Source organism: Pseudomonas sp. BJa5 (genome assembly GCF_030272875.2).
GTDB lineage: Bacteria > Pseudomonadota > Gammaproteobacteria > Pseudomonadales > Pseudomonadaceae > Aquipseudomonas.
Genome location: NZ_JALRNG020000016.1, coordinates 1 through 57,671 on the forward strand (window position 1 = coordinate 1; position 57,671 = coordinate 57,671).

Here is a 57,671-nt window from a genome sequence, read left to right on the forward strand (position 1 = left end):
CGCGCCCCCCGCGGGGCCCCCGCCCCCCCCCGCGCCCCCGCCCCGGCCCCGTTCGGGCGCGCCCCCCCCCCGACTCGACTTGTCCCGCGAAGGGTCAGGCACTGGCCAACGAAGGCTGTGCCACGGGCTCAGGATGCAATGGCAGCAACGGCGAGTGCGGATCGTTGGCGATCGACGCGCGCCAGACGCCCAGCCAGGCGTCGTTCTTCTCGTCCCACACGCGGTTGTGCAGGCGCGCCAGGGCGACCGGGTCGCTGAGCAGCGCCAGGCGGGTGTTGCCGTCGATACCGGACGGCCCCAGGTCCAGGGCCTTGCCAATGCGCTCGGCACGCAGCGACTCGATCGGTGCGGCAACGCCATGGCGGGCCGTGGCCAGGGCACAGGCCAGGGCGTTCTGCTGCGGATCGACCACAGCCCGGACGAAGCCGTCGTGCATGGCATGCCAACGGTTTTCGTGGGTGTACTGGTCGGTCGCCAGCAACTCATGGGGCGTAGCGTATTCCTCAGGGATCAGGAACAGGCTCTCGTCCTTGGCCCGCAGGCCCAGGTGCACCCGGCTGGAGATCACCGACACCGGGATCGACAGCATCAGCGAGCCTACGATCGGCACCAGCCACCACAGGAAGCTCGGGTTCAGCCAGGCCACCAGCAAGGCCCAGGCCACGCCCAGCAGGGTCTGTGGACCATGGCGACGCACCGCTTCGCTCCACGGGGTGGAGTCGTCGTCACGCTGTGGCGAGTTCCAGGTCGCGGCCCAGCCCAGGAAGGCAGCCAGGACGAAGCGGGTGTGGAAGATCATCCGCACCGGCGCCAGCAGCATGGAGAACAGCATCTCCAGCAGCATCGACAGGGTCACCTTGAAGCGCCCGCCGAACTCCTTCGCGCCCTTGGCCCAGATCAGGATGACGCTAAGCAGCTTGGGCAGGAACAGCAGCACGATGGTGGTGGAGAACAGCGCGATGGCCTTCTCCGGGTGCCACTGCGGCCACAGCGGGTACAACTGCCGTGGTTCGAGGAAGTACTGCGGCTCCATCAGGGTGTTGGTCGCCAGCAGCGCCGTCGACAGCACCAGGAAGAAGAACCACAGCGGCGCCGACAGGTACGACATCACCCCGGTGAGGAACACCGCACGGTGTACCGGGTGCATGCCCTTGACCAGGAACAGGCGGAAGTTCATCAGGTTGCCGTGGCACCAGCGCCGGTCGCGCTTGAGCTCGTCGAGCAGGTTCGGCGGCAGTTCTTCATAGCTGCCCGGCAGGTCGTAGGCAATCCACACGCCCCAGCCGGCACGGCGCATCAGCGCAGCTTCGACGAAGTCGTGGGACAGGATCGCACCGGCGAAGGCGCCCTTGCCCGGCAGCGGCGCCAGGGCGCAGTGCTCGATGAAGGGTTTCATCCGGATGATCGCGTTGTGGCCCCAGTAGTGCGACTCGCCCAACTGCCAGAAGTGCAGGCCGGCGGTGAACAGCGGACCATAGACGCGGGTGGCGAACTGCTGCATGCGCGCATACAGGGTGTCCATGCCCGACGCCTTGGGCGCGGTCTGGATGATGCCGGCGTCCGGGTTGGCTTCCATCAGCCGCACCAGACTGGTCAGGCATTCGCCGCTCATCACGCTGTCGGCGTCGAGCACCACCATGTAGCGGTAGTCGCCACCCCAGCGACGGCAGAAGTCGTCGAGGTTGCCGCTCTTGCGTTTGACCCGGCGACGACGGCGGCGATAGAAGATCCGCCCGAAGCCCTTGGCCTCGCGGCAGACTTCCAGCCAGGCCTGTTGCTCGGCCACGGCGATATCGGTGTCGTTGGTGTCGCTGAGCACGAAGAAGTCGAAACGGTCCAGGTCACCGGTAGCCGCGACCGACTCGAAGGTCGCGCGCAGGCCGGCGAACACCCGGGGTACGTCTTCGTTGCAGATCGGCATGACGATCGCGGTACGCGCACCGGCCTCGATCGGCTCGTTGCCGGCACTGCTGCCGGAGATGCGGTACTTGTCACGGCCGGTCAACAGTTCGAGGAAGCCCATCAGCGCGGTCCAGAAGCCCGCCGACACCCAGCAGAACAGGATGCCGAACAGGATCAGGATGCTGGTCTGCAGCGCATAGGGCCAGACTTGCGTGGCCGTTTGCAGCAGCGACTGGTGCATGACCTCGTCGAGGTCGACGAACGACCAGCCCTGGTACGGCAGGATGCCCTTCATGTACCAGCCGGCAACGATGGTCTGGCCGAGCATCAGCGCCAGCAGGATGTAGCGGCGCATGGAACCGACCCAGCGCCAGCGCGCCTTGGGCAGCTCGCGCTTGGCCGGTGCCGGGGCATTGGTGCGCCCGGTCAGGCGGCGCCAGGCGCGGATCAGGATGTTGGTCCGCCAGGGCTCGGGAATCACCCGGGTGCGCTTGATCGGCGGCGTGGCCTTGAGGCACACGCGACCGCTGGCGTCGAGGCCGAGCATCTCGGCCTCTTCCATGTCGGCAGCGCAGGTCATGGTCAGGCGGCTGCCCACCGAAGCCTGGACGGCCTCGGCATCACGGACGGCCGGCTGCGCCGACAGGCGCTGGTGCAGCTCGCTGAAGGAGTTGCAGCTGGCAAGTTCTGCCCGCTGCTCGTCGCTCAGTGGTAGGTGGGCCAGGTATTCGCCAAGCGATTCTGGCCGAGCTTGAGAATTACTCATCGGCAGGCAACTGGTAGCTCCAGGTCTCGGTCAGCACCTGTTCGGTGGTGGCCGGTGTCCCGGTGGTGGACGCCGCGTCGGCGGCAGGTTGCTCGGCAGGTTTCTCGGCCTTGGCTTGCTTGGCCGCTGCCTTGTCCTGTTTGGCAGGTTTTGCAGGCTTGGCCGGCTCGACCGGGACGTCACGCAGCAGCGCCGCGCGCATTTCCACGGACTTGCTCGGGTCCTTGACCTTCAACCGCAGGGTCAGGCGCCAGCCGTTGATTTCCGGATTGTAGCGCAGGTTGTTTTCCACCAGTTCGGCGTTGTCGCCGACGCTGACCTGGCTACGCACCGCGGTGTCTTCCGGCAGGGCCTTGAGTACCGGGCCTTCGAAGTCGACCAGGAAGGCCACACTGCCGTCTGGCTGGCGGATCAGGTTGGACTGCTTGACGTCACCGGTGGAACGCAGGGTCTGCTTGACCCAGCCCAGCTTCGGCGAGTGGAACTCGGACTCGTCGATGGTCCAGTGCAGGCGGTAGGCGTATTCGAACGGGGTGCCTGGCTCCGGCAGCTTTTCAGGGCTCCAGAAGGCAACGATGTTGTCGTTGGTTTCGTCGGCAGTCGGGATCTCGACCAGGTCGACGGTGCCCTTGCCCCAGTCACCGACCGGCTCGATCCAGGCGCTTGGGCGCTTCTGGTAGTTGTCGTCGAGGTCTTCGAACTGGCTGAAGTCACGCTGACGCTGGAGCAGGCCGAAACCACGCGGGTTCTCGACGCTGAAGTTGCTCACGGCCAGGTGTTTCGGGTTGTTCAGCGGGCGCCACAGCCACTCGCCGTTGCCGGCGTGGATCGACAGGCCTTCGGAGTCGTGCAGGGCCGGACGGTAGTTGAGCACCTTGGACGGCTGGTTGCCGCCGAACAGGAACATGCTGGTCAGCGGGGCGATGCCCAGGCGGCTGACGTGATCACGCAGGAACACCTTGGACTTGACGTCGACAATGGTGTCGCTGCCCGGACGCAGGGTCAGCTTGTAGGCGCCGGTGGAGCGCGGCGAGTCGAGCAGCGCGTAGATCACCAGGTGCTTGTCGGTCGGTTTCGGGTGCTCGACCCAGAACTCGGTGAAGCGCGGGAACTCTTCGCCCGACGGCAGTGCGGTGTCGATGGCCAGGCCACGGGCCGACAGACCATAGACATGGCCCTTGCCGACCACGCGGAAATAGCTGGCGCCGAGCAGGGTCATGATTTCATCCTGCTTGTCGGCCTTGTTGATCGGGTACAGCACACGGAAACCGGCGTAGCCCAGGTTTTCGGTGGCCTTGGGATCGAACTGCACGGTGCCGAAATCGAAGCGACTCGGGTCGTACTTGATTTCCTTGACCGAGTTGGCGGTGATTTCGTTGATTTTCACCGGCGTGTCGAAATGCATGCCCTGATGATAGAAGGACAGCTTGAACGGGGTCTTTTCCTTGGCCCACTCGGCTTTTTCCGGCAGGAAGCGGATCTGCTGGTAGTCGCCGTACTTCATGTCACGGAACACGGCCGGCAGATTGCTTTTCGGTGCCTCGTACTTTTGTCCGGCAAGATCCTTTGCCTTGGCAGCCACGTCGTCAAGGTTGAACGCCCAGAGCTGGCCAGCGCTGAACAGGCCTACCAGCGTTGCGCCTGCCAACAAGGCCTTGCGCAGCCGATTGCCGGGAGTACTTGGTGCATTACAGGGACTTACAATCACGAGCAACCCTCGCCGAAAACAGATCAAAGAACCAACGGCCAGCGACATATGCCAGGTTGGCGAGCACTGTTCGGACTCCGAAAGGGCGCAATGATTCCCCAAACGGTTCCGGACAGGCTCAAGTCAGAGTGAAACGAACCCACGAACGCAGGTCCACATAGCGCGCGATTATCCAGCAGGGCGCGTTACAACGCATCAGGCCAAGCAAACTATTTATGCTACAAAACCCCTTGTTTTCCTGCAAACAGGGGTTTTTTGCCCTCAGATTTGTAACATAAATGTTACGGGGCCATCATTGACCAGGTGCACCTGCATGTCTGCACCAAATTGGCCACTGGCAACCGTGGCATGCCGGGCCTGCGCCTGGCCCAGCAAATAGTCGAACAGCGCCTCGCCCAGCGCCGGCGGTGCCGCGGTGGAAAAGCTCGGGCGCAGGCCGCTCTGGGTGTCGGCGGCCAGGGTGAACTGCGACACCAGCAGCAAACCGCCGTCGATGTCCTTGAGCGACAGGTTCATCTTGCCCTGTGGGTCACTGAACACCCGGTAGTTGAGCAGCTTGTGCAGCAGCTTGTCGGCATGGGCCTGGGTGTCGCCGGGCTCGACCGCCACCAGCACCAGCAAGCCCTGGTCGATGGCGCCGACGGTCTTTCCGTCGACATCCACCCGTGCGCCCCGTACCCGTTGCAGCAGCCCCTTCATGCTTCTTCCAAAGGCAGGTCGAGCAGGCGGCGGGCCATCTGGTCGGCGGCACGCACCAGGGCATCGGTGATGCCCGGCTCGGATGCGGCATGGCCGGCATCGCGAATCACCTTCAGCTCGCTGTTCGGCCAGGCCTGGTGCAGTTCCCAGGCGTTGTCCAGTGGGCAGATCACGTCGTAGCGGCCATGGACGATGACCGCCGGCAGGTGGGCGATCTTCGGCATGTCGCGGATCAGTTGGTCCGGTTCGAGGAAGGCATTGTTAGTGAAGTAGTGGCACTCGATGCGGGCGATCGACAGCGCGCGCTGTGGCTCGGAGAAGCGGTCGACCACCAGCGGGTTGGGCCGCAGGGTCGCGGTGCGCCCTTCCCAGGTCGACCAGGCCTTGGCCGCATGCATCTGGGCGATCTGGTCGTTGCCGGTCAGGCGCTTGTGGAAGGCCTTGACCAGGTCACCGCGCTCTTCGGCAGGGATCGGCGCGATGTAGTCCTGCCAGTAGTCCGGGAACATCCGGCTGGCACCTTCCTGGTAGAACCATTCGATCTCTTGCGGACGGCACAGGAAGATGCCGCGCAGGATCAGGCCGTGGACCCGCTCGGGGTGAGTCTGGGCATAGGCCAGGGCCAGGGTCGAGCCCCAGGAGCCGCCGAACAGCAGCCACTTGTCGATGCCCAGGTGCTTGCGGATGCGCTCCAGGTCTTCGACCAGGTGCCAGGTGGTGTTGTTTTCCAGGCTGGCATGGGGGGTCGAGCGACCGCAGCCGCGCTGGTCGAAGGTGATGATCCGGTACAGGTTGGGATCGAAGTAGCAGCGGCTCTGGGCATCGCAGCCCGCACCCGGGCCACCATGGATGAACACCACCGGCAGACCTTCGGGCGAACCGCTCTCGTCGACATACAGCACATGCGGTGCTTCCACGGCCAGATCGTGCCGGGCGTAGGGTTTGATCTGCGGGTACAAGGTCTGCATTACGCACTCCGTGTGGGGAATTATTCTGCCGTTGGGCATCATAAACCTGAATTGCGCTTTGAGCATGTACCTGTGTTGCGCTTGGGCGCCTTTATCGCAGGCTTCGCCAGCTCCCACAGGGATTGATGGATGCCAATCCATTGTGGGAGCCGGCATAGCCGGCGATGGGACCACCCCGATCTCAAGCCTGGTAGCGCTCCCGCCCCCAGACCAGCACCGTCTGCAGCAACTGGCGCAACACCTCCTGGGTCGGCTGGGCCAGATCCTCGCGATACTCGAACGGTTCGACCTCCTCCATATAGGTGCTCTGCGCCAGCTCCAGCTGCACCGCATGGATGTGATTGGCCGGATCGCCATAGTGACGGGTGATATGCCCGCCCTTGAAGCGCCCATTGAGCACATGGCTGTACCGCTCGAACCCGGCGCAGACGCCCTGCAAGCGCTCGGCCAGCTGCGGATCGCAACTGGCGCCATTGAAGGTGCCGAGGTTGAAGTCCGGCAGCTTGCCCTCGAACAGGTGCGGGATATGCGAGCGGATCGAGTGGGCATCCCAGAGCAGCGCATAGCCGAACTGCTCGCGCAGGCGCGCCAGTTCGCGACGGATCGTGTCGTGGTACGGGCGCCAGATACCTTCAAGATACTCGGCGCGCTCCTCGGCGGACGGCTCCTTGCCGGCCTCGAACAGCGGCTCGCCCTCGAACAGGGTGGCCGGATACAGGCCAGTGGTAGCGCCGGCATACAGGGGCTTGTCGTCATCCGGACGGTTCAGGTCGATGACGAAGCGCGAGTACTCGGCCGCGACCACGCTGGCCCCCAGCTCGCGGGCAAAATCGTACAGGCGCGGAATGTGCCAGTCGGTATCGGGCAGGCTGCGCGCCGGCTCGACCAGCCCGGCCTTGACCACCGGGCTCAGGCGCAGGCCGGCGTGCGGCATGCTGATCAGCAGCGGCAGGCTGCCCTGGTGAAAACTCAGTACCTTGTCCATAGGCGCTCCCTCAATTGAAAATTTCACGGCCCAGGCGCACGACCCGCTTGGGCAGGTCGCCCCCCAGCCAGTAGCACAGGTCTGCCGGACGCTCGATCTGCCAGGCGACGAAGTCCGCCACCTTGCCCACTTCCAGCGAACCATGGCTGTCGCCCAGGCCCAGGGCGGTGGCCGCATGCAGGGTCACGCCGGCCAGGGCTTCTTCCGGGGTCATGCGGAACAGGGTGCAGGCCATGTTCAGCATCAGGCGCAGCGACAATCCCGGCGAGGTGCCGGGGTTGAGGTCGGTGGAAATGGCGATCTTCACCCCATGCTTGCGCAGGGCGTCCATCGGTGGCAACTGGGTTTCACGCAGGAAGTAGAACGCACCGGGCAGCAGCACCGCGACAGTGCCGCTTGCAGCCATGGCAATGGCATCGTCCTCGGTCATGAATTCCAGGTGATCGGCCGACAACGCGTGGTAGCGCGCGGCCAGGCTCGAGCCGCCCAACGACGACAACTGCTCGGCATGCAGCTTGACCGGCAAGCCCAGGGCCTGGGCCTTGATGAACACCCGCTCGACCTGGGCCGGGGAAAACGCCAGGTATTCGCAGAAGGCATCGACGGCATCGACCAGCCCCTCGGCGGCCAGGGCCGGCAGCATCTCGTCACAGATGTGGCTGATGTAGTCGTCGGCGCGGTCCTTGTACTCCGGCGGCAAGGCGTGGGCCGCCAGGCACGTGCTGCGCACGGTCAGCGGCAACTCTTCGCCCAGGCGACGGATCACCTTGAGCAACTTGCGCTCGCTGTCCAGGTCCAGGCCGTAGCCGGACTTGATCTCCAGGGTGGTCACACCATCGCGCATCAACGCCTGGACCCGCTGGCGGGCGCTGGCGAACAGCTCGTCCTCGCTGGCCGCCCGGGTCGCCCGCACGGTGCTGGCGATACCGCCGCCCTGGGCGGCGATCTCGGCATAGCTGACGCCTTGCAGGCGCTGCTCGAACTCGCCGCTGCGATTGCCGCCGAACACCGCATGGGTGTGGCAGTCGACCAGCCCCGGGGTGACCCAGGCGCCGCCCAGGTCCACCGTTCTGTCAGCGCTGATGGCCGGCAGCGACTGGCGCGGACCAATCCACTCGATATGTCCGGCGCTGGTGACAATCGCCGCGTCTTCGATGATCGAGTAAGTGCCTTGGGCCATGCTCGCCACATGGCAATGCTGCCAGAGGGTTTTCATGCAATGTCTCCGTTGTTAACGCTGAAGTTGGGAAATATCCTGGGCTTGCGACGCTGCGCCCTGCCCTGCCCGTGGCTTGCACCACAACAGGTAGGAGGCGACCAGGAACAGCACCCAGACCACGCCGACCAGCAGCGCTGCCTGAGTATCAGGGAAATAACCGAGCACGCCGAACACGAACAGCATGAAGACAATCGCCGCTGCAGGTCCGTAGGGCCAGAACGGCACCGGGAACTTGAGCTGGGCCACTTCTTCACGGCTCATGCTGCGACGCATCGCGACCTGGGTCACCAGGATCATCAGCCACACCCAGACGGTGGCGAAAGTGGCGATCGAGGCGATCAGCAGGAACACGTTTTCCGGGATCAGGTAGTTGAGCACCACGCCGCCGAGCAAGGCCGCGCCCATGACCAGCACGGTCATCCACGGCACGCCGTGGCGAGAGATTTTCGCAAAGCCCTTGGGCGCGTGACCTTGCTGGGCCAGGCCGTACATCATGCGGCCGGCGCCGAAGATATCGCTGTTGATCGCCGACACCGCCGCCGAGATCACCACGATGTTCAGCACGGTCGCCGCCGAGCCGATGCCCAGGTTGCTGAAGATCTGCACGAACGGGCTGCCCTGGCTGCCGATCTGTGGCCAGGGGTACAGGCACATCAGCACGAACAGGGTCAGGACGTAGAACAACAGGATGCGCATCGGTACAGCGTTGATGGCCTTGGGCAGCACGTGCTGCGGGTCCTTGGCTTCACCGGCGGTGATGCCGATGATCTCGATGCCGCCGAAGGCGAACATCACCACGGCGAACGAGGCGATCAGGCCACCGATGCCGTTGGGCAGGAAGCCGCCATGGTCCACCAGGTTGCTGATGCCCACCGCGTTGTCGGCACCGGCAGTGCTCAGGCCGAAGATCATGATGCCGAAACCGGCCAGGATCATTGCCACGATGGCGCCGACCTTGAGCAGCGACAGCCAGAACTCCATCTCGCCGAAAACCTTGACGTTGCACAGGTTCAGCCCGCCGATCAGGAAGACGATGCCCAGCACCCAGATCCAGCGGGCCACCTCCGGGAACCAGAAGCCCATGTAGATACCAAAGGCGGTCACGTCGGCCAGGCAGACGATGATCATTTCAAAGGCATAGGTCCAGCCCAGGATGAAGCCGGACATCGGCCCCAGGTAGGTGCTGGCGTAGTGGCCGAAGGAGCCGGCCACCGGATTGTGCACGGCCATCTCGCCCAGGGCGCGCATGACCATATAGACTGCCGCGCCGCCGATCAGGTAGGCCAGCAGTACTGCGGGGCCGGCCATCTGGATGGCCGAGGCGGAACCGTAGAACAGGCCGGTGCCGATGGCCGAACCGAGGGCCATGAAGCGAATGTGCCGGGCTGTCAGGCCGCGTTTGAGGCCTTCTGCTTGTTGCATGTCGCGTCCTTCTTCTTGTTCTTGGAGTGTCGCTGGATGACATTGGGGCTGCTTTGCAGCCCATCGCAGGCTTCGCCAGCGCCTACAGGTGGTGTGGGAGCTGGCGAAGCCTGCGATGGGCCGCAAGGCGGCCCCGGGGACGTTACAGGCTAGGCAGGACCTGGGCCGGCAGCAGGCCGGTCAGTTGACCTTCGGCCAGCAGGACGATGGCCGCCTCGATGTCCGGCGCGAAGAAGCGGTCTTTCTCGTAAGGGGCGACCTTGCCACGCAGGATCTCACGGGCCTTTTCCAGCTTCGGCGAAGTCTTCAGGCCCTCGCGCAGGTCCAGGCCCTGGGCGGCGCCCAGCCATTCCACGGCGAGTACGCCACGGGTGTTTTCGGCCATTTCCCACAGGCGCTTGCCGGCAGCCGGCGCCATCGATACGTGGTCTTCCTGGTTGGCCGAGGTCGGCAGGCTGTCGACGCTATGCGGGTGCGCCAGGGCCTTGTTCTCGCTGGCCAGGGCGGCAGCGGTGACCTGGGCGATCATGAAGCCGGAGTTGACCCCGCCATTGGCCACCAGGAACGGCGGCAGTTGCGACATGTGCTTGTCCATCATCAGCGAGATGCGGCGCTCGCTCAGCGAACCAATCTCGGCGATGGCCAGGGCCATGTTGTCGGCGGCCATGGCCACCGGCTCGGCGTGGAAGTTGCCACCGGAGATCACGTCACCTTCGGCAGCGAACACCAGCGGGTTGTCGGACACGGCGTTGGCTTCGATGGCCAGCACTTCGGCCGCCTGGCGGAACTGGGTCAGGCAGGCGCCCATGACCTGTGGCTGGCAGCGCAGCGAGTACGGGTCCTGGACCTTGCCGCAGTTTTCGTGGGAGGCGGAAATCTCGCTGCCGTCGCCGAGCAGGTCGCGGTAGCAAGCGGCGACGTCGATCTGCCCACGCTGGCCACGGGCGGCATGGATACGCGCATCGAACGGCGAACGCGAGCCGAGCACGGCTTCAACGGTCAGGGCGCCGATCGAGGTGGCGGCGGCGAACAGGTCTTCACCTTCGAACAGTCCGCGCAAGGCATAGGCGGTGGACGCCTGGGTGCCGTTGAGCAGGGCCAGACCTTCCTTGGCCGCCAGGGTCAGCGGCTCCAGGCCGGCAACCGCCAGGGCTTCGGTGGCCGACAGCCACTGGCCCTTGTGGCGCGCCTTGCCTTCGCCGAGCAGGACCAGCGACATGTGCGCCAGCGGTGCCAGGTCGCCGGAAGCGCCCACCGAACCTTTGAGCGGGATGTGCGGGTAGACCTCGGCGTTGACCAGGGCGATCAGCGCGTCGATGACCTTGCGACGGATCCCGGAGAAGCCACGGCTCAGGCTGTTGACCTTGAGCACCATGATCAGGCGCACCATGGCGTCGTCCAGCGGCGCGCCGACACCGGCGGCGTGGGACAGCACCAGCGAGCGCTGCAGGTTTTCCAGGTCGTGGCTGGCGATACGGGTCGAGGCCAGCAGGCCGAAACCGGTGTTGATGCCGTAGGCGGTACGGTTTTCCGCCAGGATCTGCTCGACGCAGGCAACGCTGGCGTCGATCTGTGCGTTGGCGCTGGCGTCCAGGGTCAGGCGTACGGGCTGACGGTAGATGCTGCGCAGTTGGGCCAGGGTCAGTTGCCCGGGAACCAGATTGAATGCGTTCATATTTTTACTCCTTGTCTTTATTCAGTGCAGCGTCGTCAGTACGCGCTGAAGCAGTTGCGGTTGTTTGAGCAGCTCGGCGGCACGGGCGATGTCCGGTGCCAGCCAGCGATCTTCCAGATAGGCGGGTACCTGTTCGCGCAGCAGCTGCCACGCCGCATCGGTACCGGCGCCGAAACGCTGGGTCTTGAGGAATTCAAAGGCCTGGGCCGCCAGCAGGTACTCGATGGCCAGCACCTGGGTGCAGTTCTCCAGCACCTGGTGCAGCTTCAGTGCGGCGTTGGTGCCCAGGCTCAGGTGGTCTTCCTGCAGGCCCGAGGTGACGTAGTTATCCAGCACCGCCGGCTGCGCCAGCTGGCGGTTCTGGGCGCACAGCGAAGCGGCGACGTACTGGGCGATCATCATTCCCGAGTTGACCCCGGGGTTGCTGACCAGGAACGCCGGCAAGCCGCTGACGTGCGGGTTGACCAGACGGTCCAGGCGCCGCTCGGCGATCGAACCGATCTCGGCCATGGCGATGGCCAGCAGGTCGGCGGCCATGGCCACCGACTGACCGTGCGGGTTGGCCTGGGACATCACCCGGAAGTTGTCCGGCGTACCCAGCAGCAGCGGGTTGTCGTTGGCGCCGGTGAGTTCGGCTTCGATCTGCCGCGCGGCATGGGCCAGCTGGTCACGGGCAGCACCATGCACCTGCGGGATCGAGCGAATGCTCAGGGCGTCCTGGGTACGGATGCCCTTGCTCGAAGCGATCACTTCGCTGCCATCGAGCAGCGCGCGCAGGTTCTCACCTACCACCTGCATGCCCGGGTGCGGCTTGAGGGCGATGATCTCGGCATCGAACGCCGCGATCTGCCCACGCAGGGCCTCGAAGCTCATGGCACCGATCACGTCGGCCCAGTGCAGCAGGCGGGTGGCGTCGTCCAGTGCCAGGCTGGCCAGGCCGGTCATGCACGGCGTACCGTTGACCAGGCAGAGCCCGTCCTTGGCCCCCAGCTGCACCGGCTCCAGGCCTTCGGCGGCCAGGGCCTGGGCCGCGTCGACGATCTGGCCGCGGTAGCTGACCTTGCCGATGCCCAGCAGGCACACGCCGACATGGGCCATGTGGGTCAGGTAGCCCACCGAGCCCTGGGACGGCACTTGCGGGGTGATGCCGCGGTTGAGCAGGGCCAGCAGCGCTGCGACCACGCCGCGCTGGATACCGGACTTGCCATGGCTGTAGTTGGCGATGGCCGCGCAGATGATCGCCCGGGTCTGCTCATCGGGCAGCGCCGGGCCAACGCCGCAGGCGTGGCTGAGCAGGGTGTTGCGCGACAGCGCGCTGAGCTGCTCGCCCTGCAGCGACACGTTGCACAGTGCGCCCAGGCCGGTGTTCACGCCGTAGGCACGCTCACCGCTTTCGACTATGTGACGAACGATGGCCTGGGCATTGTCGATGCGCGCCCACACCAGTGGCGCCAGCTCCAGGCGCGCGCCATGGCGGGCCACGGCGGCGATGTCCTGCCAACGCAGCGGGGCGTCGGCAATCACGATGGTTTCAACTTGCGACATGGCCAACCTCAGACTGTTGCCGCACGGCGTTGAACGAAACGGTCGACATACTCGTCGGCCGGCGAATGGAGGATCTCTTTCGGCGTACCGACCTGGATCAGGCGGCCATCCTTGAGGATGGCGATGCGGTTGCCGATGCGCACGGCTTCATCGAGGTCATGGGTGATGAACACGATGGTCTTGTGCAGGGTCTTCTGCAGTTCCAGCAACTGGTCCTGCATTTCGGCGCGGATCAGCGGATCCAGGGCGCTGAAGGCTTCGTCCATGAGGATGATGTCGGTGTCCGCCGCCAGGGCGCGGGCCAGGCCGACCCGCTGGCGCATGCCGCCGGACAACTGGTGCGGGTACTTCTTCTCGTAGCCCTTCAGGCCCACGGTGTTTATCCAGTGCAGGGCGCGTTCGTTGCACAGTTCCTTGCTCTCGCCGCGCACCTTCAGGCCGTAGGCGACGTTGTCCAGCACGTTACGGTGCGGCAGCAGGCCGAAGCTCTGGAACACCATGCTGATCTTGCGTCGGCGGAAGTTGCGCAGCGCTTCCATGTCGTACTGCAGGATGTCTTCGCCATCGACCAGGATCGCGCCGCTGGTGGGGTCGATCAGGCGGTTGAAGTGACGCACCAGGGTCGACTTGCCGGAACCGGACAGGCCCATGATCACGAAGATCTCGCCGCTGCCGATCGACAATGACAGGTCGTTGACCCCGACCACGCAGCCGGTCTCGGCCAGTACCTGCTCCTTGCTGCGCTTTTGCTGAATCAGTTGCAGGGCCTCGTCGGCCCGGTTACCGAAGATCTTGAAGACATTCTTCACTTCGATCTTGCTGACCTGCGTGTTCATTTGCTCACCTCATGCCGTGGCCGACCGTAGGCCTGGGTAATGCGGTCGATCACTACCGCGAGAATCACGATGGCCAGGCCCGCTTCCAGGCCGCGACCGACGTTCAGGGTCTGGATGCCGATCAGCACGTCCTCACCCAGGCCACGGGCGCCGATCATCGAGGCGATCACCACCATCGACAGGGCCATCATGGTGGTCTGGTTGATGCCGGCCATGATGCTTGGCAGGGCCAGCGGCAGTTGCACGCCGAACAGTTGCTGCCAGCGGTTGGCGCCGAAGGCGTTGATCGCTTCCATGACTTCGCCGTCCACCTGGCGGATACCCAGGTCGGTCAGGCGGATCAGCGGTGGCGCGGCGTAGATCACGGTGGCGAAGATCGCCGGCACCTTGCCCAGGCCGAACAGCATCAGCACCGGAATCAGGTACACGAAGCTGGGCATGGTCTGCATGATGTCGAGCATCGGCATCAGCACCGCACGCAGGCGGTTGCTGCGGGCCGAGAGGATCCCCAGGGGGACGCCCACCAGCACCGAAATCAGCGTGGCCACCAGCATCAGCGCCAGGGTTTGCATCAGTTTGTCCCACAGGCCAACCATGCCGACCAGGAACAACAGGCCGGCGATGACCACGGTCGGCAGGATCCGACGGGTAGCGTGCCAGGCAATGACTGCCACCAGGCCCAGCATCAGCCACCAGGGCGTTGCCCGCAGCAGGCCTTCGAGGTTGACGATGGCCCAGAGCAGGGTGTCGGAGATGTGCCGGAACACATCGCCGTAGTTGGTCACCAGCGCATCGACCCAGCCATTGACCCAGTCAGCGATGGAGAAGGTAAAGTTTTCGGGAAACATAGGGTTCACTCATCAGGTAGAAGTGGAAGCTCAGAGCGCTGCTTCGATTTTCTTCGCGGCGTCTTCGCTGACCCATGCATGCCAGACTTCAGGATGTTCCTTGAGGAAGATCTTGGCCAGTGCCGGCGATTCGATGCGGTCCTTGGCCATGCGGGCCAGGTTCTGGTTGAGCAAATCGATCGGCATGTTGACCTTCTCCAGCACCGCGACCAGCTCGGGCGCCTCGTCGTGGAAGGTCTTGGACAGGCCGACCTTGATCGACACGCTGTTGTCCACGCCGGGTTTTTCTTCCAGCTTGACCAGGTCGACCTGACCCATCAGCGGGGTGGGCGACCAGTAGTAGAACAGGATCGGTTCGCCGCGCTTGTAGCTCGACAATACCGCAGCATCCAGCGCCGGGCCGGTGCCCGGGCGGAAGTTGGTGAATTTGTCTTCCAGGCCGTAGTCCTTGAGCATGCGGCTGTTATCCAGCTCGCAGGTCCAGCCGGCCGGACAGTTGTAGAAACGACCTTTGCCTGGCTCTTCCGGATCGCGGAAGACTTCGGCGTATTTGCCCAGGTCAGCAATACCCTTGAGCTCAGGCGCCTTGGCCTCGAGCTTGCGCTTGGCATCGCCTTCGATCACGTAGCGCGGCACATACCAGCCTTCGGCCGCACCGACCACGGGCGAACCGACGCCGACCACCTTGCCGGCCGCCTCGGCCTTCTTCCAGACCTCACTGCGACCTACCCACTCTTCGGCGAAGACCTGGATATCGTTGGTACCCAGGGCGTTCTCCATGGTGATGGAGTTGCCCGGCAGGCTGTCGGTCTTGCAGCCGTAGCCCTTGTCCAGCACGAACTGCATCACGTCGGTCAGCAACATGCCGCTTTCCCAGTTCAACCCGGCGAATTTCACCGGCTTGCCGGATTCACACCAGGTGGCCGCCTGGGCGCCGGCGCTGCCGAGCAGGCCAACGGCGAACAGCGACGCGAGCAGGGTCTTGGTCATTTTCATCAGGTGACGCTCCCAAACATGAAAGTGGATATCGGCAGTCCAGTGGCAAACGCGGCCATGCGAGCGATCGTCCCTTTTCCATGAAACGATGTCGGTGCTAGAGGCCTCATCGCGGGGCAAGCCCGCTCCCACAGAGGAGGTGGTGCTGCTTCTGTGGGAGCGGGCTTGTCCCGCGATGGGCTGCAAGCAGCCCTCGGATCAGCCGGTGATCATCGGCAGGTTCAGGCCCTGCTCTTTGGCACAATCGATGGCGATCTGGTAACCGGCATCGGCGTGACGCATCACACCGGTTCCCGGGTCGTTGGTCAGAACGCGGGCGATACGCTCGGCAGCCTCGTCGGTACCGTCACAGACGATAACCATGCCCGAATGCTGGGAGAAGCCCATGCCGACGCCACCACCGTGGTGCAGCGAGACCCAGGTCGCGCCGCTGGCGGTGTTGAGCAGGGCGTTGAGCAGCGGCCAGTCGGAAACGGCGTCGGAACCATCACGCATGGCTTCGGTTTCGCGGTTCGGGCTGGAGACCGAGCCGGAGTCCAGGTGGTCGCGGCCGATGACGATCGGTGCCGACAGCTCGCCGCGACGGACCATTTCGTTGAACGCCAGGCCCAGCTTGGCACGCAGACCCAGGCCAACCCAGCAGATACGTGCCGGCAAGCCCTGGAAGCTGATGCGCTCGCGGGCCATGTCCAGCCAGTTGTGCAGGTGGGCGTCGTCCGGGATCAGTTCCTTGACCTTGGCGTCGGTCTTGTAGATGTCCTCGGCGTTACCCGACAGTGCCGCCCAGCGGAACGGACCGATACCGCGGCAGAACAGCGGACGGATGTAGGCCGGTACGAAGCCCGGGAAGTCGAACGCGTTGCTCACGCCCTCTTCCTTGGCCATCTGGCGGATGTTGTTACCGTAGTCGAAGGTCGGGATGCCCTGCTTCTGGAACTCGAGCATGGCCTTGACGTGCACGGCCATCGATTGCTTGGCGGCCTTGACCACGGCAGCCGGTTCGGTCTGCGCACGGTCGCGGTACTGCTCCCAGGTCCAGCCGGCTGGCAGGTAGCCATTGAGCGGGTCGTGGGCGCTGGTCTGGTCGGTGACCATGTCCGGGCGCACGCCACGCTTGATCAGCTCAGGCAGGATTTCGGCAGCGTTGCCCAGCAGGGCGACGGAGATGGCCTTGCCTTCGGCGGTGTACTTGGCGATGCGTGCCAGAGCGTCGTCCAGGTCCTTGGCCTGCTCGTCGACATAACGGCTGCTCAGGCGGAAGTCGATGCGGCTCTGCTGGCATTCGATGTTCAACGAGCAGGCGCCGGCCAGGGTTGCGGCCAGTGGCTGGGCACCGCCCATGCCGCCCAGGCCCGCGGTCAGGACCCACTTGCCCTTGAGGCTGCCGTTGTAGTGCTGGCGACCGGCTTCGACGAAGGTTTCGTAGGTGCCCTGGACGATGCCCTGGCTGCCGATGTAGATCCAGCTGCCGGCGGTCATCTGGCCGTACATGGCCAGGCCCTTGGCATCCAGTTCGTTGAAGTGTTCCCAGTTGGCCCAGTGCGGTACCAGGTTGGAGTTGGCGATCAGCACGCGCGGGGCGTTGGCGTGGGTCTTGAACACGCCGACCGGCTTGCCCGACTGCACCAGCAGGGTTTCGTCGTCATTCAGGTTGGTCAGGCTTTCGACGATCTTGTCGTAGCAGGCCCAGTTGCGCGCGGCACGGCCGATGCCACCGTACACCACCAGTTCTTTCGGGTTCTCTGCCACTTCCGGGTCGAGGTTGTTCATCAGCATGCGCAGCGGCGCTTCGGTCAGCCAGCTCTTCGCAGTCAGCTTGTTACCGCGCGGGGCGCGGATTTCGACGTCACGGAATTTGTTCAGGTTGTTGTCAGTCACGAAAAGGGCTCCTCAAGCGATCGATTCAAACCCGACCCGGCAGGGGTCATAGGGCGGCTTCAACAGCGCAGAAGGGATGGCCTGTCCACTTATACGCACACATCTTTACTTGTACATACAAGCATATGCAATTGAGCGGCCAAGTTGCCTATACAACCTGGAAGAAAAACGTGACTGATGAGTCCAGACCAGGAAAATCAAGGCCTTGAGGGTTTCGAAAAGTGTTTGGAGGGTGTCGCGAGGGGGAGAGACAACCAAGGCGGCATTGCGCCACCTTGGGGCATTCGGTAACAGCGTGTGGAGAAAAGTGCGTTACCGGGAAACGTCTGACAGCTCGATGACACAGCAACGGCCATCGGTTTCCAGCTCCAGCAGTTGCTGGTTGCCGGTCAACTGAGCGCAGTCGTACAGGCCCAGTTGCTGTTGTGGGTGGCCGCTGAGGCCCAGGCTCAACGCACCCTGGGCGCTGAACAGCAGCACGGTGTCGGCGGAACTGAACAGCCGGGTCGGCTCGCTGAACCACTGCAGGCGCGCGCGGTAACGTTGCGGTGCGTAGATCAGGTTGAAGTCACGAATGGCCCCGCCGAGCAAACGGCAGCTGACCTGGCTTTCACCTTTAAAGGCAAAGGCATCGAACGGCAGTAGCGGCCGGGCCGCCTGACCATCGACCTGCAACTGCATGCCCTCGCCCTGCAGCACGGTGATGATCCGCTGGTAGCCGGCGAAACTGGAGAATCCGCCCGACTCGCCGATGTCGGCGATCGACAGGCGCCAGCCGAAGCCTTCCAGGCCTTCACCGCCATCGCGGGTGATTTCTTCGGTGCTGCCGCCGCCGTTCTTCCAGGGCATGCGGGGATAGTCTTTGGCGCGTAATACCTGCAACTGGCTCATTTGCTGAAGCGTCCTTCAAGACGGTGACGGGATCCGGGATGAATCAGACGAGCGGCCGTCACCGGCTGACGCCCCGACCAGGTACGGCGGCGGATCAGCAGGCACGGTTCGCCCTCTTCGATTTGCAGCAGACGGCATTCTTCCGGCTCGGCGAGAATCGCCTCGACCACGTGCTCGCCCTCGGTCAGCGGTGCGACCTGGGACAGATAGGCGTAGGGCGTCTGCCGGGTGAAGTCCTGCTTGAGGTAGTCCGGGGCGATCTGTGCATTGACGAAGCGATCTTCGATTTGCACGGCAATGCCGTTTTCGTAGTGCACGATCAACGAGTGAAACACCCGCTGGCCTTCGCGCATGTCCAGGGCCAGGGCGCGCTCGGAGCCGGCGGCCTCTTCGGCCAGGGTAATCACCTGACAAGTGTGCTGGTGGCCGCGGGCGGCGATCTCGTCGGCAATGTTGTTGACCTCGAACAGCGCCGAGCGGGTCTTGGGTTCGGCGACGAAGGTGCCGACGCCCTGCATGCGCACCAGCAAGCCTTCGGCAGTCAGTTCGCGCAGGGCGCGGTTGATGGTCATGCGGCTGAAGCCCAGCTGGCTGACCAGCTCGCTTTCCGACGGCACGCGATGGTGCGGCGGCCAGCTGCCGTTCTGGATCTGCAGGGCGATCATCTGCTTGACCCGGGCATACAGCGGCGCCGGCCCCTCGCCCATCTGGGCAACCAGCGCGGAGACAGGAGGTGTCGGCACGATAAATGTCCTTCTCGGTTGAATGAACGGTAGCTTGCCGGAGTTTACCCAGCAGGCAAACGTCTGTATATGTATATACAAATAATCACAACGAGGTGCCGTGTCGATGTCCGTCTTCTTTGCCGAACGTGCGTTGCTCCCTGGCGGCTGGGCCGAAAACGTCCGAATCGAGGTCGGCGCCGATGGCTTGCTGGCCAGTATCCAGGCCGGCGGCTCGGCCGCAGGCGCCGAGCGCCTGGCCGGCCCGCTGCTGCCAGGCATGCCCAACCTGCACTCGCACGCCTTCCAGCGCGCCATGGCGGGGCTTGCGGAAGTGGCGGGCAATCCCAATGACAGCTTCTGGACCTGGCGTGAACTGATGTACCGCCTGGTCGGCAAGATCAGCCCCGAGCAGTTGCAGGTCATCGCCCGGCAGCTGTACATCGAGATGCTCAAGGCCGGCTACACCTCGGTGGCCGAATTCCATTACGTGCACCACGACACCCAGGGCAAGGCCTATGCCGACCCGGCCGAACTGTCGTTGCGCATCAGCCAGGCAGCCCGTGCCAGCGGTATCGGCCTGACCCTGTTGCCGGTGCTGTACAGCCACGCAGGCTTCGGCGGCCAGGCACCGAACGACGGCCAGCGGCGCTTTATCAACAGCACCGAGCAGTACCTCAAGCTACAGCAGCAGCTGGCGCCGCTGCTGGCCGAGCAACCCGCCCAGCAACTGGGCCTGTGCTTCCACTCGCTGCGCGCCGTCACTCCGGAGCAGATCGCCCAGGTCATGGCCGCCAGCGACAAGGCCTGCCCGGTGCATATCCACATTGCCGAACAGCAAAAGGAAGTCGACGACTGCCTGGCCTGGAGCGGACGCCGGCCGCTGCAATGGCTGTATGAAAATACCGAAGTCGATCAACGCTGGTGCCTGGTACACGCCACCCACGCCGAGCCCGACGAAGTCACCCTGATGGCCCGCAGCGGCGCGATTGCCGGCCTGTGCCTGACCACCGAAGCCAACCTGGGCGACGGTATCTTCCCGGCGGTGGACTACCTGGCCCAGGGCGGTCGCCTGGGGATCGGCTCGGACAGTCATGTATCACTGAGCGTGGTCGAGGAACTGCGCTGGCTGGAGTACGGCCAGCGCCTGCGCGACCAACGGCGCAACCGCCTGTATGGCAGCGATCAGCCGATGGTCGGACGCACGCTGTACGATGCCGCCCTGAGCGGCGGTGCCCAGGCGCTGGGGCAAGCCATTGGCGAGCTGAGCGTTGGCAAGCGTGCCGACTGGCTGGTGCTCGACGGCAACGACCCGTACCTGGCCACCGCCAGCGGCGATGGCATTCTCAATCGCTGGCTGTTTGCCGGCAGCGACCGCCAGGTGCGCGATGTGATGGTCAACGGCCAGTGGGTAGTGCGCCAGGGGCGCCATGCCGATGAGGAAGAAAGCGCCCAGGCGTTTGCCGGGGTTCTGCGGGAATTGCTGGGTTGAGCTATCGCGGGGCAAGCCCGCTCCCACACCGTCTGTGGGAGCGGGCTTGCCCCGCGATGGGCCCTCAAGGCGTGTGGGCGACCATGTCCTTGTCCGCCACGCGCCAGATCAGGCGAGTGGTGTCGTAGCCCTGCTGCCGCGCCTTGGCCAGCAAGCTTTCGCGCTCCAGTGCCGGAATCGTCGGCTTGCGCGAGAGGATCCACAGGTACTTGCGATCCGGGTTGCCGACCAGCGCCGTCTGGTAGCCGTCGCCGATATAGAGCACCCAATAGTCACCCTTGATGCCGCCCGGCAGCACTTTCGAGAACCAGGTGTCGAATTCCACCCAGAGCTTGTCGGTCTTGCCCGGCACCTGTGGTGTTGCACTACCGCTGACTTCCTGCCACTCGCCCTCGCGGGTCAGGCAACGGTTGAGTACTCCGAGCGAGCCATCGGGCTTGACGTTGTAGTGTGCCTCGGACTGGGCGCAGTCACGCTGGAAGTACATGGGCAGGCGCGCCAGCTCGAACCATTTGCCCTGGTAACGCTTGAGGTCGACCTTCTCGACTGTCTTGGGCGGTACCGGCCCCGTGCCCGAGTTGGCGCAGCCACCCAGGATCAGGCCGGCACACAGCGCCAGCAACAGGTGTAGACGTTTCATTTGAGTCCCTGCCCGGAATACATCAGCACCTTGTCGGCGGCGTATTGCACGCTGATGAAGGCCTTGTCGTCACCCCAGGTGCAGCTGGACATGCCCAGGGCGCCGGAACATTCCTTGGGGCTGCCGAGCAGCTGCTCGACCTCGGCCTTGGCCATGCCGGTCTTGATGTGTGAGTAGTTTTCCTGGTTGATCTTGTTGCACGCAGTCAGAAACACGCACAAGGACAGCAGGGCGAGGGAACGCAACGACATGAAAGGTCACTCCTGGACATGAGGGCGCAGGCGCAGTGGCCTACCGACAGCTTAGAAGGGCAAAACCGCCGCAGGTTCCCTGGCCACCGGCCTTTCCTTGCGCCAGATCCATGCCTTTGGTCGCCTGGATCGATATCGGATTAATCTTTTGCCCGCAGCGGACGACACAGGAAGGCGCTGCGACCGATTGCCGCGCCCTCCTCCGTAGACCCGCCTTGTGCAGACAGACCCCCGCAATGACAAAAAACCTGAAGTTCAGCCACAAGATCCTGCTCGCCGCCGCCCTGGTGGTCGCGGTCGCCTTCACCTGTTTCATCCTGTTCAATGACTACCGCCAGCGCCAGACCCTGCTGGCCAACACCGAATCCTCGATGCAGGAACTCGGCAGCCTGACCAGCAGCAATATCCAGACCTGGCTGCAAAGCCGCATGCAGATCCTGCAGTCGCTGTCCCAGCAAGTCGCCATCGATGGCCCCGGCAAGGACAGCCTGACCCGCAGCCTCAACCTGCCGGTGTACGGCAGCAACTTCCTGCTGACCTACTTCGGCGGCCAGGACGGCGCCATGCAGTCGGTGCCGCAAGGTAACCGCGCCGCCGACTACGACCCGCGCGTGCGCGGCTGGTACAAGGCCGCCAGCAGCGCCGGCCAGACCATCGTCACTGAACCCTACATCTCGGTGTCGGCGAACAAGCTGGTCATCACCCTGGCCACCCCGGTGCAGCACCAGGGTCGCCTGATCGGTGTCAGCGGTGCCGATACCGACCTGGACAGCATCAGCGCGATCATCAATGCGCTGAACTTCGACGGTCACGGCCAGGCCTTCATCGTCAACGGCGACGGCAAGATCCTGGTGCACCCGGATGCCAAGCTGGTGCTGAAAAACCTCGAAGAGGCCTATCCGCAACACACCCCGCGGATCGGCAGCGGGCTCAAGGAGGCCGAGGTCGATGGCCGCAAGCAGTTCATCACCTTTACCAAGGTCAACGGCGTGCCTTCGGCCGACTGGTACGTCGCCCTGGTGCTCGACCAGGACTTCGCCTTTGCCATGCTCAGCGAACTGCGCACCTCGGCCATCGTTGCCACGGTGATTGCGGTGCTGATCATCATCGCCCTGCTCGGTGTGCTGATCCGCGTGCTGATGGAGCCGCTGCACGTCATGGGCCGGGCCATGCACGATATCGCCGAAGGCGAAGGCGACCTCACCCGCCGCCTGCGCATCCACGCCCAGGATGAATTCGGCAGCCTCGGCCAGTCGTTCAACCGCTTCGTCGAACGTATCCACGAGTCGATCCGCGAAGTGGCCTCGGCCAGCGGCCAGGTCAACGAAGTGGCCCTGCGCGTGGTCAGCGCCTCCAATGCCTCGATCCACAACGCCGACCAGCAATCGAGTCGCACCAGCAGCGTCGCCGCAGCAATCAACCAGCTGGGCGCCGCCGCCCAGGAAATCGCCCAGAACGCTGCCCTCGCCTCCCAGCACTCCAGCGAGGCCCGTAACCTGGCTGAAGATGGCCAGCAAGTGGTCGAACAGACCATCGAGGTGATGAACCAGCTGTCGGCGAAGATCAGCGATTCGTGCGGCAACATCGAAACCCTGAACGCCAACACGGTGAACATCGGCCAGATCCTCGAAGTGATCAGCGGCATCTCCCAGCAGACCAACCTGCTGGCGCTCAACGCCGCCATCGAGGCTGCCCGTGCCGGCGAGGCCGGTCGCGGATTCGCGGTGGTCGCCGACGAAGTGCGCAACCTCGCCCACCGTACCCAGGACTCGGCCCAGCAGGTTCAGCGCATCATTGAAGAACTACAGGCCGGCGCCCGTGTGGCGGTCAGCACCATGACCGAAAGCCAGAGCCACAGCCAGCACAGCGTCGGCATCGCCAACCAGGCCGGTGAGCGCCTGGGCAGCGTGACCCAGCGCATCGGCGAGATCGACGGCATGAACCAGTCGGTCGCCACCGCCACCGAAGAGCAGACGGCCGTGGTCGAGTCGATCAATGTCGACATCACCGAGATCAATACGCTGAATCAGGAAGGGGTGGAGAACCTGCAGGCGACGTTGCGGGCCTGCAACGACCTGGAGCATCAGGTCGAGCGGTTGAAGCATCTGGTGGGCAGTTTCAGGATTTGACCGCATCGCGGGGCAAGCCCGCTCCCACAGGGCATGGTTGAATCCTGTGGGAGCGGGCTTGCCCCGCGATCGAATCCGCCTTAGAACCGGGAACCCGGCTCCAGCAGAAAATCCATTTCCTCATCGGTACTCGGCCGATTCAGCAGTAGATTGCGATGCGGGAAGCGACCAAAGCGGGCAATCACCCGCTGGTGCTGCTCGGCGTAGTCGAGAAAGCCTTCGAACAGTCGGCGCGACTGCTCCGGCTGCTCGTCCAGCAATTCCTGGTAGCGCTCGACGCTCAGGTTCTGCCAGTCCAACACCTCGGCATGCTCCAGCGCCAGCAGGATGAACACCCGCTGGATGGGCAGCAGCTGGAAGTCCCACTTCTTCTGCAGGCCTTGCATCACCACCACCTGCGCACGCCGGTCGCCATCGAAGGCGTGCGGCGTGTCGCGGTGGATCATGCGCGGCAACTGGTCCAGCAGCAGCACCAGGCCCAGCCAGCCCTGCGGGCATTGCAGCCACTCATCGAGGCCACCGGCCAGGGCTTGGGCAACCAGGTCGCCGAAAAGCTCGCGCGCTTCGTCGTCGTGGTGCTTGCCGAACCACAAGGTGCCCTTCTCGTCAGCGACGTCCTGGGGGCTGGTGCCCCATCCGAACCACCATTCCAGTAACGGCTGCCAAGGTGCGAGCATGACTTACTCCTGGTGATAACCGGTAACGCGTTCGACTTCCTGCTTGGAGCCGAGGAACACCGCTACGCGCTGGTGCAGGCTCTCGGGCTGGATGTCGAGGATGCGCTGTTTGCCGTCGGTGGAGGCACCGCCGGCCTGTTCGATGATGAAGGACATCGGGTTGGCTTCGTACATCAGGCGCAGCTTGCCCGGCTTGGAAGGCTCGCGGGCATCGCGTGGGTACATGAACAGGCCGCCACGGGTCAGGATGCGGTGCACGTCGGCAACCATCGAGGCGATCCAGCGCATGTTGTAGTTCTTTTTCAGCGGGCCGGTCTCGCCTTCGAGCAACTCGCCGACGTAGCGCTTGACCGGGGCTTCCCAGTGACGCTGGTTGGACATGTTGATGGCGAATTCGGCGGTGGTTTCCGGCACCTTGATGTTCTCGTGGGTCAGTACGAAGCTGCCCAGTTCGCGGTCCAGGGTGAAGCCCTTGACGCCGTTGCCCAGGGTCAGGATCAGCATGGTCTGCGGGCCGTAGATCGCATAACCGGCGGCAACCTGCTTGGTGCCCGGCTGCAGGAAGGCCTGCTCGTTGAGGCTTTCGTTCTGGCTCAGGTACTCATTGGGGCAACGCAGTACCGAGAAGATGGTGCCGACCGAAACGTTGACGTCGATGTTCGACGAACCGTCCAGCGGGTCGAAGACCAGCAGGTAGGCGCCTTTAGGGTACTTGCCCGGGATCTGGTAGGCGTTGTCCATTTCTTCGGACGCCATGCCGGCCAGGTGGCCGCCCCATTCGTTGGCTTCGAGCAGGATATCGTTGGAAATCACGTCCAGTTTCTTCTGGACTTCGCCCTGCACGTTTTCGGTGCCCATGCTGCCCAGGACGCCGCCAAGGGCGCCTTTGGAAACGTTGTGGCTGATTTCCTTGCACGCACGCGCTACCACTTCGATCAGGAAGCGCAGATCGGCAGGGGTGCTGTTGCTGCGGGTCTGCTCAATCAAATAGCGACTCAGGGTAACGCGGGACATGTAAGGCTCCGAAGAATGGGGTAATAAAAACCCACGCAGTTTACAGGGAGAGTGAAGCGCTAGCGAGTCATCAGACACGCTTGATCGATCAGACGGCACATTGGCCCGAGAGTTCATCGCCCCCGGGCCATCCACCACAGCTTAGTCCAGGGCCTTCCAGATCTGCGTCGCGTACTCGCGAATGGTCCGGTCCGAAGAGAACCAGCCCATGCGCGCGGTGTTGAGCACCGCCATGCGCCACCACTGCGCCGGATCGTGCCAGAGCGCCTCGACGCGCTGCTGGGCGTCCCAGTAGGCATCGAAATCGGCGCAGACCAGGAAGCGGTCATGGGCCACCAGCGCATCGACCAGCCCCGTGTAGCGCGCCGGATCATCCGGCGAAAACACCCCGCCGCGAATCGCCTGGAGCACATCGCCGAGCCGGCTGGAAGCGGCAATGGCGGCGCTGGCACCAAAGTCGCCACTGCGTTTTCTCGACTCCACCTGCTGGGCGCTGAGGCCGAAGATGAACATGTTCTCGGCGCCGACCTGCTCGCACATTTCCACGTTGGCGCCATCCAAGGTGCCGATGGTCAGCGCACCATTGAGGCCGAACTTCATGTTGCTGGTGCCCGAGGCCTCGTAACCGGCGGTGGAGATCTGCTCGGACAGGTCGGCCGCCGGGATGATGCTCTCGGCCAGGCTGACGTTGTAGTTGGGCAGGAACACCACCTTGAGCAGGCCGCGCACGGTCGGGTCGTTGTTCACCACCCGGGCGATGTCGTTGCTCAGTTTGATGATCAGCTTGGCCTGGTGATAACTGGCCGCCGCCTTGCCGGCGAACAGCTTGACCCGTGGCACCCAGTTGACCCCGGGCTCGGCCCGGATCGCCTGGTACAGGGCCACGGTGTGCAACAGGTTGAGCAATTGGCGCTTGTACTCGTGGATCCGTTTGACCTGCACATCGAACAGCGCCTGCGGGTTGACGGTGATGCCCAGGCGCTCCTGGATCAGGTTGGCCAGGGCGCGCTTGCTGCGCAGGCGCTGCTCGGCGAACTGCTTGCAGAACGCGGGCTTGTCGGCGAACGGCTCAAGCGCCTTGAGACGGTTCTGCGGGTCATCCAGCACGGCGTCGCCGAGGGCCTCGACCAGCATGGCGGTGAGTGCCGGGTTGGCCTGGTACAGCCAGCGGCGGAAGGTGATGCCATTGGTCTTGTTGTTGATCCGCTGCGGGTAGAGCTTGTGCATCTCGGCAAACACCGTGCTGCGCATCAGCTTGCTGTGCAGCGCCGATACACCGTTGACGCTGTGCGAACCGAGAAAGGCCAGGTTGCCCATGCGCACCCGGCGGCCGTTGTCTTCCTCGATCAGCGACACCGCGCGCAGCACGTCGAAATCGTGGATGCCCTTGGCTCGCAGGGCGTCGATATGGAAGGCGTTGATCAGGTAGATGATCTGCATGTGCCGCGGCAGCATGCGCTCCATCAGGCCGACCGGCCAGGTTTCCAGGGCCTCGGGCAGCAAGGTGTGGTTGGTGTAGGCCAGGGTGTCGACGGTCAGTTGCCAGGCGGTGTCCCAGGGCACTTCATGCTGGTCGACCAGCAGGCGCATCAGTTCGGCCACGGCGATCGAGGGGTGCGTGTCGTTGAGCTGGATCGCCGCCTGCTGCGGCAGGTTGAGCAGGTTGTCGTGCATGTTCAGGTGGCGCCGCAGCAGGTCCTGCAAGGAAGCGCAGACAAAGAAGTACTCCTGGCGCAGGCGCAGCTCCTGGCCGGCCTCGGTGCTGTCGGCCGGATACAGGACCCGCGAGATGCTTTCGGCACGCGCCACTTCAGCCACGGCACCCAGGTGGTCGCCGGCGTTGAAGCGCTCCAGGTGCAGCTCTTCCAGCGCCCGTGCACGCCACAGGCGCAGGGTATTGACGCTGGCGCCGCGCCAGCCGACCACCGGTGTGTCGTAGGCCACCGCCCGCACCGTCTCGGCGGGCCACCACACCTGGCGCTGCTGGCCATTGGCGTCATGCACGGTTTCGACGCTGCCGCCGAAGCTGATCGGGTAGATCACCTCGGCCCGCTCGAACTCCCAGGGGTTGCCGAAATCCAGCCAGTTCTCGGTCTGCTCCTGCTGCCAGCCATCGACCACCGCCTGGCGGAACAGACCGTGCTCGTAGCGGATGCCATAGCCGTGGGCAGCGATACCCAGGGTCGACATGCTTTCCATGAAACAGGCCGCCAACCGACCGAGACCGCCATTGCCCAGGGCCGCATCCGGCTCCAGCAGGCGGATCCGCTCCAGGTCGACATCCAGCCCGCTCAGCGCCTCGCGGGCGATCTCCAGCAGGCCGAGGTTGCTCAGGCTGTCATACAGCAAGCGACCGATGAGAAACTCCAGGGACAGGTAGTACACCCGCTTCTGGCTCTTGCGATAAATCTGCCGGGTGTGGTCCATCCAGTGATCGACCATGTGATCACGGGCTGCCAGGGCGATGGCCTCGAACCAGTCATGTTCGAAGGCGTGCTCCGGGTCCTTGCCGACCGCGTAGGTCAATTTATCCAGTACAGCGGTGCGAAAAGCGGCCACCTCTGCGTCACGAGCGAGTGGTTCCTGAGACATGCGACGTCCTCGATCAAGTTGACGAATGCGGATGGAGATTTCTCAGCCTAGACGGTTCGACACGGAGCGACAGTGCGGGTTCTGGAGTTTCTGTGCAAAAGCGGTACCCGTTGGCGTGAGAACCGGCAAATGGTTGTTCACATTTTGACCAACTCCGGTATGATCGCGCGCCCAACCGAACATCTATAACCAGAACCTGATGAAACCGACCCTGATTGCCGCCGCCGAAGTCGACCGCCTGGAGACCTGGCAGAAGTACCAAAGCCATATGTGCGGGGGCTGCAACTCGACCTGCTGCACCTTGCCGACGGAAGTGAAGATTAAAGACCTGATCCGCATGGGTGTGGTGGATGAGTTCGAGGTGGGCGAACCGCCGAAGAACATTGCCAAGCGCTTGCAGAAAGACGGGATCATCCAGCGCTTCAACCAGAAATCGGGCATCTTCACCCTGGCGCAGATGAGCAACGACGACTGCATCTATCTGGACCGCAAGAGCCGCCTGTGCACCATTTATGAAACTCGCCCGGACACCTGCCGCAACCACCCGCGAATCGGGCCGCGCCCGGGGTATTGCGCGTATATCCCCAAGCCGGTGGCTCGCCGCTAGCAGGAGCGGACTTGCTGTGGGAGCGGGCTTGCCCCGCGATGCGATGTGACTGACAACCCGCAATCGCGGGGCAAGCCCGCTCCCACCGGCTGCTCCCACCGGTAGTTCCAGACAAACAAAAACGCCCCCGGTCTTGCGACCGGGGGCGTTTTCGTTCAGCCGGGCTTAGTTAGCCTTGGCTTTCTTGGCAGCGCGGGTACGCTCGCCTTCGTCGAGGATCTTCTTACGCAGACGGATCGACTTAGGCGTGACTTCGCACAGCTCGTCGTCCTGGATGAATTCCAGGGCCTGTTCCAGGGTGTGACGAACCGGCGGAACCAGGGCAATGGTCTCGTCCTTGCCCGAAGCACGCATGTTGTCGAGCTTCTTGCCTTTGGTCGGGTTCACGCCCAGGTCGTTGTCACGGCTGTTCAGACCGATGATCTGACCGTTGTAGATCTCCTGGCCGTGCTCGACGAACAGCTTGCCGCGCGCCTGCAGGGTTTCCAGGGAGTAGGTCAGGGCCTTGCCGGTCTCGACCGAAACCAGTACGCCGTTCAGACGGCCGGACATCTGGCCGGACTTCATGGTGTCGTAGCGATCGAAGATCGAGGTCAGGATGCCGGCACCGTTGGTCAGGGTCAGGAACTGGTTACGGAAACCGATCAGACCACGGGCTGGAATGTTGTATTCCAGACGTACACGGCCCTTGCCATCCGGCGCCATGTTGGTCAGGTCGCCCTTACGCAGGCCCATTTCTTCCATGACCTTGCCCTGGGATTCTTCAGGGATGTCGATGGTGACGTTCTCGAACGGCTCCTGCTTGACGCCGCCTACTTCGCGGATGATTACTTCAGGACGGCCTACAGCCATCTCGAAGCCTTCACGACGCATGGTTTCGATCAGAACCGACAGGTGCAGCTCACCACGGCCGGAAACCTTGAACTTGTCAGCCGAGTCGCCTTCTTCAACGCGCAGTGCCACGTTGTACAGCAGCTCTTTGTCCAGACGTTCCTTGATGTTACGGCTGGTGACGAACTTGCCTTCCTTACCGCAGAACGGCGAGTCGTTGACCTGGAAGGTCATCGAAACGGTCGGCTCGTCGACGGTCAGCGGCTTCATCGCCTCGACAACGTCAGGGGTGCACAGGGTGTCGGAGATGAACAGCTCGTCGAAACCGCTGATGCAGACGATGTCGCCGGCCTGGGCTTCTTCGACGTCAACGCGGTGCAGACCGTGGTGACCCATCAGCTTGAGGATACGACCGTTGCGCTTCTTGCCGTCGGTGTCGATGGCGACGACCGGGGTGTTCGGCTTGACGCGACCACGGGCGATACGGCCAACGCCGATAACACCCAGGAAGCTGTTGTAGTCCAGTGCGGAGATCTGCATCTGGAACGGACCGTCACGGTCAACAGCCGGCGCCGGTACGTTGTCGATGATCGACTGGTACAGCGCGGTCATGTCTTCGCCCATTTCGGTGTGGTCCAGACCGGCGATGCCGTTCAGGGCCGAGGCGTAGACGACTTTGAAGTCCAGCTGTTCGTCGGTGGCACCGAGGTTGTCGAACAGGTCGAAGATCTGGTCCAGAACCCAGTCAGGACGCGCGCCCGGACGGTCGACCTTGTTGATCACGACGATTGGCTTCAGACCGGCTTCGAAGGCCTTCTTGGTCACGAAGCGGGTTTGCGGCATCGGGCCGTCCTGGGCGTCGACCAGCAGCAGCACGGAGTCGACCATCGACATTACACGCTCAACCTCGCCACCGAAGTCGGCGTGGCCGGGGGTGTCGACGATGTTGATGTGGTAGCCGTTCCAGTTGATGGCGGTGTTTTTCGCCAGAATGGTAATACCGCGCTCTTTTTCCTGGTCGTTGGAGTCCATGACGCGCTCGTCGTTGAGCTCGTTACGCTCCAGGGTGCCGGACTGGCGCAGGAGTTTGTCGACGAGGGTGGTTTTACCATGGTCAACGTGGGCGATGATGGCGATGTTACGCAGATTTTCGATCACTTGTGTTTCTCGATCAGAGGATTCGGGTTGCCGCTATTTTAAGCGGCGAATATGAATGAACGGTGCTCAGACTGCCCGGCGGTCGGGAGGGCGATGGCGGATGCTTCCGCCATACAGCCCCGGCGTCTTATGCCGGACGATAAACACGCACATTGGCATGTCCCTCGCTCAGCAGGTGGTGGGCATGCAGCCGACTCATCACGCCCTTGTCGCAATACAGCAGGTACTGGCGCGCTGGGTCCAGTTCCTTGAAGCGGCTGTTGATCGCATAGAACGGCATGAGTTTCACTTCGATGCCTTCCAGTTCCAGCGGTTCATCTTCCTGGGCATCCGGGTGACGGATGTCGATCACCACCTGGCCGGCCAGCGCCTGGGCGACTTCCTCGACCTGGATGTCCTGGCTCAGTTCGTCGATCACATGATCGATGGCGATCAGGCGGGCGCGCTCCAGGGCGCGCTCCAGCACCGCCATGTCGAACTGCTTCTCTTCATGTTCGATGCGGTGGCGCTTGGCGTGGGTGGTCGGGTTCACCGAGATCACGCCACAGTATTCAGGCATGTGCTTGGCGAAGTCGGCGGTGCCGATCGCCTCGGCCTGGTCGATGATGTCCTGCTTGTGGGTGGCCAGCAGCGGGCGAAGCACCAGCTTGTCGGTGGCCTGGTCGATGATCGACAGGTTCGGCAGGGTCTGGCTCGAGACCTGGGAAATCGCCTCGCCGGTGACCAGCGCGTCGATCTCCAGACGATCGGCCATCTGCGCCGCCGCGCGCAGCATCATGCGCTTGAGGGTCACGCCCATATAGCTGTTGTCGACCTTGCCGAGGATCTCGCCGACCACTTCCTCGAACGGCACGCTGATGAACAGCACGCGCTGGCTGCTGCCGTATTTCTTCCACAGGTAGTGGGCGACTTCCATCACCCCCAGTTCGTGGGCACGGCCGCCGAGGTTGAAGAAGCAGAAGTGGGTCATCAGGCCGCGACGCATCATCTGGTAGGCCGCCACGGTGGAGTCGAAACCACCGGACATCAGCACCAGGGTCTGCTCCAGGGCGCCCAGCGGGTAGCCGCCGATGCCCTTGTGCTGGCTGTGGATCACGTACAGGCGCTGGTCGCGCACCTCGATGCGCACCTCGACCTCGGGGTTGCGCAGGTCGATACCGGCGGCACCGCACTGCTGGCGCAGCTGGCTGCCGACATAACGGTCGACGTCCATCGAGGTGAAGTCGTGGTGACCGCCACGCTTGCAGCGTACGGAGAAGCGCTTGCCGGCCAGCAGGTGGCCGAAGTGAGTCTTGCACTTGGCAACGATGTCGTCGAAATCGCCCAGCGGGTACTCTTCGACCTGCAGGAAGTGGGCAATGCCCGGGGTGCAGGTCAGGCGCTCGGTCATCTCACGCAGGACTTTCTCGTCCTCGATGCGGGTGACCACCTCGAGGTTGTCCCAGACACCATCGACCGCCAGCTCAGGATCGAGATCCTTGAGCACGGTGCGAATATTGCGGCCCAGCTGACGGATGAAACGCTTGCGAACCGGGCGGCTCTTGATGGTGATTTCCGGGAAGACTTTTACGATTAGTTTCATGAAAAACTGTGCGTGCGCTGCCGACTAAAAAAGTGGGGCGCGGATTATAGCGGAAATTGTTCAAGGTTTAACCAATTATCGTACAGAAGGTTTTGCATGCACTGATATGGTGCGCTAGAGCAAAATAACGCCTCATCAGGGTGCAAAAATTGTCCGACACTCGGGCCAAAACCCCCTGAAACGCGTAGGAATGGGGCAGAAATGCCAAACCGGGGCACTGGCATGCAATTTGCTCCCTTGTGAGGCAGGTTGCCTTGGCCGACTATTCGCGCCCGGCATCACCCAAATTAAAGGGCTGCACAGGCAAGCTCTACCCCACCCGGAGGACACTATGTCGAAGTCGGTTCAACTCATCAAAGATCATGACGTCAAGTGGATTGACCTGCGTTTCACTGACACCCGTGGCACCCAGCACCACGTGACCATGCCAGCTCGCGATGCGCTGGAAGACGACTTCTTCGAAGTCGGCAAGATGTTCGACGGTTCCTCCATCGCTGGCTGGAAAGGCATCGAAGCTTCCGACATGATCCTGATGCCGGTTGACGATACCGCCGTTCTGGACCCGTTCACCGAAGAGCCGACCCTGATCCTGGTCTGCGACATCATCGAGCCTTCGAGCATGCAAGGCTACGACCGCGACCCACGTGCGATCGCCAAGCGTGCCGAAGAGCACCTGAAAGCCACCATGATCGGTGACACCGTGTTCGCCGGTCCCGAGCCTGAGTTCTTCATCTTCGACGAAGTGAAGTTCAAGTCCGACATCTCCGGCTCCATGTTCAAGATCTTCTCCGAGCAAGGCTCGTGGATGTCTGACCAGGACGTCGAAGGCGGCAACAAGGGCCACCGTCCAGGCGTCAAAGGCGGCTACTTCCCGGTTCCGCCGTTCGACCACGACCACGAAATCCGTACTGCCATGTGCAACGCACTGGAAGAAATGGGTCAGACCGTCGAAGTTCACCACCACGAAGTGGCGACTGCCGGCCAGAACGAAATCGGCGTCAAGTTCAACACCCTGGTGAAGAAAGCCGACGAAGTCCAGACCCTGAAGTATGTCGTGCACAACGTTGCCGACGCCTACGGCCGCACCGCTACCTTCATGCCTAAGCCACTGTACGGCGACAACGGCTCGGGCATGCACGTTCACATGTCGATCTGGAAAGACGGCAAGAACACCTTCGCGGGCGAAGGCTATGCCGGCCTGTCCGACACCGCCCTGTACTTCATCGGCGGTATCATCAAGCACGGTAAGGCCCTGAACGGCTTCACCAACCCGTCGACCAACTCCTACAAGCGTCTGGTCCCAGGCTTCGAAGCCCCGGTCATGCTGGCCTACTCGGCTCGCAACCGTTCCGCTTCGATCCGTATTCCTTACGTTTCGAGCCCGAAAGCCCGTCGTATCGAAGCGCGCTTCCCGGACCCGGCTGCCAACCCGTACCTGGCCTTCGCTGCACTGCTGATGGCTGGTCTGGACGGTATCCAGAACAAGATCCACCCAGGCGATGCCGCCGACAAGAACCTGTACGACCTGCCGCCTGAAGAGGCCAAGGAAATCCCACAGGTTTGCGGCAGCCTGAAAGAAGCCCTGGAAGAGCTGGACAAGGGCCGTGCGTTCCTGACCAAGGGCGGCGTATTCTCCGACGACTTCATCGATGCCTACATCGCCCTGAAGAGCGAAGAAGAAATCAAGGTCCGCACCTTCGTACACCCACTGGAATACGAGCTGTACTACAGCTGCTAAGCCAGTGACGCTCGCGCAAGCGGCGTAACGCAACAAGAAAGGCCTCCTTCGGGAGGCCTTTTTGTTTTCTGCTCTCGGCACCGCAGCCTTCAGCCTGCATGCATCGACTTTTCCCCTATGCTCTATATTGGTGCACTCAACCACCTGCTTGCAGACTGACCGGCCCATTTTGGTTCAGAAAATTGGCCGCTCCAGCGTTTTTTAGGTGTTTTTCGCGCAATTACAGGTCTTTATCCGGGAATTCCGCTTCTTTTCGGAGCCTTGGTTTGTTTTTTGCATTTTCTTGTTACCAGCAGACAACCAGCGCCCGCGACCCTGGCACCCCCGGAGTCGTCATGAGCCAAAAGAGGTCACAGACACCCCATGACCATCAGCGATGCCCTGCACCGACTGCTACTGGACAACCTGACCACTGCCACCATCCTGCTCAACGCCGACCTGCGCCTCGAGTACATGAACCCGGCAGCGGAAATGCTCCTGGCCATCAGCGGCCAGCGCAGCCATGGGCAATTCATCAGCGAGTTGTTCACCGAATCCCCCGAAGCACTCAACTCCCTACGCCTGGCGGTGGAGCATGCGCACCCGTTCACCAAGCGTGAAGCCCAGCTGACCTCGCTGACCGGCCAGACCCAGACCGTCGACTACGCGGTGACGCCGATCCTGAGCAAGGGCCAGACCCTGCTGCTGCTCGAAGTCCACCCCCGCGACCGGCTGTTGCGCATCACCAAGGAAGAGGCGCAGCTGTCCAAGCAGGAAACCACCAAGATGCTGGTGCGCGGCCTGGCCCACGAGATCAAGAATCCGCTGGGCGGCATTCGTGGTGCGGCCCAGTTGCTGTCCCGGGAGCTGCCCGAGGATGGCCTGAAGGACTACACCAATGTGATCATCGAAGAGGCCGACCGCCTGCGTAACCTGGTCGACCGCATGCTTGGCTCGAACAAGCTGCCGTCCCTGGCGATGACCAACATCCATGAAGTGCTCGAACGGGTCTGCAGCCTGGTCGAGGCCGAAAGCCAGGGTGGCATCACCCTGGTGCGCGATTACGACCCGAGCCTGCCGGACGTGCTGATCGACCGCGAGCAGATGATCCAGGCCGTACTCAACATCGTGCGCAACGCCATGCAGGCCATCAGCGGCCAGAACGAGCTGCGCCTGGGGCGTATCACCCTGCGCAGCCGGGCCATGCGCCAGTTCACCATAGGCCACACCCGCCACCGCCTGGTGGCCAAGGTCGAGATCATCGACAACGGTCCGGGCATACCGGCCGAGCTGCAGGAAACCATCTTCTACCCCATGGTCAGCGGCCGCCCGGACGGCACCGGGCTGGGCCTGGCCATTACCCAGAACATCATCAGCCAGCACCAGGGCCTGATCGAATGTGACAGCCATCCGGGCCACACCACCTTCTCGATCTTCCTGCCCCTGGAACAAGGAGCCACCGCCTCATGAGCCGTAGTGAAACCGTCTGGATCGTCGACGATGATCGCTCCATCCGCTGGGTCCTGGAAAAAGCCCTGCAACAGGAAGGCATGACCACCCAGAGCTTCGACAGTGCCGACGGCGTCATGAGCCGCCTGGCCCGCCAGCAGCCGGACGTGATCATTTCCGATATCCGCATGCCCGGCGCCAGCGGCCTGGATCTGCTGGCGCAGATTCGCGAACAGCACCCGCGCCTGCCGGTGATCATCATGACCGCCCACTCCGACCTCGACAGCGCGGTGGCCTCCTACCAGGGCGGTGCCTTCGAATACCTGCCCAAGCCGTTCGACGTCGACGAGGCGGTTTCGCTGGTCAAGCGCGCCAACCAGCATGCCCAGGAGCAACAGGGCCTGGATGTCGCCCCGAGCCTGACCCGCACCCCGGAAATCATCGGCGAGGCGCCGGCGATGCAGGAGGTGTTTCGCGCCATCGGTCGCTTGAGCCACTCCAACATCACCGTGCTGATCAACGGCGAATCCGGTACCGGTAAAGAACTGGTCGCCCACGCCCTGCACCGCCACAGCCCGCGCGCGGCATCGCCGTTCATCGCCCTGAACATGGCGGCCATTCCCAAGGACCTGATGGAGTCCGAGCTGTTCGGCCATGAAAAAGGCGCCTTCACCGGTGCGGCCAACCTGCGCCGCGGCCGCTTCGAGCAGGCCGACGGCGGCACGCTGTTCCTCGACGAGATCGGCGACATGCCGGCCGACACCCAGACCCGCCTGCTGCGGGTACTGGCCGACGGCGAGTTCTACCGGGTGGGCGGCCATGTGCCGGTCAAGGTCGATGTGCGCATCATCGCCGCGACCCACCAGAACCTGGAAACCCTGGTGCAGGCCGGCAAGTTCCGCGAAGACCTGTTCCACCGCCTGAACGTGATTCGCATCCACATCCCGCGCCTGGCCGATCGTCGTGAAGACATCCCGACCCTGGCCAAGCACTTCCTGGGCCGCGCCGCCCAGGAGCTGGCAGTGGAGCCCAAGCTGCTCAAGCCGGAAACCGAGGAATTCATCCGCAACTTGCCGTGGCCGGGCAACGTGCGCCAGCTGGAGAACACCTGCCGCTGGATCACGGTGATGGCCTCGGGCCGGGAAGTGCATATCGGCGACCTGCCGCCGGAACTACTCAACCTCCCCCAGGACGCAGCGCCGGTGACCAACTGGGAACAGGCCCTGCGCCAGTGGGCCGACCAGGCGCTGTCGCGCGGCCAGTCGAACCTGCTCGACAGCGCCGTGCCGAGTTTTGAGCGGATCATGATCGAGACCGCGCTCAAGCACACCGCCGGGCGTCGCCGCGATGCCGCCGTGCTGCTGGGCTGGGGCCGCAATACCCTGACGCGCAAGATCAAGGAGTTGGGGATGAAGGTCGCCGGCGGCGAAGACGAAGGCGACGACGAGGCCTGAGCCTGCGCGTTGTAGCCGCTGCACCAGCTGTTGCGACTGCCTTGCAGTCGATCGCAGGCTTCGCCAGCTCCCACCAATGCCGGTACAGCTCAGAGCATTGTGGGAGCTGGCGTAGCCTGCGATAGCGCCCTGAAGTGCACCGCCATGAGCCACGGCGCACCGCTACAACGCAAAAAACGTTGGTAAAAACCTATCCAACTGCTCTAAACCCACCATTTTCCGCACTGCAACAAAACTGGCACACACTCTGCATTAGTATCAGTACTTCCAGTTTTGGGGGCCTTGGTACAGGCAGGCCGGGGATTCCCCTCTTTTATTCGCGCAGTCGCACCTGCACCCGCCAGCGCCCCTCGTCCTCTGTACCGGCCCAGTCGCCGTGCAGGGGACGGGTCGCGACCAGGGTCACCAGCAACCCGCCGTCACTCTTCTGCACCCGCCAGGCCACCGGCTTGCCCTGCAGCTGCAGTTGCCCCCGCGCAGCCTTGCCCTCGGCCTCGAATACCAGCGCCAGGGTGCCCTCCACTTCCTCGCCATGCAGCTTGGGTTCTTCGTTGAACCACAGGTCCAGGCCACCCTCGACCACCTGCACCTGCTCCAGCACCCGTGGCTCGGGCGCGGTCAGGCGACCGATCATCAGCCCCACCAGCATGCCGAAGATCGCCATCGAGAACAGAACCCGTGGCCAGAGCTGCGAACGCGGGTCCGGTTCAGGAGTAGAATGCTCGCCATCTTTATGTTCGGAGCCGTGCATGTTTCACGTCATCCTCTTTCAACCAGAGATTCCGCCGAATACCGGCAACATTATCAGGCTGTGCGCCAACAGCGGCTGCGACCTGCACCTGATCGAGCCCATCGGCTTCGAGCTGGACGACAAGCGCCTGCGCCGCGCCGGGCTGGACTACCATGAGTATGCCACCCTCAAGCGCCATGCCGACCTTTCCAGCTGCCTGGAGAGCCTCGGCCAGCCGCGCCTGTTCGCCTTCACCACCAAGGCCTCGCACCCTTACCATGAAACAGCGTACCAGCCGGGTGATGCGTTCCTGTTCGGCCCGGAAAGCCGTGGCTTGCCGGCCGAGGTGCTCGACAGCCTGCCCCCCGAGCAACGCCTGCGCCTGCCCATGCGTCCAGGCTGCCGGAGCCTGAACCTGTCCAACACCGTGGCAGTGACTGTCTATGAAGCCTGGCGCCAGCAAGGCTTTGCCTGATCCGGTTCGCGGGGCAAGCCCGCTCCTACGTAGGAGCGGGCTTGCCCCGCGATAGCGCACATGAAAAAAGCGCCCCGAGGGGCGCCTTTTCATTGCATCGCAAGCCTTACTGCAGCGAAGGGGCTTCGCCGGCTTCCTGCATGCGCTGCATTTCCTGGGCGTACAGGGCGTCGAAATTGACCGGCGACAGCATCAGTGCCGGGAACGAGCCACGGGTCACCAGGCTGTCCAGTGCTTCGCGAGCGTACGGGAACAGGATGTTCGGGCAGAAGGCACCCAAAGTGTGGCTCATCGACGGCGCGTCGAGGTTCTTGATCAGGAAGATACCGGCCTGCTGGACTTCAGCGATGAAGGCCACTTCTTCGCCGTTCTTCACGGTGACCGACAGGGTCAGCACCACCTCGTGGAAGTCGCCTTCCAGGGCTTTCTGCTTGGTGTTCAGGTCCAGGGCGACGCTCGGCTCCCACTGCTGGCGGAAGATCGCCGGGCTTTTCGGCGCTTCGAACGACAGGTCGCGCACGTAGATGCGCTGCATGGAGAACTGAGGCGCGTTGTCTTCGGCTGCGGCTGCGGCGTCGTTGTTCTGTTGATCAGTCATGACAGATCCTTCTTTACAGGGTCTTTTAAGGGTTCTGGTTCACGCCGCGAGCAGGGCGTCGAGCTTGCCGGCGCGCTCAAGGGCATACAGGTCGTCGCAACCGCCGACGTGGGTGCTGCCGATCCAGATCTGCGGCACCGAGGTGCGCCCGGCCTTCTGGGCCATTTCGGCGCGAACCTGTGGTTTGCCGTCGACCTTGATTTCTTCGTAGGCCACGCCCTTGTTCTCGAGCAGGTACTTGGCGCGCGAGCAGTACGGGCAGTAATCGCTGGAGTAGACAGTGACCTTGCTCATGTCACTTCACCAGCGGCAGGTTGTCGGCTTTCCAGCTGGAAACACCGCCGGACAGCTTGGCGGCGGTGAAGCCGGCCTTGAGCAGCTCGCGGCAGGTGGTGCCGGCGTGCTGGCCCATGTTGTCGACCACGATCAGGGTCTTGGCCTTGTGCTTTTCCAGCTCGCCGATGCGCGCGGCGAACTTGTCCTGGGGAATGTTCACGGCGCCAACGATATGGCCGGCGGCATATTCCTTGGTGGTACGGATGTCGACGACCAGGCCTTTGTCGCCATTGACCAGCGCGGTCAGTTCGCCGGTGCTCAGGCTGCGGCCGCCCTTGCGGGCTTCGGTGACGATCAGCAGCACCAGCAGAACGATGAAGATACCAACCAGCAGATAGTGATTTGTTGCGAATTCGATCAGGTGAGCAACCATTGGAGGGTGTTCCGGGCCATTAAAAATGTCGGCCAGTATACACAGCCCCCAAGGTCGGCCAAAGCCCGCCCGACCGGCTTGTTGACAGTAATTCCCATGTAACGGCTACAGTCCGTCGGCCAGCGCCGGTGCCGGGGTAAGGTTAATTCGTCATTCGTGGCCAATTTGCCCTAAAATGCGTGTCTTTATCATCTGAACAACCGTGAGTTCTATTGATGACGAGCACGCCTAAACCCTTGGTCCTGATCATCCTGGATGGTTTCGGTCACAGCGACAGCCCCGAATACAACGCCATCTTTGCCGCCAACACACCGGTCTACGATCGCCTGCGCGCCACCCAGCCGCACGGCCTGATCTCCGGTTCGGGCATGGATGTCGGCCTGCCCGACGGGCAGATGGGCAACTCCGAAGTCGGCCACATGAACCTCGGTGCCGGCCGCGTGGTGTACCAGGACTTCACCCGGGTGACCAAGGCCATCCAGGACGGCGAGTTCTTCGACAACGCCGTGCTCTGCGGCGCGGTCGACAAGGCCGTGGGCGCCGGCAAGGCCGTGCACATCCTCGGCCTGTTGTCCGACGGCGGCGTGCACAGTCACCAGGACCACCTGATCGCCATGGCCGAGCTGGCCGCGCAGCGTGGTGCCGAGAAAATCTACCTGCACGCCTTCCTCGACGGCCGCGATACCCCACCGCGCAGCGCGCAATCGTCGATCGAACTGCTCGACGCTGCCTTCGCCAGGCTGGGCAAGGGCCGCATCGCCAGCCTGATCGGCCGCTATTACGCCATGGACCGCGACAACCGCTGGGACCGTGTATCGGCAGCCTACAACCTGATCGTCGACAGCGCCGCCGAATACACCGCCGACAGCGCCCTGGCCGGCCTGGAAGCGGCCTACGCCCGCGACGAGAGCGATGAATTCGTCAAGGCCACCCGCATCGGTGAGGCGGTCAAGGTCGAGGACGGCGACGCCGTGATCTTCATGAACTTCCGCGCCGACCGCGCCCGCGAGCTGTCGCGCGTGTTCGTCGAGCCCGACTTCAGCGAGTTCCCGCGCGCGCGCCTGCCCAAGCTTGCCGCCTACATCGGTCTGACCCAGTACTCGGCGAAGATCCCGGCCCCGGCCGCCTTCGGCCCGGCCAGCCTGGACAACGTGCTCGGCGAATACCTGGCCAAGAACGGCAAGACCCAGCTGCGCATCGCCGAAACCGAGAAGTACGCCCACGTCACTTTCTTCTTCTCCGGCGGTCGTGAAGAGCCGTTCGAAGGCGAAGAGCGCATCCTGATCCCATCGCCGAAGGTCGCCACCTACGACCTGCAGCCGGAGATGAGCGCACCGGAAGTCACCGACCGCATCGTCGAAGCCATCGAGCAGCAGCGCTACGACGTGATCGTGGTCAACTACGCCAACGGCGACATGGTTGGCCACACCGGTGTGTTCGAGGCCGCGGTCAAGGCCGTGGAGGCCCTGGACGGTTGCGTCGGACGCATCGTCGCGGCCCTGGACAAGGTCGGCGGCGAAGCGCTGATCACCGCCGACCACGGCAACGTCGAGCAAATGGAAGACGAATGCACAGGCCAGGCGCACACCGCGCACACCACCGAGCCTGTGCCGTTCATCTACGTCGGCAAGCGTGCCGTGAAGGTCCGCGAAGGCGGCGTGCTGGCCGATGTGGCGCCGACCATGCTCCAGCTGCTGGGCCTGGAAAAACCGGCGGAGATGACCGGGACCTCGATCCTGATCGACGCCTGAAGCCGATAAACCGGCCGTATCGGTCGGTTTTCCGGACAAACGCCTCGCCGCCGACGCTGCGAGGCGTTTTTTTTGCACGCCTGGGCGGGCATACTAGGCCAGTCTCTATCCCTGGTGTCGCCCACTCCATGTTTCGCGCCCTGATCGTTCTAGCCCTGTCTTGCCTGCTCAGCCCGGCGTTTGCCGACGAGCGCGCGCAAACCCAGCAGCAACTGGACGCCACGCGTCAGGACATTGCCGAGCTGAAAAAAATGCTTGGCCAGTTGCAGCAGGAAAAATCCGGTGTGCAAAAAGACCTGCGCAGCACTGAAACCGACATCGGCAAGCTGGAAAAGCAGGTGGAGGCCCTGCAGCAGGAACTAAAAAAGACTGAAGGCGAACTGGAGCGCCTTGATCACGAGAAAAAAAAACTCCAGAGCGCCCGCGTTGAACAACAACGCCTGATTGCCATCCAGGCCCGTTCGGCCTACCAGAACGGTCGCGAGGAATACCTCAAGCTGCTGCTCAACCAGCAGAACCCGGAGAAATTCGCCCGCACCCTGACCTATTACGACTACCTGAGCCAGGCGCGCCTGACCCAGCTGCGCAACTTCAATGAAACCCTGCGCCAGCTGGCCAGCGTCGAGCAGGACATCAACCTGCAACAAGCCCAGTTGCTGACCCAGCAAGGCACCCTCGACAGCCAGCGACAGGAGCTGGAAAAGGTCCGCGCCGAGCGCCAGCAGGTGCTGGCCAAACTGAACAACGACGTCAAAGCCCGCGACCAGAAGCTGCAGGCCCGCGAGCAGGACCAGGCCGACCTGACCAAGGTCCTCAAGACCATCGAGGAAACCCTGGCCCGCCAGGCGCGCGAAGCCGAGGAAGCCCGGCAGAAAGCCCTGCTCGCCGCCCAGGAAGCGGAAAAACAACGCCAGCGCGAAGCCCTGGCAGCCGCCAGCGACGCGCCGAAGAAGCCCAAGCCCATCCCCGGCCCGCTGGTTTCCAGCAGCGGCGAGACCTTTGGCGGCGCTTTTTCAGCTGCGCGGGGCAAACTTCCGTGGCCGGTCAATGGTCGATTGCTGGCACGCTTTGGCGAAACCCGCGGCGATGATTCGCGGGCCAGATGGGACGGCGTGATGATCAGCGCCTCCCCCGGCAGCCAGGTGCGCGCCGTGCATGGCGGCCGGGTGGTGTTCGCCGACTGGTTGCGCGGCGCTGGACTTCTGGTCATTCTCGACCATGGTAATGGTTACCTGAGCCTGTACGGCCATAACCAGAGCCTGCTCAAGAGTGCCGGAGACGTCGTCAAGGCCGGCGAGGCGATTTCCACCGTCGGCAACAGCGGCGGCCAGGACAGCTCGGGACTGTACTTCGCCATCCGCCAGCAGGGTCGCCCCAGCGACCCGGCACAATGGTGCCGTGCCCAGGGATAGGCACCACCCCCCTATTTGACGGCGTAGCACGATAAGGGCTACGCCGAGGCTCCAGCCGGAGCGCTACCAGGATCAGGAGTTCGTTCGACATGCTGCATTCGCCCCGCCTCACTTCGCTGGCCCTGACCATCGCCATGGTCCTTGGCGCGCCCCTGGCCCGCGCGGCCGAGCCCACCAAGCCGGCGGCGATTCCGGCCACGACGGTATCGGCCTCGACCAAGGCGCCGCTGCCGCTGGACGAACTGCGCACCTTCGCCGAGGTCATGGACCGGATCAAGGCAGCCTATGTCGAGCCGGTGGATGACAAGACCCTGCTGGAAAACGCCATCAAGGGCATGCTCAGCAACCTCGACCCGCACTCGGCCTACCTGGGCCCGGAAGACTTCCAGGAGCTGCAGGAAAGCACCAGCGGCGAGTTCGGCGGCCTGGGCATCGAAGTCGGCATGGAAGATGGCTTCGTCAAGGTCGTCTCGCCCATCGACGATACCCCGGCGTCCCGTGCCGGTATCGAGGCGGGTGACCTGATCGTCAAGATCAACGGCCAGCCGACCCGTGGCCAGACCATGACCGAAGCCGTCGACAAGATGCGCGGCAAGGTCGGCGAGAAGATCACCCTGACCCTGGTACGCGACGGCGGCAACCCCTTCGACGTGACCCTGGCCCGTGCGGTCATCCAGGTCAAGAGCGTCAAGAGCCAGTTGCTCGAAGACAACTACGGCTACATCCGCATCACCCAGTTCCAGGTCAAGACCGGCGAAGAAGTCGGCAAGGCCCTGGCCAAGCTGCGCAAGGACAACGGCAAGAAACTGCGCGGCCTGGTCCTGGACCTGCGCAACAACCCGGGTGGCGTGCTGCAGTCGGCGGTGGAAGTGGCCGACCACTTCCTCACCAAGGGCCTGATCGTCTACACCAAGGGCCGCATCGCCAACTCCGAACTGCGCTTCTCGGCCGACCCGGCCGACGCCAGCGAAGCGGTGCCATTGGTGGTGCTGATCAACGGTGGCAGCGCCTCGGCCTCGGAAATTGTCGCCGGCGCCCTGCAGGACCAGAAACGCGCCGTGCTGATGGGCACCGACAGCTTCGGCAAGGGCTCGGTGCAAACCGTGCTGCCGCTGAACAACGAGCGCGCCCTGAAGCTCACCACCGCCCTGTACTACACCCCCAACGGCCGCTCCATCCAGGCCCAGGGCATTGTCCCGGACGTTGAAGTACGGCGCGCCCGGATCACCGCCACGGAGCCTGACAGCGACAACTTCAAGGAAGCCGATCTGCAGGGCCACCTGGGCAATGGCAACGGTGGCGCGGACCGCCCATCGGGCAAGGCCGCCAGCAAGAAGGCCCGTCCGCAGGACGATGACTACCAGCTCAGCCAGGCCCTGAGCCTGCTCAAGGGCCTGAGCATCACCCAGGGCAAATAAGGTCCGGCCATGCGTTACCTGCTGTTCGCCCTGATCTGCCTGTTGAGCGGTGCCACCCTGGCGGCGCCGGCTCAACCAGGCAAGGCCTACCTCAGCCTGATCATCGACGACCTCGGCCAGAGCCCGGCGCGTGATGCGCGCACCCTGGCCCTGCCCGGCCCGGTGACCCTGGCGATCATGCCCGACACCCCGCACGCCACCGACTTCGCCCGCCAGGCTCACCGCGCGGGCAAGACGGTAATCCTGCACATGCCCATGGACCCGGCCACCGGCCCTTATGCCTGGCACCCCGGCACACCGCTGCCGGAGCTGGAGCGGCGCCTGGATGCGGCCCTGGCGAAAGTGCCCTACGCCGCCGGCATCAACAACCACATGGGCAGCCGCATGACCTCGCAATCCGTGCCCATGGCCTGGCTGATGGGCGAGTTGCAGCGCCGCCAACTGTTCTTCGTCGACAGCCGCACCAGCGCCGCCACCGTGGCCGCCGCCAAGGCCCAGGCCGTCGACCTGGCGCATGTCTCGCGGGATGTCTTCCTCGATGATGTACGCACCCCCGAGGCCATTGCCGGGCAGTTGCAGCAAGGCGTGGCCCTGGCGCGCAAGCAGGGCACGGCGGTGCTGATCGGCCATCCCTATCCACAGACCCTCGAGGTGCTGGAGCGTGAGATGCCCCGGCTCAAAAGCCAGGGCATCGAGATGATCACGCTGCGGCAAATGATTGCTGAACGAAGCAACCAGGCCATGCCGGCCCATGGCAAGCGCGGTCGGTACGCGAATCGCTGAGCGTTTCGCTCAGCTTGCTGGTGTCGCTGTAGCACCTACAGGTAGCGGGCAAATACTTCCTCGACCACACCCTCGGCCTTCATCTGCTCCAATGCCTGTTGCAACCTGGCGACCACGTCATCCGGTACCTGGCGGTTCAGCGCCAGGTACAACTCGGCGCCATGGAAGCGCAGGACGGTCCTGAGGTTGACCACGCCTACCTGCTTGGCCAGGTAGCGACCGGCCGGGTCGCCACTGGCCCAGAGATCGATCTCGCCCTTGGCCAGCTTCTGCGCATTGTCGCGGTCACGTAGCACCAGCACTGGGTTCAGGCCCTCGCGGGCAAGGAACTCGGCGATGGCATCGCCCTTGTAGGCGCCGATACGGTAGCGCTTGGCGTCCTCCAGGCTGTCGACACTGATGGTGCTGCCTTCCGGCGCCAGCAGGATCCAGTCATCCGGCCCGATCGGCCCAACCCATTTGAACAGCGCCTCGCGATCGGGCTGGCGGGCCATGACGAAAATACCGTGGCCGGGCGTGGTCAGCACTTGCTGGTAGATACGCTGCCAGGGAAAGCGCAGGGTCATGGTGTACGGCACCCCGGCGCGCTTGAATACCTCGCGCACGATATCGGCGGCAATGCCTTCGATGCCCTCGTCGCGGGCGAAGCTCTTGCCGTTGGTCGACATGTTGTAGGGCGGGAAGTTCTCGGTCAGCAGCACCACAGGCTCGGCCGCCCGGGCGACCCCGGCGAACGACAGGCAACTGCACAGCAACAGGACAAGACGCTTGAACATAGTGGCACCTGGCTTCTAGGCAATGCCAAGAGTGCCGGGAGGTAGCGTGGCTGTCCAGCGTGGCACCACAGCCAAACAAAAGGGGCCCTGTTCCTGCGAACAGAGCCCCTTGCGTCAATCAGCTTTTATCAGCTGTAGACACGCCCCAACAGCTGGCGATGGCTTTCGAACTGATCCAGCACATCCCGGGTGATCTGATCCGGCGTGAAGCCCATCAGGTCATACTCCTGGCTGCCGTTGTGCAGGTACACCTCGGCACGGTAGAAGCGCTGGCGCACTTCGCTTTCACCTTCGACCGGCGCTTCGCTTGGCGCGGCCAGGTAGCCGTCCAGGCTCACTTCGTAGACGAAAGGATTACCCTCTTCCATCATCACCCGCAGGCCCATGGTCGAGCGCGACTGGCCGACGCGAGTCTCCACCTCAACGCCGAGGTTACGCAGTTGCACGGCGGCCTCTTTCAGCGCCGGGCTGACCTGCTTGTCCATGAAGCGCTGAACAATCGCCTGGGTCGGTTGCAGGTCCAGCTGGCTCAGGCGCTCGCTGAAGCCGCGGCGACCGCGGGCGGCCAGTTCGGCTTGTTCCTGTTCGATCTGGCTGTCCTGCTTCATGGCCTTGTACAGGCCGAACATGAACAGCACCAGCACCACCGAGAACGGCAAGCCGGCCAGCACCACCATGGTCTGCATGGCGGCGAAGTTGCCGGCGAACAGCAGACCGATGGTCACCAGGGTGATCACCACCGACCAGAACACCACCATCCAGTGCGGCGCGTCCTCATCGACCTGGCCGCCTTTGCACGACAGGTTGGCCATCATCACCGCGCCGGAGTCGGCCGGGGTGAGGAACAGCACGAAGCCGACAAACACCGCCACACCAATGACAATCTTGGCCGCCGGGAAGAATTCCAGCAGTTGGTAGATCGACATCGACGGCTGTTCGAGCGCGGTCTTGCCCAGCTCCACGGCACCATGGTTCATCACCAGGTCCAGCGCAGTGTTGCCGAAGATCGACAGCCAGGCCAGGGTGAAGCCCAGCGGAATCAGCAACACGCCGGCAACCAGTTCACGCACGGTGCGGCCCTTGGAAATACGGGCGATGAACATGCCGACGAATGGGCCCCAGGAAATCCACCAGGCCCAGTAGAACACGGTCCACAGTCCCAGCCAGCGCTCGGACTTGCCCGCTTCGCTTTCGTAGACGTAGAGATCGAAGGTTTTCAGCACGATGCCGTTGAGGTAGTCGCCGATGTTCTGTACGAAACCGTTGAGCAGGTGCAGGGTGTCACCGGCCAGCAGTACGAAGATCAGCAGGCCGCTGAACAGCATGATGTTCAGGTTCGACAGGCGACGGATACCGTTCTCCACGCCGGAAACTGCGGCCACCGTGGCCACCGTAGCCATGACCAGGATCACGATCAGCAGGTTGGTCTTGCTGTGATCCATGCCGAACAGGTATTCCAGGCCCGAGGCCACCTGCATGGAACCGATGCCCAGGTTGGTCACTAGACCCAGCAGCGTCACGAACATGCCAAAGATGTCCACCGCGTGACCGGCGCCGCCCTTGACCCAGCGCTCGCCCATCAGCGGGTACAGCGCCGAGCGCAGTGCCAGCGGCTGGTTGTGACGGTAGGCGAAGTAGCCTACAGCCAGACCGACCAGGGCATAGATCGCCCAGCCGTGCAGGCCCCAGTGCAGGAAGGTCAGTTGCAGGCCCTGGCGCGCAGCCTCGGCGCTGGCGGCGGTGCCTTCTGGCGGGTTGAAGTAGTGATCCAGCGGTTCAGAGGCGCCGAAGTACAGCAGCGAGATACCGATACCCGAGGAGAACAGCATGCCGGCCCAAGCGCCATAGCTGAAGTCGGGTTTGTCGTCCTTGCCGCCAAGCTTGAGCTTGCCGAAGCTGGAGAAGGCCATCACGACCACGAATACCAGGTAGCCGCCGATCACCAGCATGTAATACCAGCCGAAGCTGCGGGTCAGCCAGGTCTGGGCGACGTTGAGCACTTCGCCGGCTTTTTCCGGTACAGCGATAAGCAAGGCAGTCAACACAAGGATCAGCAACGCGGAGGTGATGAACACCACGCCGTTGACCCGGACCCTCTCGGCAGGGGTCTTGATTAGGGAGGCAGAACTCATTGCACATTTGCTCCGGGCAGTGCGAGAGAAACGAAAACGACTTTTCCCTGAGCAAATGGTGCAATGGCCCCATCGCGTCAGGTGTTATAAAAGCACCCTGAAAAAACCGTGATCCCACGCCGACTGCGGCAAAAAAACACAGGCCCGTTCCCTTTCCCGAGGGTCCGCCGAACGGTGCGTCACCGTTCGCTGGCACTGCGACACGCAGCGGCAAAAGCCGTCAACACCTTGTATTTCGGGGGTTTCAGGTCTTTCTGGGGTGCCAATTTGTGCGTTTTGACCGGCTCGAAAACCTGTCAATGGCACAGATTGTCGCAGAGGATATTCTTTGTTGATTGAACGTTCAATCAAAACAAAATAGACTGGCCTTCGCCGAGGCAGCCGCTCGTCGACTGCTCGCAGGCCTGAGGAGATTTGCAAATGCCCAAGGTCGGTATGCAACCCATTCGCCGCCAGCAGTTGATCGAGGCCACGTTGATGGCTGTCGACCAGGTCGGGATGGGGGATGCCAGCATTGCGCTGATCGCCCGTTTGGCCGGTGTGTCGAATGGCATCATCAGTCACTACTTTCAGGACAAGAACGGCCTGATCGCAGCGACCATGCGGTACTTGATGAGCGTGCTGAACGAGAACGTCGCCGCCCGCCGGCAGGCGCTCAAGGACAACAGCCCGCGTGCCCACCTGCAGGTGATCATCGAAGGCAACTTCGACGCCAGTCAGGTCAACGGCCCGGCAATGAAAACCTGGTTGGCGTTCTGGGCCACCAGCATGCACCAGCCGTCTTTGCACAGGTTGCAGCGGATCAACGATCACCGCTTGTATTCCAACCTGTGCTGTCAGTTCCGCCGTTCCCTGCCGCTGCCCGAAGCACGCAGCGCGGCCCGCGGACTGGCAGCGTTGATCGACGGTCTGTGGCTGCGCGGTGCGCTGTCAGGAGACGCCTTCGACACCGACCAGGCGCAACAAATCGCTTACGAATACATGGATCTACAACTGGCGAAACAGACGAGCCCGGACACACATACCCGGGCCTCTGAACCCGCACGCGCCGCCCAAGCCCAACCGGTAGGAGCGTCGCTCGGATAGCCAAAACACACTGCACTTGCGAGGACACTATGGCCCGTTTCGAACTGCAAAAACTGTACATTGATGGTGGTTATGTCGACGCTTCCAGCGACGCTACCTTCGACGCCATCAACCCGGCCAACGGCGAAGTCCTCGCCCAGGTGCAACGCGCCACCCAGGAAGACGTAGAGCGCGCCGTGGAAAGCGCCGAGCGCGGCCAGAAAGTCTGGGCCGCCATGACCGCCATGCAGCGTTCGCGCATCCTGCGCCGTGCCGTCGACATCCTGCGTGAGCGCAACGACGAGCTGGCCGCCCTGGAAACCCTGGACACCGGCAAGTCCTACTCCGAAACCCGCTACGTCGACATCGTCACCGGCGCCGACGTACTGGAATACTACGCAGGCCTGGTGCCGGCCATCGAAGGCGAGCAGATCCCGCTGCGCGACAGCTCGTTCGTCTACACCCGCCGCGAGCCACTGGGCGTGACCGTCGGTATCGGCGCCTGGAACTACCCGATCCAGATCGCCCTGTGGAAATCCGCGCCAGCCCTGGCCGCCGGTAACGCGATGATCTTCAAGCCGTCGGAAGTCACCTCGCTGACCACCCTGAAACTGGCCGAGATCTACACCGAAGCCGGCCTGCCGGACGGCGTGTTCAACGTCCTGACCGGCAGCGGCCGCGAAGTCGGCACCTGGCTGACCGAGCACCCGCGCATCGAGAAAATCTCCTTCACCGGCGGCACCACCACCGGCAAGAAAGTCATGGCCAGCGCCTCGAGCTCGACCCTCAAGGAAGTCACCATGGAACTGGGCGGCAAATCGCCGCTGATCATCTGCGACGACGCGGACCTGGATCGCGCCGCCGACATCGCCATGATGGCCAACTTCTACAGCTCGGGCCAGGTCTGCACCAACGGTACCCGCGTGTTCGTTCCAGCCTCGATGAAAGCGGCCTTCGAAGCCAAGATCGTCGAGCGCGTTGCCCGTATCCGCGTCGGCAACCCTGAAGACGAGAACACCAACTTCGGCCCGCTGGTCAGCTTCGCCCACATGGAAAGCGTGCTGGGCTACATCGCCAAGGGCAAGGAAGAAGGCGCACGCGTTCTGTGCGGCGGCGATCGCATGACCGACGGCGACTTCGCCAAGGGCGCCTTCGTGGCCCCGACCGTGTTCACCGACTGCCGTGACGACATGACCATCGTCAAGGAAGAGATCTTCGGCCCGGTGATGAGCATCCTCAGCTACGAGACCGAGGAAGAAGTCATCCGTCGTGCCAACGACACCGAATACGGCCTGGCCGCCGGTGTCTGCACCAACGACATCAGCCGCGCCCACCGCATCATCCACAAGCTGGAAGCCGGCATCTGCTGGATCAACGCCTGGGGCGAGTCGCCAGCCGAAATGCCGGTTGGCGGTTACAAGCAGTCCGGTGTCGGCCGTGAAAACGGCGTGAGCTCGCTGGCTCAGTACACTCGCATCAAGTCGGTACAGGTCGAGCTGGGCAACTACAACTCGGTGTTCTAAGCACCCCGTGTAGCCGCGCCCGGACCGCAACGGCCCGGGCGCTCCCGCTTTTCCTGCCTACTGCCAAATGAGGGAACAGACCATGTCCCATGAATTCGATTACATCATCGTCGGTGCCGGCTCGGCCGGTAACACCCTGGCGACCCGCCTGACCGAAGACGAAGGCGTTACCGTCCTGCTGCTCGAAGCCGGTGGCCCGGACTACCGCGCCGACTTCCGCACCCAGATGCCGGCCGCCCTGGCCTTCCCGCTGCAGGGCCGCCGCTACAACTGGGCCTACGAGACCGATCCTGAGCCGCACATGGACGGCCGCCGCATGGAATGCGGTCGCGGCAAGGGCCTGGGTGGCTCCTCGCTGATCAACGGCATGTGCTACATCCGCGGCAACGCCATGGACTTCGACGGCTGGGCAGAACTGCCAGGCCTGGAAGACTGGACCTACCTGGACTGCCTGCCGTATTTCCGCAAGGCCGAAACCCGCGACATCGGCCCGAACGACTACCACGGCGGCGAAGGCCCGGTCAGCGTGACCACGCCTAAAGCCGGCAACAACCCGCTGTTCCACGCCATGGTCGAAGCCGGCGTGCAGGCCGGTTACCCGCGCACCGAAGACCTCAACGGCTACCAGCAGGAAGGCTTCGGTCCGATGGACCGTACCGTGACCAAGAAAGGCCGTCGCTCCAGCACCGCCCGCGGCTACCTGGACACCGCCAAGAAGCGTTCGACCCTGAACATCGTCACCCACGCCCTGACCGACCGCGTGCTGTTCGACGGCAAGCGTGCAGTAGGCGTGAGCTACCTGGTGGGTTCCAGCGAAGAGCGCGTCGAAGCCCGTGCCCGCAAGGAAGTCATCGTCTGCTCCGGCGCCATCGCCTCGCCGCAACTGCTGCAACGCTCCGGCGTCGGCGCGCGCGAGCTGCTGGAAGGCCTGAACATCCCTGTGGTTCACGACCTGCCAGGCGTGGGCGAGAACCTCCAGGACCACCTGGAGCTGTACCTGCAATACGCCTGCACCCAGCCGGTCTCGCTGTACCCGTCGCTGCTCTGGTACAACCAGCCGGCCATCGGTGCCGAGTGGCTGTTCAACGGCACCGGCATCGGCGCCAGCAACCAGTTCGAAGCCGGCGGTTTCATCCGTACCCGTCCTGAGTTCGAATGGCCGAACATCCAGTACCACTTCCTGCCGGTGGCGATCAATTACAACGGCAGCAACGGCGTACAGGAACACGGCTTCCAGGCCCACATGGGCTCGATGCGCTCGCCTAGCCGCGGCCGCATCCACGTGAAGTCCAAGGACCCACGCCAGCACCCGAGCATCCTGTTCAACTACATGGCCACCGAGCAGGACTGGCAGGAATTCCGTGACGGCATCCGCCTGACCCGCGAAATCATGGCTCAGCCTGCCCTGGACGCCTTCCGTGGTCGCGAGATCAGCCCGGGCGCCGAGGTGCAGACCGACGAAGAACTGGACAAGTTCATCCGCGAGCACGCCGAAACCGCGTTCCACCCGTCCTGCTCGTGCAAGATGGGCACCGACGACATGGCCGTGGTCGACGGCCAGGGTCGCGTGCATGGCATGCAGGGCCTGCGTGTGGTCGATGCCTCGATCATGCCGATCATCATCACCGGCAACCTCAACGCCACCACGATCATGATCGCCGAGAAAATCGCCGACAAGATCCGTGGCCGCAAGCCACTGCCGCGCAGCACCGCCAAGTACTTCAAGGCCAATGGCGCGCCGGTCAAGGGCAAGGCCATGCGTGAGGTGAAGCAGGCTTGAGACCGATCGCGGGACAAGCCCGCTCCTACGGACCTGTAGGAGCGGGCTCGCCCCGCGATAAGGCCCACCCTGGCACCACAAATCAGGCACCCGATGGGTGCCTTTTTTGTGCCCGCGATTAACCCTTTACAGCCCGCCAACCCCTCAGGTTAGAATCTTTGGCACGCGCCCTGCTTATCGACAGCACGCCGCCCCTTCCTGCTTTTCCCCGGAGTACTGCCTTTGGATGCGTCCACCATCAATAGCCTGTTCTTGATCGGCGCATTGCTGGTAGGTGCAAGTATTCTGGTCAGCTCATTGTCTTCACGACTGGGCATCCCGATCCTGGTCATCATTCTCGCCGTCGGCATGCTCGCCGGCGTGGACGGTGGCGGCATCATCTTCAACAACTACCCGACCGCCTACCTGGTGGGCAACCTGGCCTTGGCGGTGATCCTGCTCGACGGCGGCCTGCGCACTCGGGTGGCGAGTTTCCGCGTGGCCTTGTGGCCGGCCTTGTCGCTGGCCACCCTGGGCGTGCTGGTCACCACCGGCCTGACCGGCATGGTCGCCGCCTGGCTGTTCGACCTGAGCCTGATCCAGGGCCTGCTGATCGGCGCCATCGTCGGCTCCACCGACGCCGCGGCGGTGTTCTCCCTGCTCGGTGGCAAAGGCCTCAACGAGCGGGTGACCGCCACCCTGGAAATCGAGTCAGGCAGTAACGACCCGATGGCGGTATTCCTCACCGTCACCCTGATCGACATGATCGCCAGCGGCCAGACCGGCCTGCACTGGAGCCTGCTCACCCACCTGCTGCGCGAGTTCGGCATCGGTGGCCTGCTGGGCCTGGGCGGTGGCTGGCTGATGCTGCAACTGGTCAACCGCATCAACCTGGCCGGCGGCCTTTACCCGATCCTGGTGATCGCCGGCGGCCTGGTGGTGTTCTCCCTGACCAACGCCCTGCATGGCAGCGGCTTCCTGGCCGTGTACCTGTGCGGCCTGGTGCTGGGCAACCGGCCGATCCGCAGCCGCCACGGCATCCTGCACATGCTCGACGGCATGGCCTGGCTGGCACAGATCGGCATGTTCCTGGTCCTCGGCCTGCTGGTCACCCCCCACGACCTGCTGCCGATCGCCCTGCCGGCGCTGGGCCTGGCGCTGTGGATGATCATCGTGGCCCGGCCCCTGTCGGTGGTCGCCAGCCTGTTGCCGTTCAGGGCCTTCCACGGGCGCGAGAAAGCCTTCATCTCCTGGGTCGGCCTGCGCGGCGCGGTACCGATCATTCTGGCGGTGTTCCCGCTGATGGCCGGCCTGCCCGACGCCCAGCTGTTCTTCAACCTGGCGTTCTTTATCGTCCTGGTCTCGCTGCTGGTGCAGGGCACCAGCCTGCCGTGGGTGGCCAAATTGCTCAAGGTGACGGTGCCGCCGGACCCGGCGCCGATCTCCCGCTCGGCCCTGGAAGTGCACATCACCAGCGAGTGGGAACTGTTCGTCTATCGCCTGGGTGCGGAAAAATGGTGCATCGGCGCAGCCCTGCGCGAGCTGAAAATGCCCGAAGGCACCCGCATCGCCGCCCTGTTTCGCGGCCAGCAACTGCTCCATCCGTCGGGAAGTACCACCCTGGAAGTCGATGACCTGCTGTGCGTCATCGGTCACGAACACAACCTGCCGGCCCTCGGCAAGCTGTTCAGCCAGGCGCCGCAACGCGGCCTGGACCTGCGCTTCTTTGGTGACTTCGTGCTCGAAGGTGACGCAGAACTGGGGGCTGTAGCGGCGTTGTACGGTTTACAGCTCGACGGCCAGGACCCGCACACGCCACTCAGTCGCTTCATTGCGCAGAAGGTTGGCGGCGCGCCGGTGGTCGGCGACCAGATCGAATGGAACAACACACTATGGACGGTGGCAGTGATGGAAGGGAACAAGATCCTCAAAGTGGGCGTCAAATTCCCCGAAGGTACTCGACCCGGCCCCGGGTTGTTCCTTTAAACTTTGAACTTCGCTTCCTTCTGCAAAGAACTGTCTGCCTATGTCCCTGCGCGTCTATGTTTGCGCAGCCCTGCTCGGGCTGTGCCTGTCACTCTCCTTCGCCTATGCGGCCGAGCCGCCCACCAGTGCGTCGGTCCAGGCCAGCCTCGACAAGATTGCCGAGCGCAAGCTGCCAGAGGCCGAGCAAAAGGCCCTGCAGCAGGTTCTGCAACAGACCCTGACCTTCCTCAGTAGCAAGGAAGACGCCGAGAAAAAGCTCGCCGCGCTCAAGCTGCAGCTCAATGACGCGCCGCGCCAGACCAGCGAAAACCAGCGCGAACTGGCCAAGCTCAACGACAGCAAGGTGATCCCCGTGGCCCAGCGCTATGCCGCGTTGAGCGTGCCGCAGCTGGAGCAGATGCTGACCGAGCGCACCACCCAGCAAAGCGATTTGCAAAAGGCGCTGTCCGAAGCCAATAGCCTGACCATCACCTCGCAGACCCGCCCGGAGCGCGCCCAGGCCGAAATCAGCGCCAACCAGACCCGCGCCCAGCAGATCAACACCAGCCTCAAGCTGGGCAAGGAAGCCGGCAAGCCGCTGAGCGCCGATCAGCGCAACCAGCTCAATGCCGAACTGGCGGCGATCAATGCCGTGACCCTGCTGCGCCGCCAGGAGCTGGCCGGCAACAGCCTGCTGCAAGACCTGGGCAACAGCCAGCATGACCTGCTGATCGAGCGCGCCGCGCGCATGGAGCAGGAAATCCAGGACCTGCAGACGCTGATCAACCAGAAGCGCCTGGCCCAGTCCCAGCAGACCGTCACCGAACAATCCCTGGAAGCGCAGAAGGCCGGCGGCAGCACCCTGCTCGCCACTGAAAGCGCGGCCAACCTGAAACTCTCCGACTACCTGCTGCGCAGCACCGACCGCCTCAACGAACTGACCCAGCAGAACCTCAAGACCAAGCAGCAACTGGACAGCCTGACCCAGGCCGACCAGGCGCTGGACGAGCAGATCAGCGTGCTCAAGGGCAGCCTGCTGCTGTCCAAGATCCTCTACAAGCAGAAGCAGGCCTTGCCGCACCTGAGGCTCGACCGCGACCTGGCCGACCAGATCGCCGACATCCGCCTGTACCAGTTCGAGGTCAACCAGCAGCGCGAGCAGATCAGCAGCCCGAGCAACTACGTGGACAAACTGCTGCTCAACCAGCCGCAGGAAAACGTCACCCCGGAGCTGCGCAAGGCCCTGCTGGAAGTAGCCATCACCCGCAGCGACCTGCTGGAGCGGCTCAACCGCGAACTGAGCGCCTTGCTCAATGAATCCATCACCCTGCAGCTGAACCAGAAGCAACTGCTGAGCACCGCCCAGGGCCTGCGCACCACCCTCGACGAGCAGATGTTCTGGATCCCGAGCAACAAGCCGCTGGAGCTGGAATGGCTGCGCACCGTCCCCGAGCGCTTGCAGAAGCAGGTGGCCAGCCTGCCCTGGGGGGCAGGTATCAAGGAACTGGCCGACGGCCTGGCCCAGCGCCCGCTGCTGTTCTTGCCGTGGCTGCTGCTGATCGGTGCCCTGTTGTGGAGGCGCAAATACCTCTATGGCCGCCTGAGCAAGGTTCACCAGGATGTCGGCCACTTCAAGCGTGACAGCCAGTGGCACACGCCCCAGGCGATCCTGATCAACATCCTCCTGGCCATGCCCCTGAGCATCGGCCTGGCCCTGTGCGGCCTGGCCCTGCAGATCGACGCCCGCGGCCAGAACGCCAACCTCGGCGCCGCCCTGCTGCAAGTCGCCCAGGCCTGGCTGGTGTTCTACACCGCCTACCGGATCCTTGCGCCGGGAGGTGTGGCAGAGCTGCATTTCCGCTGGGAAAAACCCCAGGTCGAATTCCTGCGTGGCTGGATCCGTCGCCTGGGCACCGTGGTCCTGGCCCTGGTCGGCGTGGTGGCGGTGGCCGAGCATCAGCCGTCGGCCCTGGCCGATGACGTGCTGGGCATCGGCGTGGTACTGACCTGCTATGCCCTGATGGCCTGGTTGCTCAGCCGCCTGCTGCTGAGCAGCCCGACCCACCAGAACACCTCGCTGTTCCGCAAGGCGGTGGGCGTGGCCTTCACCATCCTGCCGGTGGCGTTGTTCATCGCCGTGTGCTTCGGCTACTACTACACCGCACTGAAGCTCACCGACCGCCTCATCGACACCCTGTACCTGCTGCTGTTCTGGCTGGTGATCGAGGCGGCCTTCGTTCGCGGCCTGGCCGTGGCGGCCCGGCGCCTGGCCTACCAGCGGGCGCTGAGCAAGCGCCAGGCGGTCAAGGAAGGCCTGGATGGCGAAGTGGTCGAAGAACCGACCCTGGACATCGAACAGGTCAACCAGCAGTCCCTGCGCCTGATCCGCCTGGCCCTGCTCGGCGGCTTCATCGCCGCGCTGTACTGGGTCTGGTCCGACCTGATCAGTGTGTTCGACTACCTCGACAACATCACCCTGTACGAGTACACCAGTGGCACCGGCGCAGCCATGAGCATGGTGCCGATCAGCCTGCGCGACGTGCTCGGCGCCCTGGTGATCATCGGCATTACCATTGCCCTGGCCCGCAACCTGCCCGGCCTGCTCGAAGTCCTGGTGCTTTCGCGCCTGAACCTGGCCCAGGGCAGTGCCTACGCCACCACCACGCTGCTGTCCTACGTGATCGCCGGGGTCGGTTTCGTCTCCACCCTGTCGGCCCTCGGGGTCAGCTGGGACAAGCTGCAATGGCTGGTGGCCGCGCTCTCGGTCGGCCTGGGCTTCGGCATGCAGGAAATCTTCGCCAACTTCATCTCCGGCATCATGATCCTGTTCGAGCGTCCGGTACGGATCGGCGACACCATCACCATCGGCAACCTGTCCGGCACGGTGAGCAAGATCCGCATCCGCGCCACCACCATCACCGACTTCGATCGCAAGGACATCATCGTCCCGAACAAGACTTTCATCACCGGGCAACTGATCAACTGGTCGCTGACCGACACCATCACCCGGGTCACCCTCAAGCTCGGCGTCGACTACGGCTCGGACCTGGACCTGGTGCGCACCCTGCTGCTCAAGGCCGCCAACGACAACCCGCGGGTCCTCAAGGAACCGGCGCCGATTGTCTACTTCCTCAACTTCGGCGAAAGCACCCTGGACCACGAACTGCGCATGCACGTACGCGACCTGGGCGACCGCAACCCGGTGCTCGACGAGATCAACCGCTACATCAACAAAGAGTTCAAGAAGCAGCACATCAACATCTCGTTCCGGCAGATGGAGATCTACCTGAAGAACATGCAGGGCCAGGAGTACAAGATGGTTCCGGTAGAAAGCCTGGACAAGACCGTGCTGCCTGCCCCCGACGAGTTCAAGCCAGGTGAGCAGAAGCCGGGCAAGCAGGCCTGACTGGACGCCAACGGCCATACCCTTGCAGAATACTCAGGTTTTCTCCAGGAGATGGCCGTTGAAAGCCCTCGACGAACTGACCTTCGACAACCGCTTCGCCCGCCTGGGCGATGCCTTCTCAACCCAGGTACTGCCTGACCCGATCGCCGACCCCCGCCTGGTGGTGGTCAGCGAGGCGGCCATGGCCCTGCTCGACCTGGAACCGACCGAAGCGCAGTCGCCGGTGTTCGCCGAGCTGTTCGGCGGCCACAAGCTGTGGAGCGAGGCCGACTCACGGGCGATGGTCTATTCCGGGCATCAGTTCGGTTCCTACAACCCGCGCCTGGGTGATGGCCGTGGCCTGCTGCTGGGTGAAGTACGCAACGACGCCGGCGAGTACTGGGACCTGCACCTCAAAGGCGCCGGCGAGACACCCTACTCGCGCATGGGCGACGGACGCGCCGTGCTACGCTCCTCGATCCGCGAGTTCCTCGCCTCCGAAGCCCTGCAGGCCCTGGGCATCCCCAGCAGCCGCGC

General features: G+C 63.6%; 45 protein-coding genes and 2 pseudogenes (1 of these 47 running past the window's edge). 18 read left to right on the forward strand and 29 right to left on the reverse strand.

Translation table 11 applies throughout. From position 1 onward, the window contains the following. Positions 1–94: 94 nt before the first annotated feature. From mdoH to hutC, 15 genes are all read right to left on the reverse strand, one after another. Positions 95–2,668: a glucans biosynthesis glucosyltransferase MdoH gene (gene mdoH, locus M2D63_RS11350; protein WP_285863006.1), complete on the reverse strand. Its 2,574-nt coding sequence runs from the start codon at positions 2,666–2,668 to the stop codon at positions 95–97. Beyond that, positions 2,661–4,376, reverse strand: coding sequence for a glucan biosynthesis protein G (locus tag M2D63_RS11355; RefSeq protein ID WP_285863007.1), 1,716 nt, complete (start codon positions 4,374–4,376; stop codon positions 2,661–2,663). The genes mdoH and M2D63_RS11355 overlap by 8 nt, the downstream gene beginning before the upstream one ends. Before the next feature lie 261 nt (positions 4,377–4,637). After that, on the reverse strand, positions 4,638–5,075 hold the full coding sequence (gene dtd / locus M2D63_RS11360; protein ID WP_285863008.1) for a D-aminoacyl-tRNA deacylase: 438 nt from the start codon (positions 5,073–5,075) through the stop codon (positions 4,638–4,640). Beyond that, positions 5,072–6,043 carry a prolyl aminopeptidase gene (gene pip / locus M2D63_RS11365; RefSeq protein ID WP_285863009.1) on the reverse strand — a complete coding sequence of 324 codons (972 nt, stop codon included), beginning with the start codon at positions 6,041–6,043 and terminating at the stop codon, positions 5,072–5,074. The genes dtd and pip overlap by 4 nt, the downstream gene beginning before the upstream one ends. Positions 6,044–6,224: 181 nt before the next feature. Continuing rightward, a complete protein-coding gene (hutG, locus tag M2D63_RS11370; protein WP_285863010.1) occupies positions 6,225–7,028 on the reverse strand; it encodes an N-formylglutamate deformylase in 804 nt (267 codons plus the stop codon). Between the two features lie 10 nt (positions 7,029–7,038). Further along, positions 7,039–8,244 (reverse strand): imidazolonepropionase, encoded by a 1,206-nt coding sequence (gene hutI, locus M2D63_RS11375; protein ID WP_285863012.1) that lies wholly within the window; start codon positions 8,242–8,244, stop codon positions 7,039–7,041. A gap of 15 nt (positions 8,245–8,259) precedes the next feature. Next, positions 8,260–9,669 carry an amino acid permease gene (locus tag M2D63_RS11380; protein ID WP_285863013.1) on the reverse strand — a complete coding sequence of 470 codons (1,410 nt, stop codon included), beginning with the start codon at positions 9,667–9,669 and terminating at the stop codon, positions 8,260–8,262. A 142-nt stretch (positions 9,670–9,811) separates the two neighbouring features. Continuing rightward, positions 9,812–11,344, reverse strand: a complete 1,533-nt coding sequence (hutH, locus tag M2D63_RS11385) for a histidine ammonia-lyase (RefSeq protein WP_285863014.1) — start codon at positions 11,342–11,344, stop codon at positions 9,812–9,814. A gap of 21 nt (positions 11,345–11,365) precedes the next feature. Continuing rightward, a complete protein-coding gene (gene hutH, locus M2D63_RS11390) occupies positions 11,366–12,889 on the reverse strand; it encodes a histidine ammonia-lyase (protein WP_285863015.1) in 1,524 nt (507 codons plus the stop codon). An 8-nt stretch (positions 12,890–12,897) separates the two neighbouring features. Beyond that, positions 12,898–13,725 (reverse strand): glycine betaine/L-proline ABC transporter ATP-binding protein, encoded by an 828-nt coding sequence (locus M2D63_RS11395; protein ID WP_285863016.1) that lies wholly within the window; start codon positions 13,723–13,725, stop codon positions 12,898–12,900. Then, complete coding sequence (locus M2D63_RS11400; RefSeq protein WP_285863017.1) at positions 13,722–14,573, reverse strand: proline/glycine betaine ABC transporter permease; 852 nt, start codon at positions 14,571–14,573, stop codon at positions 13,722–13,724. Before M2D63_RS11400 ends, M2D63_RS11395 begins: the two co-directional genes overlap by 4 nt. Positions 14,574–14,603: 30 nt before the next feature. Then, entirely contained in the window at positions 14,604–15,569 is a 966-nt protein-coding gene (locus M2D63_RS11405; RefSeq protein ID WP_285863018.1) for an ABC transporter substrate-binding protein, read from the reverse strand. Positions 15,570–15,767: 198 nt separating this feature from the next. After that, positions 15,768–17,447, reverse strand: a complete 1,680-nt coding sequence (gene hutU, locus M2D63_RS11410; RefSeq protein ID WP_285863019.1) for a urocanate hydratase — start codon at positions 17,445–17,447, stop codon at positions 15,768–15,770. Between the two features lie 312 nt (positions 17,448–17,759). Further along, positions 17,760–18,338 carry a HutD family protein gene (locus M2D63_RS11415; protein WP_285863021.1) on the reverse strand — a complete coding sequence of 193 codons (579 nt, stop codon included), beginning with the start codon at positions 18,336–18,338 and terminating at the stop codon, positions 17,760–17,762. Continuing rightward, positions 18,335–19,045, reverse strand: a complete 711-nt coding sequence (gene hutC / locus M2D63_RS11420; protein ID WP_285863116.1) for a histidine utilization repressor — start codon at positions 19,043–19,045, stop codon at positions 18,335–18,337. Before hutC ends, M2D63_RS11415 begins: the two co-directional genes overlap by 4 nt. A 142-nt stretch (positions 19,046–19,187) precedes the next feature. Here hutC and M2D63_RS11425 point away from each other — a divergent pair, with 142 nt between their 5' ends. Continuing rightward, positions 19,188–20,552: a formimidoylglutamate deiminase gene (locus M2D63_RS11425; RefSeq protein ID WP_285863022.1), complete on the forward strand. Its 1,365-nt coding sequence runs from the start codon at positions 19,188–19,190 to the stop codon at positions 20,550–20,552. Between the two features lie 64 nt (positions 20,553–20,616). On the opposite strand, the gene M2D63_RS11430 is transcribed toward M2D63_RS11425, so the two are convergent. Both M2D63_RS11430 and M2D63_RS11435 read right to left on the reverse strand, forming a co-directional pair. Continuing rightward, positions 20,617–21,192, reverse strand: a complete 576-nt coding sequence (locus M2D63_RS11430; RefSeq protein WP_285863024.1) for a lipocalin family protein — start codon at positions 21,190–21,192, stop codon at positions 20,617–20,619. After that, positions 21,189–21,443, reverse strand: coding sequence for a hypothetical protein (locus M2D63_RS11435; RefSeq protein ID WP_285863025.1), 255 nt, complete (start codon positions 21,441–21,443; stop codon positions 21,189–21,191). The genes M2D63_RS11430 and M2D63_RS11435 overlap by 4 nt, the downstream gene beginning before the upstream one ends. Before the next feature lie 236 nt (positions 21,444–21,679). Between M2D63_RS11435 and M2D63_RS11440 the strand changes: the two are divergent. Continuing rightward, positions 21,680–22,717, forward strand: a pseudogene (locus M2D63_RS11440) (cache domain-containing protein); the annotation flags it as partial. 66 nt (positions 22,718–22,783) lie between these two features. Further along, entirely contained in the window at positions 22,784–23,572 is a 789-nt protein-coding gene (locus M2D63_RS11445) for a methyl-accepting chemotaxis protein (RefSeq protein ID WP_405309842.1), read from the forward strand. Between the two features lie 80 nt (positions 23,573–23,652). Here M2D63_RS11445 and M2D63_RS11450 read toward each other — a convergent pair whose 3' ends face one another. From M2D63_RS11450 to M2D63_RS11460, 3 genes are all read right to left on the reverse strand, one after another. Beyond that, positions 23,653–24,249, reverse strand: coding sequence for a DUF924 family protein (locus M2D63_RS11450; RefSeq protein WP_285863027.1), 597 nt, complete (start codon positions 24,247–24,249; stop codon positions 23,653–23,655). 3 nt (positions 24,250–24,252) lie between these two features. Next, positions 24,253–25,263, reverse strand: coding sequence for a class 1 fructose-bisphosphatase (locus tag M2D63_RS11455; protein ID WP_274117262.1), 1,011 nt, complete (start codon positions 25,261–25,263; stop codon positions 24,253–24,255). A 141-nt stretch (positions 25,264–25,404) separates the two neighbouring features. Beyond that, positions 25,405–27,855: a glycogen/starch/alpha-glucan phosphorylase gene (locus tag M2D63_RS11460; protein ID WP_285863028.1), complete on the reverse strand. Its 2,451-nt coding sequence runs from the start codon at positions 27,853–27,855 to the stop codon at positions 25,405–25,407. A gap of 199 nt (positions 27,856–28,054) precedes the next feature. Between M2D63_RS11460 and M2D63_RS11465 the strand changes: the two genes are divergently transcribed. Next, positions 28,055–28,462 (forward strand): YkgJ family cysteine cluster protein, encoded by a 408-nt coding sequence (locus tag M2D63_RS11465; protein WP_285863029.1) that lies wholly within the window; start codon positions 28,055–28,057, stop codon positions 28,460–28,462. 165 nt (positions 28,463–28,627) lie between these two features. Here M2D63_RS11465 and typA read toward each other — a convergent pair whose 3' ends face one another. Together typA and thiI are read right to left on the reverse strand one after the other, a co-directional pair. After that, on the reverse strand, positions 28,628–30,451 hold the full coding sequence (typA, locus tag M2D63_RS11470; protein WP_285863030.1) for a translational GTPase TypA: 1,824 nt from the start codon (positions 30,449–30,451) through the stop codon (positions 28,628–28,630). A gap of 127 nt (positions 30,452–30,578) precedes the next feature. After that, positions 30,579–32,033 (reverse strand): tRNA uracil 4-sulfurtransferase ThiI, encoded by a 1,455-nt coding sequence (thiI, locus tag M2D63_RS11475; RefSeq protein ID WP_285863031.1) that lies wholly within the window; start codon positions 32,031–32,033, stop codon positions 30,579–30,581. Positions 32,034–32,364: 331 nt separating this feature from the next. Here thiI and glnA point away from each other — a divergent pair, with 331 nt between their 5' ends. The 3 genes from glnA (at position 32,365) to ntrC (ending at position 36,653) form a co-directional block, all read left to right on the forward strand. Beyond that, positions 32,365–33,771, forward strand: a complete 1,407-nt coding sequence (glnA, locus tag M2D63_RS11480; protein WP_285863032.1) for a type I glutamate--ammonia ligase — start codon at positions 32,365–32,367, stop codon at positions 33,769–33,771. Between the two features lie 363 nt (positions 33,772–34,134). Further along, on the forward strand, positions 34,135–35,220 hold the full coding sequence (gene glnL, locus M2D63_RS11485) for a nitrogen regulation protein NR(II) (protein ID WP_285863033.1): 1,086 nt from the start codon (positions 34,135–34,137) through the stop codon (positions 35,218–35,220). Further along, on the forward strand, positions 35,217–36,653 hold the full coding sequence (ntrC, locus tag M2D63_RS11490) for a nitrogen regulation protein NR(I) (protein WP_285863034.1): 1,437 nt from the start codon (positions 35,217–35,219) through the stop codon (positions 36,651–36,653). Before glnL ends, ntrC begins: the two co-directional genes overlap by 4 nt. A gap of 313 nt (positions 36,654–36,966) precedes the next feature. On the opposite strand, the gene M2D63_RS11495 is transcribed toward ntrC, so the two are convergent. Then, positions 36,967–37,404 carry a hypothetical protein gene (locus tag M2D63_RS11495; protein ID WP_285863035.1) on the reverse strand — a complete coding sequence of 146 codons (438 nt, stop codon included), beginning with the start codon at positions 37,402–37,404 and terminating at the stop codon, positions 36,967–36,969. Here M2D63_RS11495 and M2D63_RS11500 point away from each other — a divergent pair. After that, positions 37,403–37,858 carry a tRNA (cytidine(34)-2'-O)-methyltransferase gene (locus M2D63_RS11500; protein WP_285863036.1) on the forward strand — a complete coding sequence of 152 codons (456 nt, stop codon included), beginning with the start codon at positions 37,403–37,405 and terminating at the stop codon, positions 37,856–37,858. The genes M2D63_RS11495 and M2D63_RS11500 overlap by 2 nt on opposite strands. A gap of 106 nt (positions 37,859–37,964) precedes the next feature. Here M2D63_RS11500 and secB read toward each other — a convergent pair whose 3' ends face one another. Genes secB through M2D63_RS11515 form a run of 3 tightly spaced genes read right to left on the reverse strand, consistent with a single transcriptional unit; the run spans position 37,965 to position 39,165 of the window. After that, positions 37,965–38,456, reverse strand: a complete 492-nt coding sequence (gene secB / locus M2D63_RS11505) for a protein-export chaperone SecB (RefSeq protein WP_285863037.1) — start codon at positions 38,454–38,456, stop codon at positions 37,965–37,967. A 39-nt stretch (positions 38,457–38,495) separates the two neighbouring features. After that, positions 38,496–38,750 (reverse strand): glutaredoxin 3, encoded by a 255-nt coding sequence (gene grxC / locus M2D63_RS11510; RefSeq protein ID WP_285863038.1) that lies wholly within the window; start codon positions 38,748–38,750, stop codon positions 38,496–38,498. Position 38,751: 1 nt separating this feature from the next. Then, a complete protein-coding gene (locus tag M2D63_RS11515) occupies positions 38,752–39,165 on the reverse strand; it encodes a rhodanese-like domain-containing protein (protein WP_285863040.1) in 414 nt (137 codons plus the stop codon). Positions 39,166–39,380: 215 nt separating this feature from the next. On the opposite strand from M2D63_RS11515, the gene gpmI reads away from it, so the two are divergent. From gpmI to M2D63_RS11535, 4 genes are all read left to right on the forward strand, one after another. Beyond that, positions 39,381–40,916: a 2,3-bisphosphoglycerate-independent phosphoglycerate mutase gene (gene gpmI, locus M2D63_RS11520; protein WP_285863042.1), complete on the forward strand. Its 1,536-nt coding sequence runs from the start codon at positions 39,381–39,383 to the stop codon at positions 40,914–40,916. A gap of 128 nt (positions 40,917–41,044) precedes the next feature. After that, positions 41,045–42,328, forward strand: coding sequence for a murein hydrolase activator EnvC (locus M2D63_RS11525; protein ID WP_285863044.1), 1,284 nt, complete (start codon positions 41,045–41,047; stop codon positions 42,326–42,328). An 89-nt stretch (positions 42,329–42,417) separates the two neighbouring features. Then, the gene (locus tag M2D63_RS11530; RefSeq protein WP_285863045.1) at positions 42,418–43,746 is read left to right on the forward strand and encodes a S41 family peptidase; all 1,329 of its coding nucleotides are present in this window, start codon (positions 42,418–42,420) and stop codon (positions 43,744–43,746) included. A gap of 9 nt (positions 43,747–43,755) precedes the next feature. Beyond that, positions 43,756–44,529, forward strand: a complete 774-nt coding sequence (locus M2D63_RS11535) for a divergent polysaccharide deacetylase family protein (protein ID WP_285863046.1) — start codon at positions 43,756–43,758, stop codon at positions 44,527–44,529. 35 nt (positions 44,530–44,564) lie between these two features. Here M2D63_RS11535 and M2D63_RS11540 read toward each other — a convergent pair whose 3' ends face one another. The 3 genes and pseudogenes from M2D63_RS11540 to M2D63_RS11550 form a co-directional block, all read right to left on the reverse strand. Beyond that, positions 44,565–45,305 carry an ABC transporter substrate-binding protein gene (locus M2D63_RS11540; RefSeq protein WP_285863047.1) on the reverse strand — a complete coding sequence of 247 codons (741 nt, stop codon included), beginning with the start codon at positions 45,303–45,305 and terminating at the stop codon, positions 44,565–44,567. Positions 45,306–45,433: 128 nt separating this feature from the next. After that, the gene (locus M2D63_RS11545; RefSeq protein WP_198325384.1) at positions 45,434–45,751 is read right to left on the reverse strand and encodes a hypothetical protein; all 318 of its coding nucleotides are present in this window, start codon (positions 45,749–45,751) and stop codon (positions 45,434–45,436) included. Between the two features lie 64 nt (positions 45,752–45,815). After that, positions 45,816–47,380: pseudogene (locus M2D63_RS11550) on the reverse strand (BCCT family transporter); the annotation flags it as partial. A gap of 477 nt (positions 47,381–47,857) precedes the next feature. Here M2D63_RS11550 and betI point away from each other — a divergent pair. From betI to selO, 6 genes are all read left to right on the forward strand, one after another. Further along, positions 47,858–48,523, forward strand: coding sequence for a transcriptional regulator BetI (gene betI, locus M2D63_RS11555; protein ID WP_285863048.1), 666 nt, complete (start codon positions 47,858–47,860; stop codon positions 48,521–48,523). A gap of 29 nt (positions 48,524–48,552) precedes the next feature. Further along, complete coding sequence (gene betB, locus M2D63_RS11560; protein WP_285863049.1) at positions 48,553–50,025, forward strand: betaine-aldehyde dehydrogenase; 1,473 nt, start codon at positions 48,553–48,555, stop codon at positions 50,023–50,025. A gap of 82 nt (positions 50,026–50,107) precedes the next feature. Continuing rightward, positions 50,108–51,805, forward strand: coding sequence for a choline dehydrogenase (gene betA, locus M2D63_RS11565; protein ID WP_285863050.1), 1,698 nt, complete (start codon positions 50,108–50,110; stop codon positions 51,803–51,805). Between the two features lie 222 nt (positions 51,806–52,027). Next, on the forward strand, positions 52,028–53,770 hold the full coding sequence (locus M2D63_RS11570; protein ID WP_285863052.1) for a potassium/proton antiporter: 1,743 nt from the start codon (positions 52,028–52,030) through the stop codon (positions 53,768–53,770). A 40-nt stretch (positions 53,771–53,810) separates the two neighbouring features. Next, a complete protein-coding gene (mscK, locus tag M2D63_RS11575) occupies positions 53,811–57,155 on the forward strand; it encodes a mechanosensitive channel MscK (protein ID WP_285863053.1) in 3,345 nt (1,114 codons plus the stop codon). 58 nt (positions 57,156–57,213) lie between these two features. Next, positions 57,214–57,671: the 5' end (the start) of a protein adenylyltransferase SelO gene (gene selO, locus M2D63_RS11580; RefSeq protein WP_285863054.1), read on the forward strand. Its footprint extends 1,003 nt past the window's final position; 458 of the gene's 1,461 nt are visible here — the first part of the coding sequence; the start codon lies at positions 57,214–57,216; the stop codon falls past the right edge of the window.

What these genes read in the sequence shown, in the direction of transcription:
- mdoH (WP_285863006.1), bottom strand. Translation starts at nt 2,668, where the DNA reads ATGAGTAATTCTCAAGCTCGGCCAGAATCGCTTGGCGAATACCTGGCC.
- dtd (WP_285863008.1), bottom strand. Translation starts at nt 5,075, where the DNA reads ATGAAGGGGCTGCTGCAACGGGTACGGGGCGCACGGGTGGATGTCGAC.
- pip (WP_285863009.1), bottom strand. Translation starts at nt 6,043, where the DNA reads ATGCAGACCTTGTACCCGCAGATCAAACCCTACGCCCGGCACGATCTG.
- hutG (WP_285863010.1), bottom strand. Translation starts at nt 7,028, where the DNA reads ATGGACAAGGTACTGAGTTTTCACCAGGGCAGCCTGCCGCTGCTGATC.
- hutI (WP_285863012.1), bottom strand. Translation starts at nt 8,244, where the DNA reads ATGAAAACCCTCTGGCAGCATTGCCATGTGGCGAGCATGGCCCAAGGC.
- M2D63_RS11380 (WP_285863013.1), bottom strand. Translation starts at nt 9,669, where the DNA reads ATGCAACAAGCAGAAGGCCTCAAACGCGGCCTGACAGCCCGGCACATT.
- hutH (WP_285863014.1), bottom strand. Translation starts at nt 11,344, where the DNA reads ATGAACGCATTCAATCTGGTTCCCGGGCAACTGACCCTGGCCCAACTG.
- hutH (WP_285863015.1), bottom strand. Translation starts at nt 12,889, where the DNA reads ATGTCGCAAGTTGAAACCATCGTGATTGCCGACGCCCCGCTGCGTTGG.
- M2D63_RS11395 (WP_285863016.1), bottom strand. Translation starts at nt 13,725, where the DNA reads ATGAACACGCAGGTCAGCAAGATCGAAGTGAAGAATGTCTTCAAGATC.
- M2D63_RS11400 (WP_285863017.1), bottom strand. Translation starts at nt 14,573, where the DNA reads ATGTTTCCCGAAAACTTTACCTTCTCCATCGCTGACTGGGTCAATGGC.
- M2D63_RS11405 (WP_285863018.1), bottom strand. Translation starts at nt 15,569, where the DNA reads ATGAAAATGACCAAGACCCTGCTCGCGTCGCTGTTCGCCGTTGGCCTG.
- M2D63_RS11415 (WP_285863021.1), bottom strand. Translation starts at nt 18,338, where the DNA reads ATGAGCCAGTTGCAGGTATTACGCGCCAAAGACTATCCCCGCATGCCC.
- hutC (WP_285863116.1), bottom strand. Translation starts at nt 19,045, where the DNA reads ATGGGCGAGGGGCCGGCGCCGCTGTATGCCCGGGTCAAGCAGATGATC.
- M2D63_RS11425 (WP_285863022.1), top strand. Translation starts at nt 19,188, where the DNA reads ATGTCCGTCTTCTTTGCCGAACGTGCGTTGCTCCCTGGCGGCTGGGCC.
- M2D63_RS11430 (WP_285863024.1), bottom strand. Translation starts at nt 21,192, where the DNA reads ATGAAACGTCTACACCTGTTGCTGGCGCTGTGTGCCGGCCTGATCCTG.
- M2D63_RS11435 (WP_285863025.1), bottom strand. Translation starts at nt 21,443, where the DNA reads ATGTCGTTGCGTTCCCTCGCCCTGCTGTCCTTGTGCGTGTTTCTGACT.
- M2D63_RS11450 (WP_285863027.1), bottom strand. Translation starts at nt 24,249, where the DNA reads ATGCTCGCACCTTGGCAGCCGTTACTGGAATGGTGGTTCGGATGGGGC.
- M2D63_RS11455 (WP_274117262.1), bottom strand. Translation starts at nt 25,263, where the DNA reads ATGTCCCGCGTTACCCTGAGTCGCTATTTGATTGAGCAGACCCGCAGC.
- M2D63_RS11460 (WP_285863028.1), bottom strand. Translation starts at nt 27,855, where the DNA reads ATGTCTCAGGAACCACTCGCTCGTGACGCAGAGGTGGCCGCTTTTCGC.
- M2D63_RS11465 (WP_285863029.1), top strand. Translation starts at nt 28,055, where the DNA reads ATGAAACCGACCCTGATTGCCGCCGCCGAAGTCGACCGCCTGGAGACC.
- thiI (WP_285863031.1), bottom strand. Translation starts at nt 32,033, where the DNA reads ATGAAACTAATCGTAAAAGTCTTCCCGGAAATCACCATCAAGAGCCGC.
- glnA (WP_285863032.1), top strand. Translation starts at nt 32,365, where the DNA reads ATGTCGAAGTCGGTTCAACTCATCAAAGATCATGACGTCAAGTGGATT.
- glnL (WP_285863033.1), top strand. Translation starts at nt 34,135, where the DNA reads ATGACCATCAGCGATGCCCTGCACCGACTGCTACTGGACAACCTGACC.
- ntrC (WP_285863034.1), top strand. Translation starts at nt 35,217, where the DNA reads ATGAGCCGTAGTGAAACCGTCTGGATCGTCGACGATGATCGCTCCATC.
- M2D63_RS11500 (WP_285863036.1), top strand. Translation starts at nt 37,403, where the DNA reads ATGTTTCACGTCATCCTCTTTCAACCAGAGATTCCGCCGAATACCGGC.
- M2D63_RS11495 (WP_285863035.1), bottom strand. Translation starts at nt 37,404, where the DNA reads ATGCACGGCTCCGAACATAAAGATGGCGAGCATTCTACTCCTGAACCG.
- secB (WP_285863037.1), bottom strand. Translation starts at nt 38,456, where the DNA reads ATGACTGATCAACAGAACAACGACGCCGCAGCCGCAGCCGAAGACAAC.
- grxC (WP_285863038.1), bottom strand. Translation starts at nt 38,750, where the DNA reads ATGAGCAAGGTCACTGTCTACTCCAGCGATTACTGCCCGTACTGCTCG.
- M2D63_RS11515 (WP_285863040.1), bottom strand. Translation starts at nt 39,165, where the DNA reads ATGGTTGCTCACCTGATCGAATTCGCAACAAATCACTATCTGCTGGTT.
- gpmI (WP_285863042.1), top strand. Translation starts at nt 39,381, where the DNA reads ATGACGAGCACGCCTAAACCCTTGGTCCTGATCATCCTGGATGGTTTC.
- M2D63_RS11525 (WP_285863044.1), top strand. Translation starts at nt 41,045, where the DNA reads ATGTTTCGCGCCCTGATCGTTCTAGCCCTGTCTTGCCTGCTCAGCCCG.
- M2D63_RS11530 (WP_285863045.1), top strand. Translation starts at nt 42,418, where the DNA reads ATGCTGCATTCGCCCCGCCTCACTTCGCTGGCCCTGACCATCGCCATG.
- M2D63_RS11535 (WP_285863046.1), top strand. Translation starts at nt 43,756, where the DNA reads ATGCGTTACCTGCTGTTCGCCCTGATCTGCCTGTTGAGCGGTGCCACC.
- M2D63_RS11540 (WP_285863047.1), bottom strand. Translation starts at nt 45,305, where the DNA reads ATGTTCAAGCGTCTTGTCCTGTTGCTGTGCAGTTGCCTGTCGTTCGCC.
- betI (WP_285863048.1), top strand. Translation starts at nt 47,858, where the DNA reads ATGCCCAAGGTCGGTATGCAACCCATTCGCCGCCAGCAGTTGATCGAG.
- betB (WP_285863049.1), top strand. Translation starts at nt 48,553, where the DNA reads ATGGCCCGTTTCGAACTGCAAAAACTGTACATTGATGGTGGTTATGTC.
- betA (WP_285863050.1), top strand. Translation starts at nt 50,108, where the DNA reads ATGTCCCATGAATTCGATTACATCATCGTCGGTGCCGGCTCGGCCGGT.
- mscK (WP_285863053.1), top strand. Translation starts at nt 53,811, where the DNA reads ATGTCCCTGCGCGTCTATGTTTGCGCAGCCCTGCTCGGGCTGTGCCTG.